The sequence below is a fragment of the Actinomadura pelletieri DSM 43383 genome, assembly GCF_003634705.1.
In the GTDB taxonomy this organism is placed as follows: domain Bacteria; phylum Actinomycetota; class Actinomycetes; order Streptosporangiales; family Streptosporangiaceae; genus Spirillospora; species Spirillospora pelletieri.
This window is the reverse complement of sequence record NZ_RBWU01000001.1, coordinates 1,396,630-1,451,805: the sequence shown is the minus strand read 5'-3', so window position 1 is coordinate 1,451,805 and position 55,176 is coordinate 1,396,630. Positions and strand designations below refer to the sequence as shown.

Below are 55,176 nucleotides of genomic sequence, written 5' to 3'. Positions count from 1 at the left end.
CTGCGTTGCGTCGACATCGGGGTTGGTCCCGGATGGATCGGTGGCGCGCCCGGCCTTTAGGCTGCGTGGGGTGACGGCCGTATCGGACAACGCGCAGCCCGAACCGCTTTCCGACCGGGAATCCCGAATTCTCGGCGAGGCCGGTTTGGCGGTGTTCGCCGGACGGTTGACGTGGCGGCCGAGATCGTGGACACGGCAGCCTTCGCGGTGATGCCGGGGGACGATCGGGCCGACATCACACGGGCGGTACGCGGCTTCCGCGCCGACCGGGCCGTCGAACTCGCGCAGCATGTGGCGGTCATCGGCGACACTGTCGCGCCGTTCATGGCGTCCCCCGACACCGATCCCGCCGCGCTTCGTGCGGCGGACTCTCCGGCGGTGCTGCCGGACGATCCCGCGGCGGCCGTCGAGGAGATCCATCGGCGGCGGGAGGGGATCGGCTTCTCCTGCTTCGTCATCGGCGCGGACTTCGCCGACACGCTCGCCCCGGTCGTCGCCGAGTTGTCCGGTCATTAGGCCGCTGAACGAACAGTCGCGCCTTGTCACGGCTTCGTTGATGATTCGGGAGGTAGTCCAAGTCACGTTTCGTGCAGGCCCTGGTGTCGTGTTCGCGGGGCGGTGAGGTGTCCGAGAGTGCCGGGCTTTTCTTGCTTGTGTGCGAGCATGGCGGGTGTGGAGACGGGCGGCCGTACGATCGCGGCAGATGTGATCGCAGCACTGACATACTGGCCTGACCTCCTCTACGAGGACGATCCGGAGCCCGCAGATCTCACTGTCCTGCCTCCGTTCTTCAATGGCTTGTTACAGGACCTTCCCTGGTGGAACCGCGACTGGAAGGTCGTCCACGCTGGGCCCGGCCATCCCATGGAGATCGAGAGTGATTACAAGCTCTCCACCACACGGTTCACCGAGGTGTCGGTTCCAGGCACCATCAGCTCGGGAAGCGGTGAGAGTCTGCCCTTCGTCGCCAAGGTCAGGTTCACCCGCGACCAACTGGTCCGATTCCAAGCCAAGATCGGCGACATGGTCCTCTCTCCCGCACAAACGGCCGCCGGCCAACTGGAGCCGCATCCGTTCGCGACGATATTCGCCAGACTCATGGACGTGCGTGGAATTTCGCCGAGGCAAGTGGCAAGGCTGACCTTTCGGGCGGAGGCCACCATCCGCGGGCTCAGCGGGGGAAGCCGGAACCCGCACACAGTTCTGGTCAGGGAGGTCGCCGGCGCCTTGGGTTTGTCCGAAGCAGACCTCAGAGCAATCGCCGGACTCGATGACGACAGCGACTGATGCGTCGTGATCAGCAGCGTCCGCAAGTACGTTGCACTGGTGTCGTTCGACAGACCTACTGGGTCAGGTCGTCCAGCCAGGACTGTGCGGTTGCGCGGACGGCAGGGTCTGGGTCGTGGAGCGCTTTGCGGCCTGTGTCGGCGTAGGGGCGGGCGTCATGTTTCCACCACTTCAGGGACAAGATCGCCAGTCGGCGGGTGGTGGGGTCGGGGTCGTGGACGACGGCTTCGGCGAGGCGCGGAATGACCTGACGGCCCACGGCGGCGCCGAGGGCGCGCTCGCCGAGGACGCACACGGCATGTCTGCGGACGACCGGCCAGGACGAGCGCAGCGCGTCGATTGCGGTGCTGACTTCTTCGGCTCGAATCGTGCAGTAGCTCGTTCCCGGACTCAGCTTCTCGGAGATGCCATCGCGGAGCTGTGGATGGTCGGCCAGAAATCGCTCCAGTGGAGCGTAGGTGAGGGGCTGCGGTGTGATTGCGTGATCTCGGAACGCGCGATAAGGCGCCGCCACCGCGGTGACGATCGTTTCGGTGGGAAGGTCTGGGGCGGAGAGGACCACGTCAAGCCGGTTCAGGCGTGACAGGGCGGCAGCGGTCCACTGCCGATCTGGACCGGTGGTGTGTCTCAGCGCGTGGGTAAGTGCTTCGATCACCTCGTCGGTCGCCTCGCCGATGTCGGCGAGAAGCTTCGCCGCTTCCCATTTGCGGGGGCCGTGGCTCAACAGGTCGATCAGGGCGGAGTGGGCCGCCGGGCCGAGCTCGCGGAGGCCCAGTTCAGCCTCTTCAGGGCCGATCGACCCGTGCCACTCGTTGAGCAGCCGGACGTAGTGAACCGCGCGATCGGCCGGTTCCTTGGCGTCCATCTCGGCCTGCCAGGCTTTGACCTGTTCATATCTTGGAAAGAGCCTGTACAGCTCCTGCTCGCTCAGGATGCGGCGCAGTAGCCCTTCTTCTTCGTCATCGTCGGTCAGCAATACGACTGCGAACTGTCCGTCGGTGATTTCTGCGGCCTGCAACTGTTTCCGGGCTCGCTTGCACACCCGAGTGAGCACCAGGAGATACCTGGCGAATGTCCGGTTCCAGTGCAGGGTCGAGCTTCTCCCGGCTTCCTGGGAAAGCTCGTTTTCCCAGCGTTGCCAACGTTCTTCCGGCAACCATTCGAACCACTGGGTCTTCCAGTCCGGCACACTCCAGAGCAGGGCATCGTCCGCGGCCACCTCGTCGTAAGAGACGACGCCCAGCATGGGCAGCCGGATCACGTGGTCGGTCTCGGCATAGATCTCAGCCAGCGCGGCCGCGTACAGGCGCTTGCTCGTGTCGGCGTGCTCGGTCACCTTTTCGACGATTCCTGCCACCAGGTCGTCCTCGAATGTCTCCCAGTCCATACCAGCCGCCTTCCTCGCGTCCAAGCCCCGGTTCTACGACACGACTGTGTCACGTGGGCGCTTCGGTGAGTTGCCGGGTCGGCTTGGGAGTGCGAGGGTGCGCTGGTGACTCCTTTGCGGTTGGTTGAGACCAGGTCCGGGAAGTTCTCGTTGTTGCTGGACGCCGGGACGACCAAGGTGGACGGGCTCGTTGCACAACTTGGGCATGAGCCCAACGGGTACTTCTGGGAGGGTGTCGCGCGGTTCCTGGTGAAGACGGAGGCGCCGGACCTTGACGGGCGCTTCTCGTACGACCCTGAGGCCGGCATGTTCTGTGCCTACGGGGAGGATCGGGCCGCACTTCAAGAGCTGGCCGAGGTGATGCTCGCCGTCATCGCCGATGGCGATCGAATGCGTGGGCTTGTCGCCTCGGCGGAGAGTAGCGGCTTCGAGTTCGATGATTGACGACCGGCCCTTTTTGACCGCGCGGTCGGCTGTGCTCAGTCGTCGGGAAGCGCGAAGACGTCACCGCGAAAACAGTTGCTCTTGGGCTCGGGTGACAGGGGGCCGGTTCGTTGGGTATGACTTGCGCACGCCACCCGCCGATGGCCAGGCCGTCGGCGGTGTAACCGGAGAGTCGGCCGTCCGTCGCGTCGCCGAATAGGCCGGCCTGTTCCAGGATGACGAACAGCGCGTCCGCGGCGCAGGTCACCATTTCGGTGGCTTCGTCGGCGGTGGTGCCCGGATTGATTTCGCGGTAGATGCGGCGTGCGGCGGTGAGGAGACGGTCGGCGTCGGTGACGGTGAAGTCGCGTCGCAGTCGTACCGACAGGGCCATCCCGTCGGTGAGCGGTTCGTCTCCCGCCGTGCCGCCCTTATCGACCATGCGGGCATGGTACGGAATTCCGATTTGTGGGGGCGGCCGTCAGTGGCGGGTGGAGTGTTCTGGGCGTTCGACGAGTGGGGTGTCGACGAGGTGCTCGATCAGGAACCACGCCTGTAGTTCGTTGGTGCGGATGACTTCGGAGACGAGGAGGTCGTTCGTGCCGTCGTCGCCCAGCTTCTGGGCGTTGGCCGCCGCGTCGTGGCTGGCCACGAGGATCGTCTCGTGTGCCTCGATCAGGCGGGACAGCATGGCGGGGACCTCCTCGGCGCCGTTCGGTGGACGGGGGATGACCGTGATCTCCGCGACATGGCGGGGGTCTCCGACCGCGACGCCGCCCAGGGTCTGGACGCGTTCCGCGATCGTGTCCACCAGTTCGAGTTGTTCCCCGGCGTGCTTGTCCAGGAGCAGGTGGAGTTGGTAGAAGGTCGGGCCGCGCATCAGCCAGTGGTGCTTCTTGTAGAGGCTGTAGAGGATTTGGCTGTCCGCCAGGATCTGGTTGAGGCGCTGGCAGGAGTACTCGCGTGCGTCCCGGGAGAGTCCGAGCGGGAACATCCGCATGGTGCCGAACTTCTGGATTTCCGTACCGTCCACGTGCAGCCACGGCTGGCTGGAGTGGGTGCTGGACGAGCGTTTGGACGCCATGCGAGTGCTCCTTGGAAGTCGTGGGCGAGCGAGTGGTCGTACCGTCCCCTGAAATGGCTTAAGGACATCCCAGAGCACTTATATGAGATGCCAAAGCATGGGCGTCGTCACAGATGGTGGCGGAGGACGAGGTCGTCGGGGAACGGCGCGAGGTAGGTCTGGTCGGCGGCGTAGCCGAAGTGTTCGCCTTCGGCGTGGTGGCGGAGCAGGGCGATCGGGACGCTGAGCGGGGCCAGCCCCTGGCGGTAGGAGCCGATCGCGGTGACGATGTCATTGCGCCGGGTCGGGTCGAGGTCGTCGCTGATGAGGCCGAGGATGTGCTGGAGGGCGTTGGTGTGGCGGCCGCGGCCGGCGCGGACGGCGAGCGTGGCGGTGAAGGCGTGGCGGTAGTCGTTCTCCAGGTCCGGGCGGGGGCGGCGGCCGGCTTGGGCGACGATCCGTCCGGTCTCGCGGTAGCCGTCGGGGCTGTGGGCGAGGAGTTGCATCTTGTGGCGGCTGTGGAAGGCGACCAGGTCGCGGGGGCGCCAGTCGGAGGCGAAGAACTCGCGCAGCCGTGCGTGGGCGAACACGCGCTCGATGAAGTGCTCGCGCAGGACGGGGTCGTTGAGGCGTCCGTCCTCCTCGGTGGGCAGGTCGGGCAGGGCGGCGCGGATCAGGGAGGCGAAGACGCCGCGACCGTCGCGGTCGACCGGCTGGCCGTCGGTGCGTTCGCCCTGCCGGCCGGACGCGTAACGGGGCAGCCTCGACAGTCCGCAGCTGGGTGAGCGGGACTTCAGCACGTAGCCGTCGACGTCGGCCAGGTCGGGGATCCTGCGTTCCGCCAGGGCGGTCATGGCGGTGGTGTGGTCGGCGGTCTCGTCCTTGGTGACGATGTGTCCGTCGGTGCGCAGCCGCATGGTGGGACGCGGTGCGCCGAGGCCGATCTCCATCTCCGGGCAGACGGGGATCCAGTCGATGTGCCGGAACAGTGGTCCGGTGAGGAAGCGGTCGCGGCTGTGGGCGCCGTTGTAGCGGACGGGGGCGCCGAGCAGGCAGCTGGACACCGCCAGCCGGGGCCGCGGGTGCTCCCGGGCGCCGGGGCGCGGCGCTGCCTTGGTCGTGGTGGTCGTGGTCATGGTGTTTCTCGCAATCCGCGCATTCCGCCGGTGGGCTATTTCAGCAACCATGCCCGACTTGTCCGGGGTCATTCGGCCTGTGCGGTGTGGGAAGTGGAGCCGGCGTCCGGTGGGGCAAAGGTTCGTCGGACGGCGCATGTGAGGGCGGGTGTGGGGTACGGGGCGATGAACCCTGAGGAGGGACAATGATCAACATTCTTCACAAGTGGGGCGGTGGACCGTGGCCGCTCGGCGGGGCCGTACCGCGCGCTTGTTCCTGGTGAGGGGCGCCGGCGACCCGGGCCGCCGCGCGCCGCTGTGTGGCCGGCGGCATTGATGGACGGGCGGTCGAACGCGTCGCCCGTGGTGGTCGTTGGTGCCGGGCTGGCGGGGTTGTCGGCGGCGATTCACCTCGCGGCGGGTGGACGGGACGTGATGGTCGTCGAGGCGGCGCACGAGCCCGGGGGCTGTTGCGGAACGGCCGAGGTGGGGCCCTACCGGTTCGATACCGGTCCGTCGGTGTTGACGATGCCGGACGTGCTGGCGGCGACGTTCGGCGCGGCCGGTGAGGAGATCGACAGGTGGGTGCCGTTGCGGCGCCTGGATCCCTTCTATCGGCTTGCCTATCCGGATGGCTCCGAGTTGGACGTCGTGGCGGGCGCCCTGGCGATGGCCGAGAACGTGCGGGTGCTGTGCGGACCGGACGCGGCCACCCGATACCTGCGTTTCCGGCGCCGGCTGGGCGCGATGTTCGAGGCGGAGTGGGCGTCGTTCATCGACGCCGACATGACCCGGTTGCGCGACATGGCGCGTCCGTACGCGTTGTTGAAACTGGCCGCGGCAGGCGGTTTCCGGCGTCTGGATCGGTTCGTCGCCGGGCAGTTGCGGGACGAGCGGCTCATCAGGGCGCACACCTTCCAGTCGCTGTACGTGGGGCTCGCGCCGCATCAGGCACTGGCGATCTATGCGGTGGTGGCGCACATGGACACCGTCGGCGGGGTGTACTTCCCCGCTGACGGAGGCATGCACGCCATCCCGCGGGCCCTAGCGGACGTCGCGGAGAAGGCGGGGGCGCAGCTGCGGTACGGCGTGCGCGCCGAGCGGGTCGAGGCCGGCGGCGCCGGGGTGCGGGCGGTGCGGCTGGACACCGGGGAGCGGATCGCGGCGAGCCATGTGGTGATCGCCTGTGATCGGGTGCGCGCCCAGGCGGAGCTGCTGCCCGATCTCGCGGACGACTGGCGGCTTCGCCGTCCCCGCTACTCGCCGTCCTGCCTGGTCATGCATTTCGGGTTGGAGCGGCGGATACCGGGACACGCCCATCACACCCTGCGGTTCGGCCGGGCGTGGAAGTCGACGTTCGACGCGCTTGCGGCCGGGCGTCCACAACCCGATCCCAGCCTGTTGATCACGCATGTGGACGGGCCGTCCGGGCAGGCCGCGCTCAGTGTGCTCGAACCCGTCCCGAACCTGGTGTCCGGCGCCGACTGGGACCGGCTCACCCCGCGGCTCGAGGACCGGCTGCTCGGCCGTCTCGCCGAACTGGGGTACGGCGATCTTTCGGGGCGGCCACGGTTGACGTTCGATCCGCCGGCGTGGGCGCGGTCGGGGCATTCGGCGGGGACGCCGTTCGCGCTGGACCACCGTTTCACCCAGACGGCGTGGCTGCGTCCGTCCGGCCGCAGCCGCCGGGTTCCCGGCCTGCACTTCGCCGGGATGCACACCGCCCCCGGAGTCGGGGTGCCACCCGCGTTGATCTCCGGTCGGCTGGCCGCCGCCCGGATCCTGGAGGGCAGCCGATGACGACGACCACGCACCCGGTGACGTTGACGGCCAGCTACGAGCACTGCCGTCGGATCAATGCCTCCCATGGCCGCTCGTTCTACCTGGCCACGCTGTTGCTGCCTGCCTGGAAGCGAAGGCATGTGCATGCCCTGTACGGGTTCGCGCGGCATGTCGACGACATCGTGGACGCGTCCGGCGATGACGGTCCCGAGTCCCCCGACGAGCGGGCGGCGGCCGTGGACGGCGTCGCGGCCCGGCTGGAGGCGAGTCTGGCCGGGGAGATGGTCCAGGATCCGGTGCTGCCAGCGTTCGTCCATACGGTGCGGTCGTTCGGCATCGAGCACGGCGATATCCGGGCCTTCATGTCGTCGATGCGCGCCGATCTGACCGTGACCCGTTACGACACCTACGAGGACCTGCTGGTCTATATGGAGGGGTCGGCGGCCGCGATCGGGTTGATGATGCTGCCGGTGCTTGAGACGGTGCCCGGTGCGGAGCGGAGCGCGCGGGAGCCCGCCCGGGAGTTGGGACGAGCGTTCCAGCTCACCAACTTCCTGCGGGACGTGGCCGAGGACATGGCCCGCGACCGCATCTACCTGCCGCTGGAGGACATGGCGAAGTTCGGGGTCGAGGAGGCCGAACTGGCCCGCGGCGGCGCCACCCGCGCGGTGTGCGAGCTGGTGGCCTTCGAGATCGAGCGCGCCCGCGTCCACTACCGGCGGGCACGGGAGGGCATCGAGATGCTCGTCCCGTCGTCGCGCCCCTGCATCCGGGCCGCGGTGACGCTGTACGGCGGCATCCTCGACCGGATCGCCGCGGCCGATCATGACGTGCTCGCGGGGAGGGCACGGGTGCCGCGACGGCGCCGGGCCGCGATCTTCACACGGCATCTGGTGGCCGCGTCCGCCGCCGCTCGCGCCGAGCGGCGCCCGCCCTTGATGGGGAACTGAGGTGGCCGCGCAGCGGGTCACGGCCGTCCCAGGTTCCTTCGCTTTCGTAGGGGACGAATCGTGCGAACAGTTCTTCCGAGTACCAGTCGTGTCTGCGGACCTGTCCGATCACGTCGCGGTGGGCGTCGCCTTGGTAGGCGAACCGGTTGATGGCAGTTTCGTTGCACCAGAGCGAGAACGTCGCCTGGCGGGCCAGGGGCCATTCGCCGACGCCGATGGAGGCCAGGCAGCCGTCCTGGTCGGCCAGGGAGAGGTCGACTTCGGGCACTGCGCGGTAGAACGCCATCAGCCGGTGTGGACGGATGGACGCTCGGGTCAGCACTGCCAGGGGGGCGGTCGCCGGTGGGTGCGCGGTCGGGAGTGCGTTGAACGGGTCACGGCCGCCCCAGCGTCCGCGCGAGGAGAGGGGCCGCAGCCGCACATGCCAGGCCTCCTCGGCCTCGGCACGCCACCGGTTCGCCACCGCGGAGCGCGCCGAGAACTCGGCCAGCGCGGCCTCGTCGTCCCAGACCGCGAACAGCGCCCATCGGCGCAGGTCGGCGCCCAGGCTCATGGAGCGGCCCCGGCCGGTGCCCAGCAGCCGCCAGAACGACAGTCCCGGGGTCGCGCGCAGCTTCGGGCGGTCGAACGCCATGTGCCGCATGGCGTCCAGGTGCGCGTACCTGAGGAGATGGAAGGAAGCGATGACGCCCGTTCCCGTCACATCCGTGTTCGTCCCGGTCATCGGCGGTTACCTGCTCGGCTCGGTGCCGGTCGCGGTCCTGGTCGGGCGCGCCCACGGATTCGACCCGCGCTCGGTGGGCGACCGCAATCCCGGCTTCTGGAACGTCATGCAACGGCTGGGCGTCCGCTCGGCCGCGCCCGTGTTCGCGGGCGACCTCCTCAAAGGGACCGCCGCGGGGCTGCTCGGCCTGGCGGTCAGCCGCGGACGGATCGGGCAGGGCGGGCGGGTCCATGAAAGTAGCGTCGTCCCGGTGTACGCGGCGGTGGGGGCGGCGATGGCCGGGCATGCCTGGCCGCTGTTCGCCGGACGTCGCGGCGGACGCTGCGTCCTGACCTTCGTCGGCGGTATGGCCGTCATCTGCCCACCGGCGTTCGCTCTCGGACTCGGGTTGTTGGGCGTCACCACCGCGGCCACCGGCTCGTTCGCCAAGGGCGCGCGGGTCGCGGTGTTCTCCCTGCCCGCGCTGCAACTGCCGTTCGCGCCCGCCGCGCATGTGGCGGGCACCGGGATGCTGATGACCTTCATCGGCGCGCGCTTCGGGCAGGCCGCTCTCGCCGAGCGGGCGCGGCGTAGGCGCGGCCACGCCAGGTCGTGGCGGGACGCAGTGTGGACAGCGTCAGCCGGACGGCGGTGACCGCGTCCAGCAGGGGCGACAGCAGCAGCCCGGGGCCGGGGGTGCTGTAGCTGCCGCGTAGCGGGATCGTGAGCAGGAGCCGCTGCCCGAGCAGGGCCAGGTCCAGTGGTGTGGGACGTCCGGCGAGAAGGCGCAGCGTCGGCAACGCCATGGTCAGCCATACCGCCGCCAGATCACCGGTCAGGCCGATCGGGGAGGTCACGTCCCGCAACGCGATCGAGCGGCCCCATTCGCGCCACACGTCGCCGGTTCCGGTGTGCATGTCGACTTCCAGCAATGTGCCCGCGTCGACGAACGAGACCCGCCAGCCGTCGCGTGCCAGGAGTCTTCCGAGGGCCACGTCGTCGGTGAGATGGCCGCGTACTCGGGCGAACCCGTCGGCCCGGGTCATCGCGTCCTTGCGGAAGGCCAGGCATTGACCGTTGAGCAGTAGGCGGCCGGTAGAGCGCGCGGCCGGGCCGATCGGGCCGAAGCGGTACACCAGGGTGGTCAGGAACGACGCGTGCAGGGCCTGTTCCAGGCCGTTTCCGGTGATGAAGCGGGGGGCGGCGCTGATCAGGTCACAGTCGTCGAGTAGGTCGGCGAGCGCCGTGCACAGGCCGGTTCTGGGGCGGGCGTCGGCGTCCAACTGGACGACGACGGGCCCCTTCGCGGCGTGCAGTCCCTGGTTCAGCGCCCACTGTTTGCCCACCCAACCCGCGGGCGGTTCGGTGCCGGTGAGGACGGTCGCGCCCAGCCCGGCGGCCACTCGGGCGGTGCCGTCGCGGGACTGGTCGTCGACGACGATCACCTCCCGTACCGCCGGATCGGCCAGCAGCGGCACCACGCACTCCCGGATCCGGTGCTCTTCGTTCCGGGCGGGGATCACCACCGAGATCGGCTCAGCCGGGCGCGGGCGCCGGTGTGGAGGCGTGGTCAGGGGCGGTGGACGGTTCCGTCCGCGCGCCAGCCGCGCCGCCACCACCAGCGCCGCGACCGTCTGGGCTGCGGTCGACGCCCTCATGACCGTGCTCCCGCTGGTCCCGGTCGGACGGACGGAAAGTCCTCCTCGACCATGCGGGCCACGATGCGGCCGCCCATCGCCACCAGCGGGAGGCCGCCCCCGGGATGCACCGAACCGCCCACCAGGTACAGGCCGCGGCGAGGCCCGCGGTTGCCCGGACGGCGCAGCGGCGCCGACCGTCCCCGGGTCGCGGCGCCGTAGATCGCTCCGCCCCAGGATCCGTACCGGTCCCGCAGGTCGGCGGGCGTGAGAAGGTCCACGAACCGGAGCCGTCCCGACAGGTCGTGGCCGCGCCGCGCCAACCGCTCCAGCACCAGGTCACGGTACGTTTCCGGGGTCATCGGCCACCGCGCCGGATCGCCCGCCGGGACGTTGACCAGCATCGTCTGGTTCTCCGCGCCGGGCGGTGCCTGGGACGGGTCGTCCACCGCCGAACAGCCGATGTACACGGTCGGGTCCTCCGGCGGGACCCGATGCCGGAAGATGGCGTCGAACTCCCGCCGATAGTCGTCCGAGAAGATCACCGAATGGTGTGGCAGCCCGTCGGTCCGGCCGTCCACGCCCGCGACCATCAGGAAGCCCGAGGACGACATGCCGAGCCCGGCGATTCGCCGTAGCCGTCGACGGTCGGGCAGCAGCCGGCCGTACAGCGCCGCCGCGTCGGCGTTGACGACCACCACGTCCGCCGCGTCGCGTTCTCCGGACGCCAGCACCACACCCTGCACCGACGCGCCATCGTCCAGGACCCGCGTGACAGGGCTGTCGACGTGGACGTCCACTCCGGCGTCGGCGAGCAGGACCGCCAGATCGTCCGCCAGCCGGGGCAGCCCGCCCGGGACGTACCAGCCGCCGGTACCGTGCTCGATCGCCGGGATGCACCCCAGCGCGGCGGGCGCCCGATAGGGACTCGACCCGGCATATGTGGCGTAGCGTCCGACGTACTGATGCAGTCTGGGGTCGTCGAAGAAGTGGCGTGCCAGGCCGTGCAGCGTCCGTCCGGGTGCGACCGCCAACAGGTCGGCGGGGTGGCCGTTGGAGGGTCCGCGGCCGAGGGGGCCCGCGAAGAACGTCCGTTGTGACACTGCGAAGCATCTGCGGGCCCACGCGTAGAAGGCGCGCCAGGCCGCGCCCTGACCCGGCGACAGCCGCTCCACCTCGGCGGCCATCCGGGCCGGGTCGCTGTAGGCGCGTAGGACCGACCCGTCGGCGAAGCGGTAGCGGCACAACTCGTCCAGGACGACCGGTTCACGCGCGACGCCCAACTCCCGGAACAGGTCCGGCAGGGTGAGCAGCGACGGTCCGAGCGAGAAGGTGAACCCGTCGCGCCTGTACTCGGCGAGTTTGCCGCCGAGGCTCCCCCGCTGCTCGTACAACCGGACCTGGTGACCGGCCCGTGCCAGCAGGAGCGCGGCGACCATGCCGCCGACACCGCCACCGACCACGATCACCTCGGCCATCGGCCGCCCCGTCCGGTCGTCCGGCGCCTCGCCGCCAGCGCCGCCGCCGGGACCGCGAACACGCCCATCGCCGTCCCACCGGCCACCGCCACGAGCGGGTCACGCGGCTCGAACACCGCCGCGAACGCCAACGTCTCCATCGCCGCCATCACCGCGTAGGTCGCGACCAACCCGGCCGCGACGTCCTGCCCGGTGTCGACGATCGAGTCGACAGCGCCCATCAGCAGCGCCGAGACCGCCAACCAACCGGCGAAGTTGGTGGCGGGCACTCCCCGGTACACCCCGTCGCGCGCCCATCTCCACAGGCCCAGCCGCGTCATCTGCGGATCGAGGAAGACGTCCCAGGCAGTGAGCGCCGAGGCGCCGACCGCCACCCGCGTCCACCGCCGCCCATCGGGGACGAGCGTGGCCGCGACCGCGTGCGACGCCAGGCCCATGCCCGCCCACGCCGCCGCGACCGTCACCGGGACACCGCCCACCTGCGGTCGCAGGACCTTCGTGTAGGAGTAGCGCCCGAACGGGACGCCCGTCCGTACTCCCACCCACTCGGCCGTGTATCCCAAGGACAGCGCCGCGCCCACGGCCTTCGCCGCCCGTCCGGCGCCGATGCGCGCGGCGGCGAAACAGCCCGCACCGGCGGTGAGCAGCCCCACCACCGGGCCCGTCCATCGCGCCGGGTCGGGCCGCACCCCCGACGCGACCTGCGCCGCGACCATGGACGCCAGACAACCGGCACCCAACGCCACGAAATAGTCCGATCTCGTACCTGCACACGCTGTAGCGCGGGGGCGACGCCGCGATATCAATCCCACACCTGCCCTCTCGGAGCCGACCGGCGTCCCAGAGCACCTACCGGGCCGCGCTCGGGAAACCACACGTTGGCGCGCTACCCGAAGCAGCCCGTCCCACACGGCCGACGACGTGACGAGAAGTCGCGCAACCTGCGAGGGCGGCGGGACGGCGACCAGTCTGAGCGAGCATCTGCCGGTGACCCGTCAGGCGGTGGCCAAGCATCTGGCCGTCCTCGACCGGGTCGGCCTGGTGCACGCCTCGACCGCGGGACGCGAGCGGCGGTTCCACGTCGACCACGGCCGGCTCGCCCTCGCCGTCGACCAGATGACCGACGTCGGCGCGGCCTGGGACGCCCGGCTCCAGCGCATCCGGCGCATCGCCGAGACCATCCAGCGTCGCAGGGACGGCGAAACCGAGAAAGAACAGTAGGGGGCCGAAAAATGGCGGACATCCTTCACCGCATCGGCGTCCGGCATCGCTCGTTTTCCTGGAAACCGGAAAGGGTGGCCCCCGAACCCCACGACGTGCGGATCAGCGATTGGCACTGATCTGACGCCGACACCGCCGCCGGCCCCGCGCGTTCATTAGGGTGGTCTCCGTCGAACGAACGGGGGTCTGATGGACGAACGCGAACTCAAACTCAACTCGTTGTCGCGCTACTCGAAGTCGTCGGCGATGTACGTGCTGGAGGAGTACGGGCACTGCGAAGTTCCCGCGGGCTGCGGCGGTGTCGTTCTGCGGTGGCGTAATCCTCGAAACGGCATTCCGCTACGGATATGGCTCTACACGAACGGTGAGGGCAAGATGTACCTGGACGGGGGCCCACCCCCTTCGGGGATACCGGTCGTGTCATTCGGTGAGCATGTGCTGGCGTTCGAACTTCCCGTGGCCGATCCGGCCTACACGGTGCTGAACTTCGCCGCGTTCTTCCCTCCAGAACTGCCCAGGCCGCGTGTCACCGGGCCGGACGAGCCGTCCGTCTCCATCGTGTCCGCCGCGGACGGGACGTGGAAGTACACCGTCCAGGAACCGGGCGACGGCTGGAAGTCGAGTGGTTTCGACGACTCGACGTGGAGTCCCATGGTCGCCAATGACGTGCTACAGCCGCCGAACGACCCCAGACGAAACATGGGCGAATACCGGTTCGCAGCCGCACAACGTCACGGCGGCGCCGGGCTCGGCGTGCCCGAACCTGCCACGCGGGTCTGGATTCGCAAGACCTTCGAAGTGACGGGGGACGACGATGTCTGAGCAGCGTGCGCCACTCGTCCTCATTCCGGAACACTTCGGCTGCCTGGTGTTCGATCGTCGAACGTCCCGGTACCTGCCGTTCGACGCCGAGACCACGGCCGTACTTCGCGTGTTGCGCGACCGTCCGATCGACCGGCTTCTTCAGGAAGAGGCCGACGACGAACGCCACGGCCGCCTTCTGCGTTTTTTCGAGCACTTCGACGACCTCGGTTTCTTCACTCCGGACGGACGGTTCGCCGGAACGGTCCTCGACGGTGTCGAAGTGCCGTCCGACCATCTGACCGGGCCTCTCGCCGTCCATCTGGAGGTCATCTCGTCCTGCAATCTCGGGTGCACGCACTGCTTCGCGGGTGAGCTGCCACGCCGCGAGAAGCGGCTCACCCTGGACGAGATCGACGGGCTGTTCGCGCAGATGGCGCGGCTGGGCAGCTACCGTCTCGGCCTGACCGGCGGCGAGCCGCTGCTGCGCAAGGACCTCTTCCAGATCATCGACCTGGCGCTCGACCACGGACTGGCGCCCTGCGTCACCACCAACGGGCTGCTGATCACCGAGGAGATCGCCCGCGAGTTCGGCAGGCGCGAACTGGTGTGGCTGAACGTCAGCCTGGAGGGCGCCACCGCCGAGACCAACGACGCGGTGCGCGGCGAGGGCACCTACGCCAAGGTCATGGACCGGCTCGCGGTGCTGCGCCGCCACTCCCGCTTCACCCTCGCCTTCACGATCATGAAGACGAACCTCGCGGAGATCGAGGACTGCGCACGGCTCGCCCACGAGGTCGGTGCCGACACCGCGGTGTTCCGTCCCCTGTATCCGGTGGGAATCGCATCCCGGCACATGAACCTGATGCCGACGTTCGCCGAGTACAGCACCGCGCTGAACCAGCTCGCCTCGATGGAGGCGAACGCGCCGGTCTCCCTGCACCACATCGACCCGTTCAGTCCGCGGGCACGAACGGAGACGCAGTCGGTCGTCCAGCAGAACCACGGCTGCGGGGCGGGGAACCTCGTCTGCTCGATCTCGGTGTCGGGCGAGGTCAACCCGTGCAGCTTCCTCGGCCCCGAATTCGTGGCGGCGAACGTCCGCGACACCTCCCTCGCCGAGATCTGGCACCGCAGCGCGGGCTTCCAGGAGATCCGCGCGCTGCCGTCCACGGAACCGGACGGCGGCGCCGCGTTCGCCGGGGGCTGCCGCGCCCGCGCGCTGGTCCTCAACGGATCGGTCAACGCCCCCGACCCCTGGATCCTCGACCACGCCGGTTCCGGTGCGCGCAACCCCCTCGCCATCCTGGACGTCAACGCCGGCGGGACGTGCTGCTGAGCCATGGACCAACGACGACTCCTCACCGAGGCCCGCGAACTGGAAGCGACCGGCGAACTCCGCGACGCCGCGTCCCGCTACGACCAGGCGTACGCGCTGAACCCCGCCGACCCCGAAGTGACCGAGGCCCGCGCCGCACTGCTCGACCGGATGGCGGTCACCGAGCACGGCATCCGCTTCCGCTATATCCCCGCCGGGACGTTCCGAATGGGCTCGGCGGACGGTGACGCGGACGAGAGCCCCGTCCATGAGGTGCGGCTCGGCGACATCTGGATGGCCGAAACACCGGTGAGCTGGTGGACCTTCTGCGACCTCATGGGCTGGGCGCCACCCCCCGAAGGCGTCCCGCCGAAAGAGGAAGCCGACGACCGCCGATGGTTCTCCCTGCACATCGGGAACCAGATCCGCTGGCAGTACTGCGAGGACACCACCACCGGCGCGATCGACTGGCACGCCCACAACCCCAATCTCACATTGAGCGGCGGCGGGAAAAGCGTGGACCCGGCGGAATTCTTCGGCAGGGTGCCCCGCGACCACACGGCCCCATGGACCTACGAACGCAAACCCGTGGTGGGCGTCTCCTGGGCGACCGCCGCGGATCTCGGCGAGCGCCTGTCGAACGACCGAGTCCAATACCGTCTCCCCACCGAGGCGGAATGGGAACGCGCCGCACGCGGCGGCCTGCCCGACCGCCGGTATCCGTGGGGCGACGACCCGCCGACACCCGAGCGATGCGACTTCGAGAACTTCAGCGATTTCGCGATCCGACCGGTGAAGGACATCCCGCCCAACGGCTACGGCCTGTACGGAATGGCAGGCTCAGTCTGGGAATGGACGTCCGACTGGTACGACGCCGAGTACTACGAAAACTCACCCGCAGATGACCCGCAGGGCCCGTCCGTAGGCACTGAACGCGTCCTGCGAGGCGGCTCCTGGGCCGACTGCGCCGACGCGATCACCGTCTCGTTCCGCATGTCCCGTCCACCCGACGAGTCGTACACCCCCAACATAGGCTTCCGTCTCTGTCGTCGCCCCGTCCGGTAACCGGGCCACATTCGGGCAGGGCGCCATCCGCGATGTCGTTTTCGACGGTGGGACGAGGTGGGCGGTCGTAGATTGGAGTCGGGTCTGTGGCGGGTCCGGCCTGCGGCCGGGGGACGTGGGTGGACGGTACCGATTTGTTGGTCGAGGACGCGGTGATCGCGGGCCGCTACCAGGTGGTCGAGCTGCTCGGCGAGGGCGCCATGGGGCAGGTGTGGCGGGGCGAGGACCTTCGGTTGGAACGTCCCGTGGCGGTCAAGGTGCTGCAACCGCATCTGATGCACGGTTCCGTCCAGGAGCAGGCGCTGGAGCGGTTCGCGCGGGAGGGACGGGCCGCGGCGCGGTTGACGCACCGCAACATCGCCCTGGTCCACGATGTCGGCGAGCATGACGGGCTGCCCTATCTGGTGCTGGAGTACCTGCACGGGCCGGATCTGAAGCGTCTGCTGGACGGGCACCCGGGCGGGCTGCCGATCGACCAGGTCCTGGGGTTCGGGGCGCAGGCGGCGGAGGGGCTGGCCGCCGCGCACGCGGCCGGCATCGTGCACCGCGATATCAAACCCCACAATCTGATGCTCACCGCCGACGGCACGGTGAAGATCTGCGACTTCGGGATCGCGCGGCTGCGGGACGCCACCAGCGGGCTGACCGGCGGCGCCACGATCGGCACCGTGGCCTACATGGCGCCCGAGCAGCTCACGGGCGAACCCGTCGACCATCGCGCCGACCTGTACGCGCTGGGGGCGACCGTCTTCCAGCTACTGACCGGCCGCCACGTCTTCACCGGCGATGACGTTCGCAGCGTGATCGCGCAACATCTCGCGACGCCACCGCCACCGGCCCGGACCCTGCGGTCCGACGCCCCCTCCGAGCTGGAGAACTACCTTCATGTCCTGCTGGCCAAGGAACCGGATCAGCGGCCCCGGGACGCGGCCGCCGTCGCCGAGCACCTGTACGACCTGTGGCGCCGGCACACCGACCCCGATCACCCTGTCAACGCCATGCGAACCCGCTTCGACCAGGCCAAGGAGCACGGCGAGGCCGGTCGGCATGATGTCGCCATCGCCCTGCTGCAAAGCCTGATCTCGGACAGTCAGCGCGTTCTCGGCCGCGACCACACTCACACCCTGACCAGCCGCCAGGCTCTCGCCCACTGGACGGGCAAGGCCGGGGATCCCGCTCGTGCGCGCGACCAGTTGACTTACCTCTTGCACGACCATCAGCACATCCTCGGCCCCGACGACATTCGGACTCTGACCATTCGCGAGAATCTCGCCTACTGGACGGGCGAAGCCGGAAGCCCCGTTGGCGCACGTGACGAATTCACCCGCCTCCTACACGACCACGAACGCGTTCTCGGCCCGGAACACCCCTTCACCCTTCACGTCCGCGGTCACTTCGCCTACTGGACGGGCAAGGCCGGGGACTTCACCGCCGCGCGCGACCAGTTCGCCTACCTCCTACCCCTTCGCGCACGCATCCTCGGCCCTGATCACCCCGACACCCTGAACGCCGCCAACAACCTCGCGCTTTGGACGGGCAAGGCCGGGGATCCCGCTCAAGCGCGCGACCAGTACGCGCACCTCTTGCGCCTCCATGAACGCGTCCTCGGCCCCGACCACCCCCAGACCGTCAAGGTTCGCCATAGCCTCGACCTCTGGACGCGTAGAGCCAAAGAGCGTCGCTGACCTGCTGACTCAGGGCGGGGCTTCACTGTCCGGCGCTCGGGGTGGTCGTTCGGCCGCGCGGGTGATGTTGTGGCACATGCGGTTGAAGATTCGGTTGTGGAAGGGACGGAACGTCCACCAGTAGGCGTGGCCCGCCAGGCCGCGGGGGTAGAAGAGCGCGCGTTGGTTCAGGAGGGTGTGGCCGTTCTCCTCGGAGATTCGCAGTTCGAGCCAGGCGAGGCCGGGAAGGCGCATTTCGGCGCGTAGTCGCAGGAGCTTTTTCGTTTCGATTTCTTCCACGCGCCAGAAGTCGACGGTCTCTCCGATGCGGAGCCGGCGCGGGTCTCGGCGGCCGCGTCGTAGTCCCACGCCTCCCACCAGGCGGTCGAGGACGCCACGGGCTCGCCAGGCGATCGGGAAGGAGTACCAGCCGTGTTTGCCGCCGATTCCCTCGACGACCTCCCACAGTCGTTCCGGTGGGGCGTCCGCGCGGCATGTGCGGTCGTCGGTGTAGAGGGTGCCGCCGGACCAGTCGGGGTCTGTGGGCAGCGGGTCGCTCGGGGCGCCGGGGACTCCGGCCGATGACCAGCGGGTGGTGACGTCCGCCTGCTGGACCCGGCGCAGCGCGAGGGCGACCGAACGGTCGAAGCCGATCGGTCCGTCCGGGGGTGGAGGGACGTACCGGTCGATGTCGTTCTCGGTACACACGACCTCGTTGCGCAGCGACTCCACCAGGGGACGCGCCAGGCCGCCGGGGACCGGCGTGATGGCTCCCACCCACAGGCTCGACAGGCTGGGGCTCAGCACCGGGACCGGGACGATGAAACGGCGCTTCAGCCCGGCCACGGCGGCGTACCGGCGCATCATGTCGACGTAGGTGAGGACGTCCGGGCCGCCGATGTCAAAGCCGCGGTTCACGTCGGCGGGCAGGTTCGCGGACCCCACCAGATAGTGCAGGACGTCCCGGATAGCGATCGGCTGGATCCGGGTGTGCACCCAGCGTGGAGTGACCATGAGGGGGAGGCGCTCGGTGAGGTGACGCAACATTTCGAACGACGCCGAGCCCGAGCCGATGATCACGGCGGCGCGCAACCATACCGTGGGCGGTCCATGGTCGAGCATGATCCGGCCGACCTCGGCACGGGACCGCAGGTGCGGGGACAGTTCCTCGTCGGGGTCCATGCCGCCGAGGTAGACGAGCCGGCCGACCCGGGCGTCCCGTGCCGCGTCGGCGAAGGTGCGGGCCGCGCGGCGGTCGTTCTCGGCGAAGCCGCCCGCGCCGCCGATCGCGTGGATCAGGTAGTAGGCGACGTCGACGCCGTCCAGCGCGCGGCGGGTCGCGTCCGGGTCGGTGGCGTCGGCCTCGACGATCTCCACTCGTCCGGCCCAGGGGTGGTCGCGCAGCCGCCGCGCCGAACGGGCCATGCAGCGCACGCGATGACCGGCGCCCAGCAGCTCGGGGACCAGCCGGCCCCCGATGTAGCCGCTGGCCCCCGTCACCAGACACAGGCGGTTCACGATCGGCGCTAGCGCATCGCCGCCGAGTGGCTGATCCTCTCGCCGGCCGACTCGTGCTGGGCGTAGGCCCGCTCTTCCTCGTCCCGCAACTCCTCCATGCGCAGGGCGATGCCCATCGCGAAGAAGGTCGGGGCCCATTCGCCGACGAAGATGCCCCACCGGTCGGCGCGTTCGAGGCCCGCCGACTCCAGCCGGTTCGACGCGGCCCAGGAGGCGAACGCCAGGCCGATCGAGGCGATGCCGGCGGTGTACATGAAGGTGGACCTCATGCCCCATTTATGCAGTCTGTTAATCATTTTCCCTCCCTTGTCGGACCCGACCTACCCGGCGCTGACCTGCACAAGCGTGCGATGCCCGGTTTTGTCGCGGCGGAACGGGACGGCCTACCGCGGCGCCGACACCATGTCCTGGAGCCGGTCCGCGACGGCGGAGGGATCGGCGAGGGTCAGCGTCAGGCCGGGATGGCGCAGCCGGCCCGTCGGTTCCGCGCCGGGGACGGGCCGGTGGAAGCGGATGCACACGCCCCGCTCGGTGCTGGTGCCGAAGGTCAGCCCGCGGTCGGCCCAGGACACGCGGACGCCGATGGCCTTCCAGGCCTGGTAGGGGCCGGTGACCTCGGCACCGGCGACGTTGTCCGGTGTCGTCCGCACGCGCCACGGGCCGAACCGCACCAGCAGTTCGTCGGGCGCGATCACCAGCCCGCAGGTCGACGGGCGGATGCCCAGCAACGCCAGCGGGCGGAGCAGGCGGTGGTCGAAGGCGAATCCATAGCGTTCGCCATCGGTCTCCGAAGACATGGCAACTCCTCGTTGATCAGGTGTTCTGGGGTGACTACCCCGCTCGGCGCCGGGTACCGCCCGCCGCATGACCGGCAAACGCGACAAAGATCCCGACGTCGGGGACGAGGTGACGTGGCGCAGCCATGGCTCCACGGCCGAGGGACGGGTGGAAGAGAAGATCACCGATCGGCGGGAGGCGGCGGGACGCACCGTGGCGGCCTCGCCCGAGGAGCCGCAGTACGTCGTGCGCAGCGAGAAGAGCGGTAAGAAGGCCGCGCACAAGGGCTCGGCGCTGAAGAAGCGGAAGCGCAAGAAATGAGCGGCGACGACCGGGAGGACGTGGCGGCGGAGTTCGGCAAGGTCGTCAACATGACTCCGAAGGAGTTGGAGCGGTGGCTGGCGACCGAGGAGTCGCGGTCGGTCGGGCAGAAGGACGACGGCGGCGAATCGACCGGCCACGCGTCCGGCCGAAGAATCGTCGAGTTGCTGCGGGCCAGAAAGTCGGACCTGACCGAGCAGGACTACGCGCATATGAACAAGGTGGTGGGCTACGTCCATCGCCACCTCGCCCAACGGCCTTCCGGGGACGTGAAGGAGACCAAGTGGCGCTATTCGCTCATGAACTGGGGCCACGATCCCCTCAAGTGAGACGCGTCGTTCGTCGGGCTCAGCCGGGCTTCCGTTCGAGGGCCTGCTTTCGCGTGGCGAGTTCGGCCTCCGTCAGAACCTTCATGCGCCGGCACGCCCGCCGGTAGAACCTGACCTGCGTGGCCCGTCCGAACAGGATGAAGCCCAGCCGGACGATGGGGTTCGGAATGGACGCCCGTTGCGAGAAGCCGTGAACATGGAATTCGACCTCTCCGGTGTCGAGCCATTTACGGACCTCCTGGTCCATCTGGCCGCGTTCCAGGTGCCCTTCGAGCGTCCGGTAGTTCCAGCCCCACACCCGGGCCCGGCGCCCGTTCTGCTCGATGTATCCGTCGACGACGCCTCCGACGCGCAGACCGAGATAGAAGCGCAGCCCGTAGAACCGGCCTTCGAGCAGCATGTTCCGGCCCGGCTCGGGAGGGCCCGAACGGAGGATCTCCCGGATGATGCCGGGATCGGCGTACTGGTAGTTCCGAACGAGTCCACAGGCGACCTCCCAGCTCCCCCCGGGAACCGGCGGGCCCGGTGGTTCCGGGGGCAGCGGCTGCCGGTAGTCGTCGACGTTCCAGCCGCTTTCCGAACGGTTCAGGTCGTGCTCGTTCGGATCGAAGTTGAGGGGAAGCCGGTGCAGTTCGGCGTGCAGCCGCTGCATCCGGCGCTGGACGCGCAGACTCCTTCTCATGGGGCCGCCTTCTCCGACCGGCGCCGCCGCTCGGGCTCGCGGGATTCGGCTCCGCGGGCGATCCGCTGCACGGTCGCATAGGTGAACCCGCGCACCTGCTGGAACACCCCCGCCGGGCTCAGCCCGTGAATGCGGTGCTGGGCCGGGTTGAAACGCATTGGCGCGCTGTCATCGTTCAGCGCGGGTCCGTGGAGGCGCAGTTCGCCGAACCGCTGCCAGGCGCCGAATTCGGTCGACACCACCAGATCCAGCCGCAGTGGCCCTTCTTTCATGGCGCGGGCCAGTGTCGGAAGGTCGGCGGGGAGGATTCGGGGCTGCCGGGCGACCGCGCCCAGCAGGATCCGGCGGTCGCCGGCCCGGTATGCCAGGAGGGATCCGTAGAAGGTCGGGCTCCACCTGCTCGCGGGTTTCAGCAGATGGCGTCCCCAACGGCTTCGTCCGGTCGTGGCGAGCAGCAGATCCGCGGGGGCCTCCGGTTCGGTTTCTCCGTCCTGCGGTTGTTGCCATCGCAGGGCCAGGCCCAGTATGTCCGGCAGTGGGGGCGGCCAGCCCACCGCGCGGGAAAGCCGCACGTGTGCCGGTAGTTCCGCGCGGTCGTCCAGCAACGGAATACCCCAGCGTTCGGACGTCCCATGCAAGGCAAGAGTCGCGTCGAAGACCAGGCCTCGGGGATGCAGGGGCCGATCCCGCAGCCGCGTGGCCAGCGCGAAGCCTCGCGTGAACACCGGCGTGAGCGCGCGCACCATGAGTTGTCGCGGCCCGAGATCGGACACTTCCGTCCGTTCGGTCAGGACCTCCACCTCACCGGCCATGCGACCACCGGACATCTCGACGACGCGGTTACAGAAGTGCGACCACATGTGGAGTTGCATTTCCCGCGCGATGCCGACCTTCGCATAAAGAATCTCCGCGAGCCGGTCGCCGCTGCGCGCCCAGGACTCGATCGTGAACTCCACGACGTTCTCCGCGACGTCCCTCGCCCGGAACTCGATCTCCCCGGCTTCCAGGTGGCCGCGCAGCGTCGCGAACCGGAACGCCTCCGGTGTCTGTTCCACCACCCGGACCGGGCAGTCCCAAGGACCCGGCATGTGGACGACGTACTCGTCCCCCTTCGCGAGGACCTCGGAGGCCCCCGAGGTCTTGTCGAAGACGGCGACCTCCACCGGGGACGCGGCATTGAGATCGGCGCCCAGGCTCTCGATCAGTTCGGTCGCGGTCACCGGGCTGTCTTCGATGCGGACCGTGTAACGCCGCTGGTAGATCGCGCCGACGCCCTGCCGCGAGTCCTGCACGCGGTCACCGCCATGGCGCGGCACCCGCTCGATCTCCGACACCAGGTCGTCGCGGAGCCGTCCCCGCGACACCCGGCGGGACCGCCGCAGCCACCGCCACACGGCGATGCCCATGCCCGCGGGCCAACGCACCGCACGCACGCGCCGCCGCCACCTCACTCGCACGGCGCCCTCCATGCTCCCCTCGCGTCCGACGCCCTACCGCGCCGGACGGGCAGGCCCTTACCCCTCCTGCCCGGACCGAATCTCGGTCACCGAAATGCGTTGCCGGTACCGCCCGGCGGGACGATGATCACGCCATGGAACTCGACTGGGGCCATTTCCGCGGTGTGTACGACGGCCTGTTCGACCATCAGGACGACGTCGCCGCACGTCAGGAGTATTTGAGCGGTCAACAGCGCACGGCGGCCGCCCACCTGGCCGAATTGGCGCCGCTGCGCACCCGGGAGCGGGTCCCCGGGGGCGGATACTCCGGGGACGACGAGCAGCTCTGGCGAATCATGAAGATGTACGCGCTGAGCCGGATCAGCGACTTCCTGATCGAACTGTTCTGCCCGGAAGGGGACCCGCCGCGGGGATTCGGTGTCACCGGCGGGCGTCGCGGGCCGGAAGCCGAGGGTCGGGACGTGTACACGCGCTTCTTCAGCGGCATCGGTTTGACACCGTTCGAGCACGCCGAGGCGTTCTCGCCGTTCCATCACGAGATCTTCGCCGTGGTGCCGGACCCCGCCGCGACGGGCGTGGTCCTGGAGGAGGTGCTGTGGCCCGGCTTCTGGTTCGGTGACCTGCTGTTCAGCCGGGCCGGTGTGCGGGTTCGGGCACCACGTCACCTGGTGGACGCCGTTGTCGCCACGTCCTCGACGCTGTACTTCACGTTTTGCCGCCAGCCGCGTCCGACCAAGGACCTGTCGCACGGGTGGGGTTCCAACTCGCAGTGGCGCACGAGCTTCCACCGCTTCTACTCCGACGCGGACGGCCTGCACCTGAACTGGGACGGCGAGGTGGACATCGGCGTGGACCCACCCGCACGGCTGCCCGGCGAACTCGACGAACCGACTCCACTCGACGAGCGCCGCGAACTGTTGCTGCACCGCTGCTTCGTCCGGAGCGCGTTGCCGCACGACGAGGACGACCGGTACCCCTTCGAAGACCGGCTCAGCCTCACCACAGCGGAGTGGCCACTACGTCCCGAGTCGATCGTGCACGTGCCATGGGCGAGGTGAACGGGCGAACGATCAGAAGGTGATGGCGACCTTGCCTCGGGCGTGGCCGCGTTCGAGGTAGCGCAGCGCGTCGGGGATCTGGTCGAACGGGTAAGTGCGGTCGATGACGGGTGTGAGTCGGCCTTCGTCCATGAGTTCGGCCAGGAGGCGCAGGTCCGTGGAGTTCGGCTTCCAGCGGACGGTGCGAACGCGCTGTCTGACGAACGGAGAGACCAGGGCCCCGCGCAATATCTGCGCCGCCGGGCCGAGCAGCGCGCCGCGACCCGAGTCGATACCGCCGACGATCACGAGTGTGCCGCGCGGGGTGAGGGGACGTCGCAGTCGCGCCAGTGACCGGTTGCCCACGTTGTCCATGAGCAGGTCGTACCGCCCCTTCCGTTGGGTGAAGTCCTCGTGGGTGTAGTCCACGACGTGGTCCGCGCCCAGGGAACGGACCAGTTCGATGTTGCGGGTGCTGCACACGCCGGTGACCTCGGCTCCGAACGTCTTGGCGAGCTGGACGGCGAACGTCCCGACACCGCCGGAGGCCCCGTTGACCAGGACCCGCTGCCCGGCGGAGACGCGTCCGACGTCCCGTAGCCCCTGGAGCGCGGTGTGCGCGGACATCGACACCGACGCAGCCTGCTCGAAGGTCAGACCGGCCGGTTTGACGGCGAGTCTGTTCTGCGGGACGGCGACCCGTTCGGCGAAGGAACCCAAGCGGACCTCTCCGAAGACCTCGTCACCGACGTCCAGCCCGGTCACCTCGGCGCCCACCCGCTCGACCACCCCGGCGAGGTCGGCGCCGGGGACCAGGCCCGGGTTCGGTCGCCGCAGGCCGATGCTGAGCCGGACCAGCTTCGGGTCGGCCGCCACATGGCGCCAGTCGTAGGGGTTGACGGACGCCGCCCGCACCCGCACGAGCACTTCGTCCGGGCCGATGGCCGGTTCGTCGACGTCCTTGAGTGTCAGCACGTCGGGCGGGCCGTAGCGGTCCCAACTCCAGGCTTTCATGGCCACGTCCTCCCGGCTGTCGTACGGCGTAAGGTTGTCATACGCCGTAAGGCTATCGTACGTCGTAAGGGAGTCAAGGGCCCGCTGGAATCTCAGCGGAGAGCGCTCAGGGTTACGAACCGGCGGCGCGGCGCCGCTCCAGTCCTTCGAGGATCAGGTCGAGCGCGAACTCGAACTCGAACTGGTCGTCACAGAAGCCCAGGGAGCCGTCCGGGTCGTGCCGGACGGCCTCCGCCAGCATCCCGACGATGTGCGGGTACCGATCCGCGAACTGTTCCATGGCGGCCTCGACATCGACGTTCTGGGCGGCATCAGGCTGGAACAACTCCTGCGTGAACCCCAGAACGCGGCTGCCCAGGACGTGCAGAGCCCGGTGCGCCAGCTCGTAGGAGAACCCGCCCTCCCGAAGCACGGCGACGATGTGGTCGTAGTAGGCGATGACGAGCGGGCTCGTTTCACTGCGGTTTTCCAAGATCTGCGGGGCCCAGCGGTGCCGCAGGAAGACCTCCCGGGCGGCGAGGATCCGCGCGCGCAGCGCGGCCTGCCAGTCCTGTTCCGCGGGTGGAGCCTCGACCTCGTCCACCGCCGCCATGACCTCTTCGAGGATCACCTCGACGATGCCGTCGAAGACGGCCTCCTTGTTGGCGACGTGGTGATAGAGCGACATCGCCTCGACCCCGACCTCCTGCGCGAGGCGGCGCATCGTGAGCGCACCCGGGCCGTCACGGTCGACGAGTTCCACGGCCGCCCGCAACACCCGCCTGCGGCTCAGCGGGATGCGGGGCCGCTCGGTCACCTCGTCGGCGTCGGTCCGTAGGGTCATGGATCTGCCTCCCGGCGCACTCTACCCGTACAAGGTAAGTCTCCGGTGGGACGAGACTCAGAGTCGCTCGAACCGGAACGGGGACAGGGTCTCGCTCTGGTCGTCACCGAGGGCCTCGGCCGCGACCAGGTCACCGGCGTGCAGGCACAGGGTCGCGCCGCTGTGCGACACCGCGAAGTGGAAGTTGGGCAGTTCTGCCGACCGTCCCAGCACCGGTAGACCGTCGCTCGGAATGGGACGTTCGCCCACCCGGACGCTTTCCACGGTGGCGCCCTTCATCCCCGGGTAGAGCACACCGCTCGCCTCAAGCAGTTGGACGACCGCCGAAGGGGCGACGGTGATCTCCCCGGCCTCGGACACCCGCACCGCTTCGTCCAGCTCGCCGGTGTGCAGCAGGAGCCGTCCGGCACCGTCCGGACGCAGATGGACGTGGGGCGCGTGAATCACCCGGGACACCGACACCGCCACCGGTGACGTGTAGACGAGCACGCCACGGGTGTTGCGCATCGGCAGCGCCAACCCGGCGAGTTCGGCGACACGACCCGCCTGCGGCCCCGCGCAGTTCACAACGGCGTCCGCGGCGAGTCGCCGCCCCGAGGCGAGTCGAACCGTACGCACGACCCCGCCGGTGGTCTCCAGGTGCGTGACCGGGTCGTTCCGGACCAGTTCGGCCCCGGCCGACACCGCCTGCGAGAGCAGATGGGCGATCAGAGGGGTCGGTTCGATCCAGCCCTCACGCGGGAAATAGGCGATCTCATCAGCGGGCAAGGCCGCGGGGTCGAGGTCGGGTTCCAGACGAAGCACTTCCGCGCGGCTGAGCCACCGCGCCTCGTACCCGTAGTCCAGGACGCCCGCGACCTTGCTGCGCAATTCGTCCAGGCGGGGGCCTTCCGCCCACGTCAGATTGCCGCTCTCGTGGTACCAGTCCCCGTCGGGGACGTCGGCGGCCAGCCTCCGGTGGGCCTCCATGCCCGCCACGTTGAGATCGTGGTACGCCCGTGGCTGCTTGCCGCAGGAATTGGTCCAGGAGAACGTCGCACCGGAGGTACCGCCCGCCGGGGCACCGGCATCCACGACGACGACACGGGCACCCCGCCGCGCCGACGCGGCGCTCACCGCCGCGCCGTAAAGGCCCGCACCCACGACCACCACACTCGCCGCCATGCGATCACCCTGACTCAACGGCCCAGACCGTGCAAGCCCCTCCTTGACCGACGTCCGGCGGCGTGGCCCCGGCTCAATCCACGTTAATGGAGCGCCCGAGCTTCTCCCAGCGTGTCAGGTCGGCGCGGAGCAGTTCGTGGTGGGCGGCGATGTGGTCGACGGCGTCGTCGCCCAGCGCGAGCCGCAGCGGCGGGTTGGCACTGTCGAGGACCTCCAGGACGGCGCGGGCCGCCTTTCGCGGATCGCCGGGCTGGGTGCCGTCCATCTCGTCGACCATCGCGCGAATCGGGCCGGTGGACGCGGCGTACTCCTCGATGACCCGTGACCGGCGCATCCGCGAACCACCGAACTCGGTCCGCAACGCCCCGGGTTCCACGATCAACACGCGGACGCCGAAGGGCTCGACCTCCGCCGCCAGCGCCTCGGACAGTCCTTCGAGGGCGAACTTGGCCGCGCAGTACGCCCCGAAACCCGGCATGCTCAACTGCCCAGCCATCGAACTGATCTGCACGATCGTGCCCGCGCGTCGGGCTCGCAGGTGCGGCAGGACGGCCTTCGTCACCGCGACGGCGCCGAAGAACATGACGTCCATCAGGGCCCGCAGGTCCGCCAGGTCCAGTTCCTCGACCGCGCCGACGCTGCCGTGCCCGGCATTGTTGACCACCACGTCGATCCGGCCGAACTCGGCGATCGTCCGTTCGACGGCGGCGGTCACCTGTTCCGTCCGTATGACGTCCAACGGCGCGGTCCGTACCCGATCTCCACCGGCCTCGACGAGGTCGGCCAGCCGGTCCGGCCGACGTGCCGTCGCCATCACTCGGTCACCCGCCGCCAATGCCGCCAACGCCAATTCCCGGCCGAATCCCGCCGAGCAGCCGGTGATCAACCACACCCGATCAGTTCTGGTCATCGTCGCTCGCATCTCTGTTCTCGAGGTCCATGCTGTCGATCTCCACCCTGATCGGTCCGGCGACGGCTTGGCCAACACATGCTTCTTCCCGCGGCTACAGTCAGAACCTGTGAGCATGGAGCTGCGTCAGCTGCGGTACTTCGTCGCCGTCGCCGACCATCAGGGCTTCAGCCGAGCCGCGAAGCACCTTCACCTCGCCCAGCAGTCGCTGTCGCAACAGATCGGCGCGCTCGAACGCGACCTCGGAATCCGCCTGTTCGACCGCGATACGCGCGGTACCCGGCTCACGGACGCGGGACGGATGTTCCTGCCGGAGGCCCGAGCCGTCCTCGCGCGTGCCGACGAGGCCGCCGCCGTCGCGCAGCGGGCCGCACGTGGTGAGATCGGCCGCCTGAGCCTGGTGTTCCTCGCGTCCACCGCCAACTACATGCTGCCGCCCATGGTCAAAGCCCTGCGGGAACGCGCACCCGGAATCGAGTTCACGACCCACAACGAGCAGATCGACGAACTGGTCGCCGGGCTGCGCGACGGACGGTTCGACGTGGCGTTCACGCGCCCGCCGCTCGTCGACGACCTCGCCACCCGGACACTCGCCACCGAACCGGCGTGCGCGGTCCTGCCGAGCGGGCACCCGCTCGCCGACCGGACCGAACTCCGCCTCGCCGACCTGGCCGACGAGGACTGGGTGCTCACGCCACGGGAGTCGTGGCCGCCGTGGCACGCGCAGTACGACCGGGACTTCGCCGCCGCCGGGTTCATCCCGAGGGTCGTCCAACGGACGTGCGGGGCCGTGAACCTGCTCGGGCTCGTCGCCGCGGGTGTCGGCATCACCCGGCTCGCCCTCTCGGCGAGCAGCATCCGCCGCACCGGGGTGGTGTTCATCCCGCTGGCCGGTGAGCGGGCCGGCACCGTCGTCGCCTGGGTACCCGGACGGGACGGCCCGGCGCGGCGCAGACTGCTCGACATCGCCACCGACCTCGCCGAGACCACCGATCTCACCCACCGGGGATGAGGACGGCCCGGCGGCCGTGCGGGTGTCTTACTCGGGGCGGTCGCGGGTGGGTGGGTCGGGAAGTGACATCGTCGAGACCTTATGGACGCCTCGATCAAGACGGAGCCCGCGGTCCACCAACGCTCCCGGACGCCGCCTGGAAGTACCCTTGGCCGGTGTTCTCGTCTCAAGGGCCGTCCGCGCGCGAGCTGGTAGTCCAGGCGTTGTCGTCGGTCGAGCACGGCTACGACCTGCTGGCACCGAAGTTCGACCACACGCCGTTCCGCACGCCCGACGGCATCCTGGACGCGACCACCGACGCGCTGCGCCCGCTCGGGCCGTTCCGCCACGGGTTGGACGTGTGCTGCGGCACGGGGGCGGGCCTGGGAGTCCTCGAAGCGCTGTGCCAGGAGCGGGTCACGGGCGTCGACTTCAGCGCGGGCATGCTCGCGCAGGCACGCGCGTCCCACCCGGACGCCCACCAGGTGCGGGCCGACGCTCGGGCGCTGCCGTTCGTCGGCGCCTTCGACCTCGCCGTCACCTTCGGCGCGCTCGGGCACTTCCTGCCCGCCGAACGTCCCTCGCTCTTCGCCGGGGTGTACCGCGCGCTGCGGCCCGGTGGCCTGTTCGCCTTCCCGATCGGCGCGCCCCAACCCCTGACGTCGGGCTGGTACTGGGCGCTGCTCGGATTCGACGTGGCCATGCGGGTCCGGAACGCCGTGTGGCGTCCCCCGTTCGTCATGTACTACCGCACCTGTCCCCTCGGTGCCGTCAGCGACGACCTGACGGCAGCCGGTTTCACCGTGACGACGGTCCCCTTGAAGGCGCTGGGCCGGCGTGACGACGGCAGCCCCCGGTACCGGCTCGTGCTGGCCCGCAAAGCCTCCGCCTGACCGGTCTCCGGTCGGAACGACGGAGACCGTTCACGACTTCTTCGTCCGTCATCCACCCGGCCGATGTCGCGCGGCCGGGTCGTTCCGTCCACCGCCGTTCTGGACCGTGCCATTTCTTCCCACGGGCAACAGGGGATGCGGTCGACCTGAAAACGCCGCACAGAACAATGACCGGGCGGTGATATGCATGCATATCGCGGTGCAAAATTCAGATCACTCCCGCACTTCCGGGGCGAGGCCCTCATTTCGGCCATGTCGACATCCGGACATCACTGGTGATCTGCACGACAATCGATTAGCATCGGTGCGCGGGAATGGTGCGAACCATTAGGTGTCGATGCTGCCTGCGGGAGAGGTGGGCCACGGGCTGGGAAGACGGGGTCGTCCTGCCATGGGAACACCGAAGATGTTTCGTAGTGCGGTCACCCGGCGCTTACTGATCGCGCTCGCGATCACGGCGGTGGGCGTCGCCGCGGGCCGGATCGCCGGAGCCGCACGGGTCGACGATCTCGTCGACGGAGACGCCTACTTCTACGCCGTCACGGCCCTGCTGGCCATCGGGTTGTACAGCAGCACGCACGGCATCGAGCGCGGGCAGATGCGCACGGACCTGCACACCGTGGTCCTGGCGGTCACCGTGGGAGTGCTGGTCAAGGCGGCGGTCATCACCGGCGTCATGGTGGTGCTGTTTCCCGGGCCCGAGGCGCTGGTGCTCGGCGTCGCCGTGGCACAGATCGACCCGCTGTCGGTCGCCGCGCTCCAGTCGTCCTCACGGCTGTCGCCCCGAGGCAAGTCGCTGCTGCTCGCGTGGGCGTCGTTCGACGACCCGGTGACGACGCTGCTCACCATCTACGCCGCGACCCTGTCCGTGGCGGTCCATGATCTCGGCCGCACCGACGCGCTCACCGAGCTTCAGGGAGGCGGCCTCTCCGGATTCGTGGTCGGGGCGGTCTTCAACGCGGCGTTCGCGGCGGTCGTCTGCGGGTTGTGGTGGCTCGTTCTGCGACGTTCGCGTCCCGGTGGCGCGGTGGGGTTCGTGGTCGGCTGCGTGCTGCTGGTGGTGGCGGCCGTCGTCGCGGTCTCCCAGTTCTGGATGCTCGGCGTCGCGCTCGTCGGCCTGTTCGTCCGCCCGACCCTCGCCGGGGCGCCCGAGGCGTTCGAACGCCGGATCGGGCAGCTCACCCAGGTCGCCCTGCTTCTCGCGATACTCGGTACGGGCTTCCTGCTGTCGATGCGCGTCCTGTTCGTCGCCGGTCTCGTCCTGGGCGTCACCGCCTACGCGGTCCACGCGATCGTGAGCCTGCCTCTCACGCGAGGACAGACCCCCGACGACCGCGTCCAACTCGCGATCGCGCAGCAGAACGGGATCACGGCGATCGTGCTCTCGCTTCTGCTGGCCCCGGTGTTCCCCGACGTGGTCGCGACCGTCACCCCCGCGATCGTCGTCATCAACGCGCTCCACGCCCTCTGCAACACCGCCTACGACCGTGCCGGCTCGTGGGCGGCGATCCGGGAGCGGCTGCGGCCGTCCCCCGACCGGACACCGCGCCGGCGTCCTGCCCACTATGTCGGGTTCGACGCGGAAGCGGATTTCCCCTCACCGGCGCAACCGGCGGCGGAGGCGTTCGGCTGCGCGCCGATGCCGCCCCAGCCCCAGCCCGGCGCACCGGCACCGGCCGTCCCCCCGCCCCCGGCGCCGAACACCGACGACTGACGGCGGTCTCGGCGCTCAGTCCGCGATCGCGTTCGCCAGCGTGTTCAGCATCGTCTCCGCCACGGCGACCTTCGCCTGGTCGAGTGTGACGCCGACGAGCACCGCGTCGTTCTTCAGCCGGTGGTAAAACAGCGCACCGGCCTCGACGTCGAGCACCACACGGTTCAGACCGCCGCCGAGCAGCGGAAGCAGCGTCCTGTCCAACCGTTGGACGGTGATGTAGGTCAGCTTGCCGATCCGCTCATACTGCTTCCTGCGGTCGGCGTGCTTGGTGACGAGCGTGAGAGGGGCCAGCCGGGGATGGCGGAGCAGATCCGCCGACAGGCGCAGGAAGGGACCCTCGAAATACGCCACGTAGTGCAGCGCCTCGGGGCTGAGAGCGGCACGGAAGTGGCCGACCAGCTCGGGACGATGGTTCTCCGTGCTGTCCTCGTGGATGAACTCGGCGGTATCGACCAGCTCGTCGGAGTCGACCTCCACGTCGAACTCGGTCATGAAACCACCGGGGTTCGGGGTGCCGCCGTAGCCGCGCGCCAAACGCACCTGTTCGCACAGCTCGCCCATGGCGGTGTCGGCCTCGTCCACCGGGGTGTCCGCCAGGGACGCGCCCACCAGGTACTCGCCCGGGAACGGCGAGTAGTAGAACAGCGCGCCGTCCCCGACGTCGAACACGCAGCGGATCAGCCGCCCGTTTCGGACGGGTGTGAACGCCCTGTCGAGTCTGGCCACGATGTAGTGGAGTTGCTGCCCGTAGACGTCCAGTGTCTCACGCTTGCGTTTGATCTCCTCGGGCGAGGTGAAGCCGGGCACATCGGTCGACTCGAAGGTGTCCTGCCAGAACAACTGGTTGCCGAAGACGTAGTACGCGACATGGTGCACCCTGCGCCGCAGCAGGACGGCCCGGCACAGGTCCTGAATCTTCCCGAGCCCGGCCCCGGACGCTCCCGACTGGCCCTGGGTCACTTTCGGTCCAGTGCCGTCCTCGGGGGACGATTGCGTCATCACGTACCCCTTTTTCCGCCCGCCTCGACGGGAGGCTCGCTCACGTCGACGGAATCTCAATGTCGATGTCCTTGCGGAGACCGGCGTCCATACCGTTGTCGGCCCCGCTCTTCGCATGTTCGGATACCTGCAGGTTGGTGTAGGCGATCCCGCGCAGGGGATGCCCCTCGGCCAGTCGCTCCCGGTAGCTGTCGAAGGCGTGCTTCTCGTGTTCGGCCGCCGCCTCGGGGTCGCCCGCCGCGGCCAGGGTGTTGGCGTGGCCGATCTCGGCGGCGAGCGCGAAGGGATGCGCCGGGCCGACGCCGGTGTCGGGGTCGCTCAACGCCCGCCATGCCGCCTCGCCGACCCGGAGGGCCTCCTCCAGCAGGCCGGCGCGACGCGCGTAGACGGCGAGGTTGGCCTCGCAGGCCCGCGTGAACGGATGCGCGTCGCCGAAGATCTGCCGGGCGAGGTCGAGGTTGCGGCGGCCCTGGTCGAGCGCCTCCTCGTACCGGCCGAGAGCGGCGTGGGTGGCCGCGACGCTGACCGCGCAGGACAGGGTCTCCGGGTGCTGCCGACCGTAGCGGAACTCGGCCGCCTGCCAGGTCTTGGTCATGAGCTCCCACGCGGCCTCCGGGTCGTCCCTGAGGCGGAGGGTCACCGCAAGCGCCTGGGCGGCCCGCAACGCCGTGGGGGAATCGCCTCCGGTGCCGGCGCTCAGCCCGTCCAGCGCCCTCTTCAGGGTGCTCTGGGCGTTGCCGTAGTCGCCCAGCTCCCGGTAGTCGATACCGATTCTGACCAGCGAGTGCCAGGTATCGGGAGCCTGCTCGCCGAGGACCCGCACGCGGGTCTCGTGGGTGATGCGATCCAGGTCGATGGCCGCTTCCGTGGCGCCGGTCAGCAGGAACACGAGCGCGAGGTTGTTGGCGGCCCGGAGGGTGTCGGGATGCTCGTCGCCGAGTCGTTCCCTGAACTCGGCCAGCGTCCGGTCGTCCAACCGCCGGGCCTCGGTGAACTTCCCCTCGGCGCGCATGTCGGCGGCTAGGCTGCGCTTGATCTTCAGGCCGAGCAGACGGTTCGACCGCAGCGCCTCCGCGTGCAGTTCGGCGGCCCGGTCGTCCCACTTCCTGGCCTGCTGGTACTCGCCGAGCCCGCGCAGCGCGTTGGCGAGCTGGACGAGCAGTTCCAGCCGGTACCGGTCGCTCTCGCCGAAGTCCTTCGTCCAGCGGTCCCGCAGCCGTTCGGCGAGGTCGACCGCGACCCGCAGGTCGTTGTTCAGGTAGAGGTACCTGACCTGGTCGACGGCCCAGGCGCGGACGGGACGGGGCGCGTCGGCCGTGTCGCCGAGTTCGCAGGCCACCACATGGCGCTGCAGCTCCTCGTGCCGCCGCTCCCGGACGGGACCGGTCGCGTCCTCGCCCGGCATGAACGCGGCCAGCACGAGCTGCGCCGAGGCCCTGGCCTCGGCCCGCTCGGCGTCCGACATCCCGGCGCGGAGGGTTCGCAGGGTGTGCTGGTGGACGCAGAGCCGGTCGAGCTGCTGGTCGACCCGGGCGAGCGAGAACCGTTTGATCATCTGCACGACCTCGTCGACGGTGAGGTCCTCGCCCACGTTCGGATCGCGCTGGCTGATCTCCTCCCGCATCGCGGCGGAGCGGATCAGCTCCATGGCCACGCCGTCGGACGACAGGTACGTGCAGACCCGCAGCAACCACACCGCCCCCGCCAGCTCACGCGCCAACCGCTCCAGTGCCAGCTCGGCGGTGCGCTCGGCGGTCGTCTCCCCCTCCGCGCCCGGGATGGCGTCTAGCGCCTTGAGGTACTGGTCGACCAGCGCGTCCGGGGAGTGTTCGAGAACCAGCCCGTCCTTGTCCCGCGCGTTGGCCAGCCTTTCGGCGACCCAGCCGCCCGCCTTGTCGACGGAGTGCGGGTGGTCCCCGAGCCGTTCGGCGACCCGCTCGACCCGGCCCCCGGTGACGAGGCCGCGCCCGACGCGCTCCAGGAAGAGTTCGATGCTTTCGGCGCGGTCGAACTGCTCGACCCGGATGTGGACGTGCTCGGCCGCCCAGCCCGGATTCTGGGAGGTCACGAGGAGGTCCCCGGGTCCACCTGCGGGGAACAGATCGGCCAGCTCGGTCGGATCGTCGGCCGCGTCGTAGATCAGCAGCCATGGGCCGTGGTCGCCCTCGCTCAGCGCGTCCAGCGCCACCGCGACGGCGTCGTGCGCCGTGGCGTCCGCGTCGATCTTCAGGCGGGGAAGCAGCCGCGCCAGCTCGGCCCGCGCCTGGCGCACCTCCTTCGCGCCGATCCACCAGATCAGGTCGTAGTCACAGGCGAACCGGGCGGCGTACTCCGCCGCGATGCTGGACTTGCCGATGCCGCTGGGGCCGGTCAGCACGACGGGTCGCCCGCTGCCCCGGCCGTCGCGAAGCTTCACGCGCAGGTCGGCCAGGACGTCGGTGCGCCCGACGAAGACCCGCTGCGGCGCGCTGACCTTGCGGACCCGGGGGACCCGCCTCGGGAACCGCGGCATCGCCGGAAGCCGCTCGGCGACCGGCACGACCTGCTCCAGGAAGCTGAAGTACCTGAGCAGGTAACGGCGGACGCCGTCCTCGTCGTCGCCGTGCGGCACCAGGTCGATGTTGACGGCCGAGCGCAGCACCTCGCTCGTCGGACCCTCGCTGACCCGGATGCCGACCAGCCGGTGGCCGACGCCGCCGGTCGAATGCTGGTCCGCGATCAGCGCGATGGCCGTTTCGAGTTCCGGGGCCTTCTGCAGGCGCGGCGACAGCAGCAGGACGCTGGTGTCGACCGGGGCGTCGCCCGGCCCGATCCGGACCTTCACTCCGGCGCGCGTCAGGACCGCCGCGATCCACTCGGCCCAGGGGGCGTCCGCCCCGCAGGAGACGATCTCCAGGTCGAAGCCGACGTTCGTGGGCTGGGAGGTCATCAGCCGCCACAGCTTGAGCCGGTCCGCCTCGGGCAGCGGCTTCAACCTGATGGAGTCGTCCTCGGTGATGGCCTGCGTCAGCGCCTCGAACGCCTTCAGCGTCGTCCCCTCCTCGTAGGGGCTCTCGGCGATGGCGGAGATGACGGGCAGGCTCGCGAGGACGGGCGAGACGGGCACCGTGACCCTGCCCCAGTAACGCTCCCGCGCGTTCTCGTCGGGTTCGTCCAGCAGCTTCCGGTAGAGGTTGTGGGCGAGGCGTTTGACGTCGTGGGTGGACGTGCGGTCGTCGCCCATCGGCACCGGCAGCACCCGGACGGTGCCCTTGCCGGACCCTTCCGTACGGCTCCGCAGGTCGTGGGCCAGCCCGGCCCCGTCGCCGATCGTCTCGGGGAAACCGAGCCGGAAGCAGGCCACCAGCACGTCGGCGAGATGGACCACGCACAGGCGCGCGAGGGTCGCCCGGCCCGGAAGGTTGTCGATCAGGACGTAGTCGTATCCGCTGTCGCGCAGTCGGGCGCGCAGCGCGGTGAGGAAATGGTGGCCGTGCCTGCTCTCGGCGAAGTCGTCCCAGGCGAACCGCTCGGCCTCGGGCCAGTAGGTCCTGGTGTCCCGCTTGCCGGAACCGAGGTGGGAGAGTTTTCCGGTCAGGCCGGTGTCGATGCCGGCGGTGGGCCAGCCGAGCGTGACGATGTGATGATCGCGGACACCGTGGTCGCGCCAGAGCGCGTCGAGGTCCGGGGCGAGGCTGTGCCGGCCCTGTTCCGCGTGGGCCCGCTGGTAGTCGCGCAGGACGTCCAGCAGGCCCTCCTGCCGGCCGGGAACGTCCTCGTGCGCGAACAACTTCGCGAGGTACTGGTCCACGACGGGCAACTGATCCCCGATGGCGCCATCGACGATCAGGACATCCTTACCGGCATTGGACAAAATCCATGCCACGTTCGCCAGCGCGAAGGAACATCCGATTCCCGCCTGGCTTCCATGGAAGCCGACGATCTTCGCCGGGGGCTTCGTCGCGCGCGGCTCTTTCTTATCTGACGTCACCTTCGCCCCCGCCCTGGGCCCCAAGTGCACAACGGTTCTGAAAAGCTGGTGATAGGCATCATATATCCAGGCAGCGTCGCTGTTCACCTGCAACGGTCATCCCGGTAAACGGTCGGGTTGCGCCCGATTTCGGCCATCCAAAACAGATCACTCTCTGGCCACAGTCGGCCGACTGTCTACGTTTGCGGCCCGCGATGTGAGGTAATGGTTTGTGTTCACTGTCGCAGGCGATGTCTTGACCTGTTTTCCCGCCGGAAGACGGCCGGTCCCTTACGATGGTCGTGTTGAGTGAACGGCCGCCCCCGGCCCTCCACCCCGGACACTCCAGGCGTGCCCGTTCGTGGACTGCGAGGTGACGTGAAGACTCACTTCCTCACCAGCTACGCCGGAGGCGAGGACCGGGCCTGGGTCCGCCGTTTCCACAATGATCTCGAAAACGAGATTCGCGGTCGGCTCGGCCCGTTCATCGAGGGCATCCTGATCGAACCGGGTGGCGACTCCGTTCCGGCGGCCGCGCGGGCTCCGGCACTGGTGTCGCTCATCTCCCCCACCCACTTTCGCGACCTGCGCTGCGGCCATGAATGGGCGATCTTCACCGAACGGGTGGCGGGCGCCCCACGGGAGCGCGATCGCTGTCTGATCCCCGTCCGCTGGTGGAAGCCGCTGGACGTCGAGACGGAACCGCCCGACGCCGTCCGGCCGATGCCCGGTTTCTGGACGCGGATCGACGCCGAGCCCTACGCCACATGCGGGCTTCTCCACCTCATGCGCACCCGGGAACTCGACGGGGCGGGCGGCTACTACGCGGTCGTGAGCGCGGTCGCGGCCGGCGTCCTGGACGCCGGGCGGGCGGGGCTCGCACCGCTGGACGAGGCCACGGCGGCGACCGTCCGACCGGCCTTCGGAGCGGCCTTCGGATCGCGGGTTCCGGTCACCGCGCAGGCGTCGGCGCCACGGTCGACCGAACCGGACGCGCCCCCGCGCACCGTTGCGATCAACTATGTCGGCGCGGACCAGCCCTGGGCCGACTATCTGCGTCAACTGTTGCAGTCCCACGACTACGAGGTCGAACTGGTGCGTTGGAACGCGGGTCTGGCCGAGCGCCTGAGCGAGGCGGTCGCCAGGGCCCGGCACAGCGCCGAACGCGTCGTCACCGTGCTCTCCCAGAACTTCGTCGCCCCGCACATGGCGGCCCTCGTCCCCGAGGGCAACGTCGACTTCGAGGAGGAGCTGACCGGTTCTCCGGACGAGGGCGCGCCCGTCATTCCGGTCCAGGTCGACAGCGGTCCGCTGCCGGGCGGGCTGAGCGGGCGCGTCATCCGCATGTCCGGGCTCGACGAGACCGTGATCAGGATGTTCCTGGACGCGGTCCGACGGCGTTCCGCCTGACCGGTCCGAAATCTCATGACCCCGCAACTGCCGTCCGTACCGGAGCGTATCCGCGCTCCGGGCGTCCCGCCGCCCGTCTGCAACCGCGGCCCGCGCGACCCGCGCTTCGCCGGCCGCGACGACGCGCTCGAAGAGGTCAGCGAGCTGCTGCGGGACCGGCCCCTGGTGATCACCGACGCGGAGGGGCTGGAGCGGTCGGGCAAGAGCGCGTTCGCGCTGGAGTACTGCCACCGGTTCGGGCAGCGCTACGAGGTGATCTGGTGGTTCGACGCCCGCGCGCCGACCGGCCTGGGCGCCCAGTGGGACTCCCTCCGGCAGAAGACCGGCCCGGCGGTCACGCCGGACCCGTCCTGGCTGACCGTCTACGACGGAGTCGGCACGCCCGGGGAACTGGACGGCCATCTGCCCGGCGGGCGGGGGCACGTGCTGATCACCTGCGCGGACGGATGTGGGGACGCCGACGGCGTCCGCCCGTACCCGCTGGGGCCGCTGAACCCCGCGGAGTCCGTGCTGCTGCTGACGGGGAAGGCCCCCATGCTGAACCCGGCCCAGGCCACCCGGCTCGCCGACGCGCTCGGCCACCGGCCCGCGCTCCTCAGCGAGGTGGGCGATCTGCTGCTGGAGAACCCGGACCTCGACATCGACGCCTGCCTCGCCCTGATCGACATCGGTCGCTCGACGGCCACGCCCGCACCGGGCCTGTTCACACCGGACCCGCCCACACCGGCACCTGCACCCGTTTCGGTGCCGCGACCGCGTTCCCCCGACACCGGTGAACAGGACCCATGCCGGATCGTGAGTTCGTCGCTGCGGGAGCAACTCATCGACGCGCTGCGCGAGGTCGAGGTGCTGACCACCGATTTCGATGAATGGATCAAGAACATCGAAGATCAGGTCGGGGCGATCGACACCTCGGGATCCCATATCCGGGTGAGACTGAGCAAACTCATCCGCCGGAGCCTGCGGCACCCCGACCCCTCGATTATCGACGAAATCCCCGCCGCGCTGCGGATCCTGGCCAATAATGATCCCGCACTCCCCAAAGTGGACGAACTCATCAGCGCCATGAAAGAGATCCAATTCCCTTGACGGCCGGCGACCCCGGAAGGATGCCGATGTCCGATACCCCCTATGCCTTCTTCCTCAGTTACTCGCGCCATGTCGATGAGAACCTGGTCGCCGAGTTCTTCGACGATCTCGATGTGGAGGTGCGGCTGCTGCTCGGTCGTGACCGAAAGAACGTCGGATTCCTTGACCGCGAGGGCGTGTATCCCGGCGACGACTGGAAGACGGTGCTCATCGACCGGGCCCGCACCGCGCGTTCGATGATCGCGTTACTGTCCACCGACTACGGCAAGAGCGGCTGGTGCGGACGGGAATGGGGGATCTTCGCCGAGCGGATCGGCCGCGTGTCCACCGACCCGGACGCCGAGCCCGCCCGGTGCCTGATACCGCTGCGCTGGTCGGCGGACACGGACCAGCCCGAGGTGATCGCCCGCTTGCAGAACGCCCACCGCAGCCTCGGCGACGACCTGCTGATCGACCTCAAACGCGTCGGCGGCAAGCCCTACCTCCAGGCGCTCAAGACGATCGCCGGATGGATCGTCGAGGCCGACCGGGCGGCCCTGCCTCCGCTCGACCGGGCCGAGGCCGTCGCCGTGCGGCCCGCGTTCGGCGACGCGACCTCGTCGGCGTCGCCGCCTCCGCTGCCGCTTCCACCTCGCGGAACGGTCCCGGCGGAGCTGCGGGCGCGTCTCGTCCGGGCGCTGTACATGGTGGAGCCGCTCCGGAACTCGGGGGGAATCCACGACTGGATCAAGGAGATGGAGATCCGGCTCGGGCCGCTCGACATCAGGGACGGATCGTCCATGGTGATGCTGGCCGCGGTGGTGCGGCGCGCGATCCGGCATCCGGACGCGGCCATGCTGGACGAGATGACGGCCACCCTGGAGATCTCGGCGTACAACGATCCCGCGTTGCCACGCGTGACCGAACTCGTCCGGCAGATCAAAGAGCTGCGTCACCCTTGATCATGGCTCGACCGGATTCGGTCATTGGCATGTTCATTTCAAGTCTTCATCGATCACAGACTGGAAACCGGCGATCGCCTCGGCCTGTTCTGTGTCGAGTGACACAAATATCCGGTGCAGTGCGCGCCCCAGGGCGGATTCTTCGAGATCGTCGAGGGCGTGCAAGGGGATGGCGCTGACATCCGGCAACTGATCGGCGCGGTCCACTCCGGTATCGGCCATGGAAACACCTCCAGAGAAGATGTTATTTTGCCGGGAAGGACGGGGCGATGACATCGGCTTAAAGGACGCCCGTTCGGGCCGTACCGGGTCGGCCCCGGAAGACGGCCGTACCGGAAGCCGGGGTGCGCATGAGCGAGGAAGCGGCTTTCATCGAAGCCGGTGCCACCGTGCGCCCGCCGCGGCCGGGCCGCCCGGCGGAGCCGGACGTGGCCGCGCTCCTGGCCGACGGCTGGCGGCCGACCCCGTTCCGGCAGTTCGTCCTCAAGATCGCCAGTCGGTGCGATCTGGCGTGCGACCACTGCTACGTCTACCGGATGAGCGACCAGAGCTGGCGCGGGCGCCCGCACCGGATGGCGCCGATGGTGCTCGCCCGTACGGCAGAGCGCATCGCCGAGCACGTCCGGGAGCACGACCTCCCGTCCGTCGCGCTCATCCTGCACGGCGGCGAACCCCTGCTGGCCGGGACCGGCCTTATCGGAGACACCGTCCGCACGACGCGCGAGGCGGTGCGGAGGGCCGCTGGTTCCGGCCCGGACGGTCGCGACCGGGTCCGTGCCATCGTCCAGACCAACGCCGTCCGGCTGGGCGAGGAGGAACTGCGCCTCTTCGACGCGCTCGACGTGCGGGTCGGGGTGAGCCTCGACGGCACCGCCGCCGCGCACGACCGCCACCGGCGCCGCCCCGACGGGCGAGGCAGTCACGCCGCCGTCCACACCGCGCTCGAACGGCTCACCTCCGACCGGTACCGGCATCTGTTCGCCGGGCTGCTGTGCACGGTCGACCTCCGCAACGACCCGGTGGAGACCTACGAGGCCCTGCTGCGGTACGGCCCACCCGTCGTCGATCTGCTGCTGCCGCACGCGAACTGGTCCGAGCCGCCACCGGGACGGCGGGACGGCTCCACGGCCACGCCCTACGGCGACTGGTTGGCCACGGTGTTCGACCGCTGGTACGACGCGCCAAGACGGGAGACCGGCGTCCGGCTGTTCCAGGAGATCCTGCACCTGCTGCTCGGTGGGGCGTCCACGAGTGAGGCGGTCGGGGTCTCACCGGTCGGCATGGTCGTCGTGGAGACGGATGGGGCGATCGAGCAGTCCGACATCCTGAAGTCCGCGTTTCCCGGTGCGCCGGAGACCGGGGGGCACGTGTTCCGGGATTCCTTCGACTCGGTGCTGCTGTCACCGTTCATGGCGGCCCGACAAATCGGCTTGCGGGCGTTGTGCCAGACATGCCTGTCATGTCCCGTCCGCGATGTGTGCGGTGGCGGCCATTACGCGCACCGCTACCGCGAATCGAACGGCTTCGACAATCCCTCGGTGTTCTGCCCGGACCTTCGCGAACTCATTCTGCACATCCGATCCAGGCTCGCCGCCGACCTGTCCGGAATGGCCGCGAAGTGAGAGCTGACATGGACGTTTTCTACCACCGGCCGCCCGCCCATCTCCTGCGGGAACTGGCCAGGGGTGCGGGGGGAATTCCGGCGACGCGGATGCTGGACGACATCCAGACGAGCCGGCATCTGCTTCTCGTGCGCGCGGTGGCGGAGCAGGCGCGTTCGTCCGGCGACCCGGGGACGGCCGACCGGGTCCGGCACGCCTACCGGATGCTCGCCGATCTGGACGCCGCCCACCCGGAGGAGGCCCGCCGGGTGCTCCGGCATCCGGCGGTCGGCGCATGGGCGGCCCGATCGATCCGGGACGCCCGCCGTGGCGGTTCGGCCGGCGCCTTGGAGCAGCTCGCCACGGTCGCCGCGGCCACGGCGATCCGCGCCGGTCACGACGCGACCGTCACCGTGCCGGTCAGGGGCACGACGGTCATGTTGCCGTCGCTGGGCGCCGCCGTCCTCGACCGGCCCGCCATGTCCGCGACGGTGCGTGTCGCGGACGGTCGCGCGGTGGTCGAGGCCCCCGGTACCCGGGTCGAGGTGCCCGCCGACGCGCGCACCGACGCGCCGGGCTGGCTCGGGCTGCGGCGCGTCTCGGTGTCCTCGGCGGGGCTGTCGCTGGACGTCCTGATCGACGACCTCGACCCGTACCGGCTGCCCGGCGGCGCGCTGCGCGACCGGCTCCCGGGGTCCGAACTGCGGTGCTGGGCCGAAGATCTCTCGGCCGCCTGGCACCATCTGGTCGGCCGCCACCGAGCCGTGGCCGAGGAGGTGAGCGTGGTCGTCCGGGTGGTGACGCCCCTCGCCGACCCCGGCACCGGGCGGACCAGCGCCAGTTCCCGCGCGGCGCACGGCACCATCGGGTTCTCCGCGACCTCCGACGCCCGCGCGCTGGCCCTCGTCCTGGCCCACGAGACACAGCACATCAAGCTGGCCGCGCTGCTCGAGGCGGTCCCGATGATCCGTCCCGGCCATGACCGGCTGTACTACGCTCCGTGGCGGAACGATCCCCGTCCCGTGTACGGGCTGCTTCAGGGCACGTACGCGCACCTCGGCGTCGCCGCGTTCTGGCGGCGCGAGCGCGGGTGGACGCCCGGCGACATGCACGCGCACACCGAGTTCGAACGCTGGCGGGCGGCGGCTCTGTGGGCGTGCGACAGCCTGCTGCGGGGTGACGGCCTGACCCCGGCCGGTGTCGACTTCGTCCATGGCATGGCCGGCACCCTGCGCCGGTGGGCGCGCGAACCGGTGCCCGCCAAGGCGATGCGGTCGGCGTCCCGCAAGGCCGCGCGGCACCGTGCCTGCTGGACGCGGCGCAACGGCCGCCCGCGCGCCGGAGCCGGGGCGGTCAGTCCTGCGCGGGTGGTTCGTTGAGGACGCGGTAGCGGTCGAGGATGCGTTCCAGCTCGCGGCGGTCCCGTTTGGTGGGACGGCCCGCGCCGCGCTCCCGGCGACCGACCGGGATGAGGGCCTCGGGCGGCGGCGGAGGCGGGCTCTTGTCGATGAGGCATTCCTGCGCGGTGGGCGCTCCGACCCGTTTGCGGATGATCCGCTTCACGACGACGATCCGTTCCCGTCCATCATGGCGGAGCCGGACCTCGTCACCGGGCTTCACCGTGGTGGACGGTTTGGCGCGTTCGTCGTTCACGCGGACATGCCCCGCGCGGCAGGCGGTCGTCGCCATCGAACGGGTCTTCAGCAGGCGCACCGACCAGATCCACAGGTCGACCCGCACCGTCCCCTCGTCGCCCATACGTCCATGATGTCACTCGGGGACGGGTGCGCGGTTGGCGGTGATCCAGGCGTCGGCGCGTTCCCACTGCGTGTACAGCCAGTCGGTGCGGGCGTCGCGGCCGTCGGGGACGTCCTCGGCGGGGATCCGCCACCAGCGGGCGCGGACGGGTTCGGTGAGGGGGACACGGCGCCAGACGTCACCGACCGTGGCCATGTGGTCGAGGCCGGTGTGCGCGACGAACACGACGTCGGCGGTCGGGGCGGAGTCGAGCGCGGCGAGGACCCCGCCGGGCCGCGGCGGCATCACGTTCCGCATCGCGGCCGCGCGTTCCGCCTCGTCCCGCCGCTGGAGGCGGGTCAGCCGCCGGATCGCGCGCCGCCGCCGTCGCGGGGTGAAGTTGCCGCCCTCGGGGAAGATGACGAGCGCGTCGCGGGGGCCGAGATCGTCGGCGAGACGGGCGATGTCGTCGACGGCGCCGCCGCCCGGGGTGACGAACGCGTTCGGCAGGCGGTTCGCGGCGATGTCGATGCACGGGTCGAGTTGCAGTTGCGCCTTCATGACGACGCGGGGTCGCCGCCGGTAGTCGGTGAGCAGGTGGTGGACGAGGAGGAGCGCGTCCCCCGGGCCCGCGTGGCGGCTGAGGACGATCAACGGGCGGTCGCCGTCCGGCGCCGTACCGGTCCCGGGTCCGTCGATCACGATGCGCAGGCCGAGCCGCCGTTCCGCGACCGAGTACAGGGCGCCGACATAGCGGCGGATCACGTCGTAGTGCCGGTCGTCGTGGGTGCGGCGCCGGACCCACAGCCGGCCGAGTTCCAGGACGGCGACCGACTCCCGCGTACCCCACGCCAGCGCGAACCAGAGCAGCCGGGCGGCGCGGCGGCGGTCGCGTCCGGCGAGTGTCGCGACCGGCTGGACGACCGGGAACAGCACGACGATCAGCAGGGTCAGGGCGAACAGCAGCGGCGTGAGCAGCACGCGACGGACGATGGGGGGCGGCAGGGGCATGTCACGCTCGTTCCTTGAGGTAGGTCAAGGATGCCTCGTAGGCGCGTTCGATGTGCGCGGCGATGCCCGTGGCGTTCCGGTACCGCATCTGCGCGAGGTCGACGCCCGCCTTCTGCGGACGGGCGCCCGCCGGGAGGACGTGCACGGTGAGGTCGTCCGGGAGGTTCGCCATCTCCTCGAAGAAGCGGTGCCGTCGCGCGATCTCGAACGCGATGAGGCCGACCTCCCAGGGGCGGCGCGGCGGCGGCAGGTCCCGCTCGATGCGTCCGACGTGCAGGACGTAGATGGTGGTGGCGCCGAGCATGACGGCGCGTCCGACCGGGATGCTGTGGACGAGCCCGCCGTCGACGTAGTGCCGGTCGCCGATCGGGACGGGCGGCAGCAGCCCCGGCGCGGCGGACGAGGCCAGCACCGCCGGGATCAGCGGTCCCTCGGTGAACCAGTGCGCCATCGCCGTCTCGATCCCGGCGGCGACGCACTGGAACGGGACGGCCAGTTCCTCGAACGTCCGGACGGGAAGCAGTTCGTCCAGCATCCGGCGGAGCGGTTCGTTCGAGTGCAGGTGGGTGCCGGAGCGGGCGAGCGTCCACAACCGCGCCATGACGTTCGCGCCGAACACGGAGCGGGCGGAGTCGTTCGACCACAGGCCGGTGAGCCGTTCGATCGCCGCGTCCCCGGGCTCCGCGGCGACGAACACGCCGTTCAGCGCGCCGATCGACGTACCGACGACCAGGTCGGGTCTGATGCCGCTCTCCTCCAGAGCCCGCAACATGCCGACCTCGTGCGCGCCGAGGACACCGCCGCCGCCGAGCACGAACGCGACCCGAGGTTCCCGTTCCACGCGTCCGGGCCTCCTCTCACGGGTCTGAGAGAAGCCTCTCCGTCGCGGACGACGATAAACGGACGAGTCCGGCGTCCGTCATAAGGCGGGCGCCCGGCCGGGGCGGCGGGTGAGTTCGGCCCGGCCGGGCGGCGCCGCCATCCGGGATGGCACTTCCGCCGTGGCGCCGTGCGTGGTCGCGCGTCGACCCGGATCCGGTCACCTGGAAGGGCGACCACGCTCCTCGCGACGCTCGGATCCGGACGGACCCCCGGGCCGGGCGTCGTCGCGGGTGACCTCGATGCGCTCCTTGCGGAGTTCGCCGCGAATGGTCTCCTCGTCCTGGACCTGCTCGGTCCGGACCCGGACCCGCTCGACCGGAACGGTCTCCTTGGCGATGACCGGCCGCTCCTCATAGAGGATGATCTCCAGATCGTCCTCGGAGATGGTCACCTCGGGGCTCGGCCTACCGCCCGTGATCGGCTCGCGGTCGATCCTGATCTCCTCGTGGCTGAGGGGGACCGTCCGCTCGACCAGCTCCGTCTCGATCCACTTGTGCACGTGGACGCGTCCCGCCTCGTTCCGCTCGGTGCTGACGCGCATCCGCTCCTCGGACCGGGTCAGTTCGGCCATCGGCTCCGCGCCCTCTCTCGGCGCCTGAGACGGTGTCGCCTGCCCTCGCTTGTTCTTGTCCGGTCGGACGGCCATTCCGGCCGTGCCCGCCATTCCCGCGGTCCCGGCCGCGCCCGCCATGCCCGGCGACTTCTCGCGGGAGCCCTCGGCCGCCCTGCTTTCGGCGGCTTTGCCGTCGGCGGTCTTACTCTCGGACGATTTGCCCTCGGCGCCGGACATGCGGCGGTCCTCGGGATTCCCGCGCGAACCCGCGGTCTCGGTGTCCGTGCTGCGCCCGGCCGGTGGACGGACGCCGTAGTGCCGGTAGAGGTCCACGATCTGGGCGTGCGACAGGTGTTCGTCCGCGTCGACGTTGGGAGCGCCCTTGATGGTCTCCTTGTCGTAGGGGACCTGAAGCATGTCCCCGTTCTTGCGCGTCCCGGCCAGGGGGACGAAGCTCTCCCTCATCCCGAACCAGCCGGTATGTACCGTCACCCATTCCGGGGCCCCGGAGTCGTCGTTGAGGTACACCTGCTTGATCGTGCCGACCTTCGTGCCGTGGGCGTCGGTCACGCTCATGCCCATGAGTTCCCGCACCTGTGTCTGCGTCTCCACGTTGAACACCTCTGCTTCCGTGAACGCACCCGGACGGCGGGGGGTGAGGGGAGGCGGCTGCCCGCCACTCGGTTGCGGTGTATCTCGACCGGGCGCCGGGAACACCGACGCCTTGTTCTGTTGATCCCGAGTTGCCGGATTACTCCCTGCTTTTCCGTGCAGACCATCGATAAACGCGTTTGCCAAATGATGACGACCGGTTGAGGAAAGAATTACACCACCGACCGGCGACACACACCTCGATCATTTCGGCAATACACCCACATCTCCCCCATTCATGAATGGTGCCGCTCGCTCCATGGTGATCATTTTAGAATGCGGCAGTTTCTCTTTCCCCGGCACGCGCAAGACTGCGGAGGGACGTTCCCACACATCGGAGCACTGATATGCACGGAATCTCACGCGCGGCCCGAGCAGGGGTCGTACCGGCCGTGATGACCGCCGCTTTCGCCTGCGCGCTGACGGCCGCGGGCGGAGTCGCCACGGCGGCCGACAACGGCCCCCGGCGTCCGCCCGGCTGGTGCAAGCCCGGCGGCACGCTGTCCATCCGCGCGATGCCACAGAAGATCAGGATCGCCCAGTGCGATCTGCGCGGTCGGACCGTTCGCGGTGCCGACGGGCTCACCGCGGTCGTCCCCACCGACGGAAGTTCCCTGATCGCGCACTCGTTGCGCACCGGCGGGTCCTCCGCCCTGACCGTCCGCTTCAACCGCCGCGCGGGCGAGATCATCCTCTCCATGCGGGGCGCGCATGTGCCCCAGGGCAGGCCGCGCGCGGCACAGGCGCCGCTGAACGCGTGCCAGGACGGGACGTACAGCCTCGAACCCAGCAAATGGGCGACGGGCAGCGCCGTTCCGTGGCGGTACCACCCGGGCACGACCGGGCTGCCGAGTTCCGTCATCGCCGAGGGCGTCGCCAACATGGTGAACGGCAACACCGACTGCACGGGCCGGCGACGGTTCACTCCGCCGCCGAACGTGGACGCGCGCTACCTCGGGCAGTCGGCCACCGGCCCCAACGTCACCAACACCGCCACCTGCGCTCAGCGGGACCGCGTCAACACCTTCGGGTGGCGGTCCATGACCGGCGCGAACGCCAACATCCTCGCGGCGACCTGCATCTGGTACAGCGGATCGCGGACGCTGGAGTCGGACATGGCGCTCCAGCAGCACGGTAAGCGTTGGTGGACCGGCGGGACGTGCCGTCCCGGCGGCTTCTCGGTCGAGGCGGTCGCGACGCACGAGGCGGGGCATGTGTTCGGCCTGGCCCACGTCGCCGGGTCGCGGCACTCCGCCCTGACGATGGCGCCGTCCGTCGCGGCCTGCGACAGCGGGCCCGCCACGCTCGGCCGGGGCGACCACGCCGGGCTGCTCGCCCTGTACGGCGGACGCTGAGCGGCGGCCGGCATCGGGCACCGGGCGCCCAGCGTCCGCGTCCCGTCGAGGTCGGCGCGTACAGCGGTGGTGTCGGGAGTTCAGCGGTCGAGGGTGCCGACGACGACGAGCCGCCACCGGTCCGAGCCCTTCGGGGTGCAGCTGATGAGAGTGACGTACCGGCCGTGCGGGGCGCTGCGCGGCCGGAACGGCACCGGCTCGAGGACGCTTCGGTTCCGCGGGTCGATGACGTGCCTGCTCCGCACCCGGTAGACATAGGACGTGCGGCCGACGCGCAGGACGATCCGGTCGCCGCGCCTCATCCTGTCGAGCTGGTTGAACGGGCGTAGCCAGGTCGTCCGGTGGCCGAGAAGCACCGTGTTGCCTTCTTGCCCCGGACGTGCCGTTCCCGGATAGTGCCCGACGCCGCGCCGCAGCACCGCCTCGCTCACGCCCGTCCTGACCTTGACCTTCAGCCGCATCCGCTTGACCCAGAGATGAGCGATCACCGCGCCGTTCCGCAGTCGCGTCCGGGCTTGCGTCCGGGCGTGCGTCTGAGCTTGCGTCGGGGCGTCGGCGTGGGCGTGCGGCACGGCGGTCACGGTCACGGGCAGGGCGCAGCAGACGGCGACGGCCGCCGCGAGGAGTGACTTGCGATCGAGCATGGTCCACCTCCATCGGAGATTCGGGTTCTGGCGGAAAGGGAAGGGGCGGCACGTCTGCCGCCCCTTCTCCGCGTCATGTCGGCGGCGGATCGTCACCCGCGCCGATGCCGGTTCACCTCAGGACCTGGGTGCCGACCTTGCCGACCTTCGTGGGCTTGATGTCCACGCCGCGCACCCGGGCGGTCCGGTTGAGCGACTCCAGGAAGGTCCGCACGACGGGCAGGCCGTCCGCCTTCCGGTAGTCGGGCGCCGCGCCGATGGCGGCCGGACGCGCCAGCCGCGAGTTCTGCTGCGACCGCATCGTCGACGGCAGCTTCGTGTGCCCGGCGCCGGGGCGGTGCTTGGACGGCTTGTACGGCTTCTTCTTCGGCGGCGTCCGCAGCGTGGGCGGCAGCTTGGGCTGTTCGCTCTTGACCGACGCCCCGCCCTTGCACTTCGCCTCCGCCATGCCGAGGACGGCGACCGCGTTGCCGCACACGTCCACCGGGACGCTGATCGGCGCGTTGATCTGGTTACCGCCGAGGACGGAGAACATCCCCGAGGTCTCCATGTTCGGGTCGCCGGAGGCGAGGCGCTTCACCGAAGCCCCGCCCTTGCACTTGGCCGCCGCGATGCCGAGGACGGCGACCGCGTTGCCGCAGACGTTCACCGGGACGCTGATCGGCGAGTGGATCTGGTTGCCGCCGAGGATGGAGAACATCCCGGAGGTCTTCATGTCACCGCCGCCCCCGCCGGACGCGACGCGGTAGGCGGAGCGCTCCCCGCCGTGGCCGGCCCGGCGGTGGGACGACACGCTCGCGCCGCCCTTGCACTTGGCCTTGCTGATCCCGGCGATCGCGATGGCGTTGCCGCAGACGTTCACCGGGATGCTGATCGGCACGCGCACCTGGTTGCCGCCACCGATGGAGAAGTTCCCGGAGGTCTTCATGTCGCCGCCGTCGCCGTGGCGGGCGTTGTCGGCCCTGGCTCCGCCCGCCGGCTCGGCGATCGCGGCACCGGGCGCTCCGATGCCGCCGGTCTTCGTCGCGGCGACGGCCCCGGGCCCGAAGGCGCTTCCGGCGGCGAGGGCGCCCACGGCCATGAGGGCGATGCGGCCGGTGTTCCTTGTCCACAAGCGCATGATGTTCTTGCTCCTGTCGTGTTCGTCGTTTTCGGTGTGATCGCCGCGCGGCACCCGTCCGGGTGAGGCGCGGTGGGCAACCGGCCGGGCATGGCCGTTGCTCATCGAGGAAAGATCGTGGGAACTGCGAGGACGGGCGGCGCGGAAGATCGCGCGGGCCGTCCGGGAGACGTCCCCGGTCAGGGGACGAGGGTCCTAGTCAGGGACGACGGAAGGGCCACCGGGCGCGGACACGTCCGTCAGCGCCGTGCGGTGGAACGTGTTCGGGTCCAGCGCGGCGGGCACCGTCGGGTACCGGCCGCTGGTCAGGTCGGCGATCGGCGAGAGCTGGTGCCCGCCGCCGGAGCCGCCGCCCCGCTCGTTCTGGCCCTTGGGCAGCGCCGGGCCGTGCTGGTCGCCGGGCTGGTCGCCGGGCTGGTCTTCGTGCCGGTCGCCGCGGCATCCGGCGCAGTCGCCGGGGTTCGTTCTGCCCGCGTCACCGGCGAACGTCCCGGAAAGGGCGGCACCGAGGTCGGCGCGCGCACCCGCGACATCATCCGACGCGGCCTTGCCGGACCCTTGCGTCGACCGTTCGTGCTGCCGGGTCGGCGCCTCGGCCGCCACGGACGGCGCGGGCGCGACATCGTCACGGACGACTCCGCTTACGACACCCACGACGGGCGTGCGCCGCACGTCCGGGAGCCGCACGAGCGGAACCCCCGCCGCGTCGGTCAACTCCTCCAGACCGCGGACGACCTGGTCCTTGCCGTCGAGGACGTCCCGCTGCCGTTCCCGCAGGTACCGCAGCGGCTCGTCCCCGATCTGCTCTACCTGGTCGGAGAGCCGCTGGACGGGACGGTCACCGATCGCCCGGTCCGCCACGCGTTCGGCGGCGGAGAGCGGGCCGGCGGCGCCGACCTGACGGGTCACGGCGGTCGCGGCGGTCGCCGCGTCCTGGTCCGGCGCGTCGTGCTGCGCGGCGTTGGCGGTCCCGTGAAGTGCGGAGAAGGCCACCCACCCGGCGAACGCGAGGCCCGCGAGGGCGGCGAGACGGACGACGAGCCGGACGACGAAACGGGCGGGGCCGGGGGCCGGGGCGCGCGGCGGCCGACCGTCGGGGCGAATCGCCCCGGCACGGATCGGTGCTGGCTCCATTCCCGGTCCACTCCTCTGCCCTGGCCATGCCCCAGGCGGGGCGGTCGGCACGAACGTAGCACCGGGAAACACGCGATCAAGGAGCCATTGTCCGCCCGCCCCGGATGTCTGCGGATCATTTACCGGGGCATGAAGGCGCCTTTAGCGGAGCGCCTGTTTCGCCGGAAATTCACGGTTTTAGTGATCAGCGAGGAAGTCGTGGACATCGAATGTTCACCCGGAGTTCACGAGCCGCATGGCGGACGGTATCGAGTGCGCTACATTCGGTCGACGGGCGGTTGCGACGACCGCCCTCCCGAGGAGCTGCGATGCCCGACCCCGCGTCCCCGATCGCGCGGCTGCGTCCCGCGCGGCGCCGCTGCGCGCCCCGCAGGTTCGCCGAGCGCCCGAAGATCCACTTCATTGTGCTGTCCAGCGTTCCCGCCGGTCAGCGCACTCGTGGGCGGGGCCACCGGACGTTCGCCTGGACGTTGTACTCCCGCTTCCAGTGGGCTCTGGCCACCGCCCGCGCCGAGCGGGAACGCCGCCGGTACCGTCCGTCCTGGGAGTGACGGGCCGGCCGCTCGGCCGTGCCCGCCGGGCCAAACGCGTCCCGCGCACGGTGGAGGAAGAATCTTCACCGCGGTGAGACGTCCGGTTCGAGGACGGTCTCGACCCGCCCCGCGGGCACCCGCACGGCCGGTACCCGGCGGATGATGTGGTGCGCGATCCGGCGTGCCGCGAAGTCGGCGCCGTGCACGAACCGCATCACGGGCCCGAACGTGGCCGCGGCGGCGAGGCCCGCGAAGTAGAGGCCGGACGTCGACGCCTCGAAGTGCCGGCTGAGCACCGGCGCACCACGCCGGCTCCCCATGCCACGACCTCCCGCGTCCCGCGACACCGAGTGGGTGGCGATCCGGGCCCGCAGGTCGGCTGACAGCATCGTGAGGCGTTCGAGGTCCGGGACGTATCCGGTGGCGGCGATGGCGTGTTCCACCTCCGTCGTGAGGCGGCGCCCGGCCTGGTCGATGGTGGTGAGGGCGACTCCGTCGTCCCGTCCGGCCGCCTTCACCACGCAACGACCGGTGGAGACGCGGACACGGTCGTCGAGCCGGTCACGCAGCCACCAGGCGCCCGCGGGCGGGAGCGTCTCCCGGACGATCCGTCGCCGCGTCCGTCCCGGCAGATACCGGACGAGCCCGGGACGTTCCGCCCACAGCCACGTCCGGTACCCGGTCCCGAGCCCCGATCTGGGCCCGCCGCGCAGCAGCTCCAGCGGCGACCGCGACTCCTCGGGCACCGTGTTCCAGTCGAGTTCGGCGCGGCGGGCGATGAGGTGCGGGTACGCGCCCGCGTCGGCGAGCAGCACCGCCGTCTCCAGCGCGGACTGCCCGGCGCCGATCACCGCGACCTCCTTGCCCGCGAACAGGCCGAGTTCCCGGTGGGCGCTGCTGTGCGACACCAGCCAGGACGGCAGCCCGGTCAGCTCGTCGGGAATGTGGGCGAACGGTCCGACACCGACGGCGACCACGACGATCGGCGTCGCGATCGTCTCGCCCGTGGAGAGCGTGACGACATAGCCGTCCCGGCGGGCGCCTTCGATGTTCAGGACCTGCGCGTCCTCGGTGCCGGGGATCACCACGGACGCGAACCATCGCCCGTAGGCCACGAACGTGTCGAGGGGGATCGGCTGGCCGAGCCGCCAGTCGGGGTGCCGGTCGGTGAAGCCCATACCGCGCTGCGGCGCGCCGAGATTGGACGCGAACGGCTCCGACTTCAGGTACATGCCCTCCGGCATGTTCTCCTCCCAGAACCGCATCGGTCGTCCGATGATCCGGACGTGGAGACCGAGGTTCTGAAGGTAGGCGGCGGTGGACAGCCCGTAGGGTCCGGCGCCCGCGATGACGACGTCGCAAGCCGAGTCGCTCATGTTCGTTCCCCCCGTGAAGTGTGGTGTTACGTGGTGCGGAGCCTTCCGACGGCGTGGAGCACGCTCTGCCGTCCCATCGCGAGGAACGGCGGCAGATCGTCACCGGCGTACCAGGCGAACTCGTCGGCCTCGCGCAGCGGGCGGAGGGTCTCGCGCAACGGACGCGCCGTCACGCGCAGGGGGCGGGCCGCGGAGTGCCGGAGGTAGTGGTTCTCCACCAGCAGGTTGCGGCCGGTGGCCGGGCTGACGTCGGGGACACGGCGCCCCGACTGGTCGAGATGGAGGGCGCGGACGAGGTCGAGGCCGTTCCGGTCGGTGAACAGCCGGAACTGCGCCCCGATCCGCGGGTTGAAGTCGAGCAGGTGGTAGCCGCCGTCGGCCGCGTCCCGCCGGAAGTCGAGGTCGACGAGGCCGCGGCAGCCGAGGAGCCGGACGATCCGCACCGCGAGCCGTTCGAGTTCGGGGTTGTCGACCCATTCCCCGGCGACGGTGTGCCCGGCCTGCGGCGGGAACGCGAGATGCTTGCGTCCGGTCCCGCCGAACAGGCAGTCGAGGGACTCGTCGAAATAGCCCTGGAAGAACCAGTCGCCTCCGGCGGGCGGGATGCGTCGTTGCAGGATCAGCGGACCCGCGTCGCCGTCCGGGTCGCGGTCGCGGGTCGCGGCGAACAGCCGGAGCGCCTCGCCGAGCGTCCGCACGACCGTGGTGCTGCGCAGCCCGGGGCGGAGCCGCCAGGGCCGCGCCCACTTGGCGATCATCGGTAGGCCGAGTTCGGCCGCGGCCTCCTCCACCTCGTGGGCGGACGCGGGCGTCACGCTTCGCGGGCACTGGACGCCGTACCGGGCGCACGCCGCCACCAGCATCGACTTGTCGGCGACGCGGCGCGGGACCTCCGGGTCCTGGTGCGGGACGACGAAACGCGGCGTCAACGCGTCCGCGTGCTCGGCGATGAAGATCGCTCCGGCATCGTCCATCGGTACGAGCAGCGCCGGGCCGCCGACCCGTTCGCCGATCATCCGCAGATGGCTCAGCAGCGCGGCGGGACGTGCGGCGGGCGGCGCCCATGGATGCCCGCGGTGCAGGTAGCGGGACCGGGACGAGGGGTTCGCGCGCCCTTCCAGGATGGCGTGCACCGGCACTCCGGCACGTCCGAGGCTCCGGATCACCCCGAGCGTCCCGTGGTGGAAGACGTTGCGGTCGGTGCGCAGCAACAGGACGGGAAGGCCGGGGTCGAGCCGCGTCGTGGACGGAACGTGCGTGTCGAGGAACATGCGTTCAGCGGTTCCGTTCCGACGGATGATGACGTGGCACGGCGACCTTCCTTGTCAGTGAATTCTGTCGTCGTCCGGCAGTGCCGAAATATGCGCCGAGGACGCCCTAGGACTCACGATACAAGTCAGCGCCGCGATTATCCATTCACACAGACGTCCTTTTCCAAATCGAGAAAAAGGCGTGGACATCAAAAGCGTCGACCACGTCCACTCCTTCCCATTATTGTCGCATTCGCCGGGGAATTGCCGGTGGGCGTTCGGCGGGCCTGCCATGACCATCCGGTCGGGGTTCCTCCGGCGGCACGGCGACATCGGGCGCGGTGACGTCGCGGGTGACGTCGGCCAGGTGCGCCATCGTCCGGGAGAGGTCGTAGGCGGCGGCAGCGGCGGCCGCCTCCCGGCCCTCCCGCTCCGCGACCCCGGGGACGAGCAGCCGGGTGGTGATCTCCTTGGCGAGCGCGGCGGGATCGTTCACGGGCACCAGCGCGCCGACCCCGGGACGGACGACCTCCGCGATGCCGGGAATGTCCGTCCCGACGAGGGGGCGTCCGGTGGCGAGGGCCTCCAGCGCGGTCAGCGGCAGCCCCTCCCACCGGGACGGCAGGACGACGACGTTGGCCGCCGCCAGCCAGTCACGCGGATCCCGCACGGTCGGGACGAACAGCACACCCGCCACGGGTTCGCGGCGCAGCGCGTCGAGGTCATCGCCGCCACCGACGATCGCGAGCCGCGCGTCCGGGCACCGCGCCGTGACGTCCGACCAGGCCTCGACCAGGACGTCCTGTCCCTTCTGCCGGGTCACCCGGCCGACGCAGACGGCGAGTGGCACGGCGGCGGGCATCCCGAGCCGGGTCCGCGCGGCCAGCCGGTCGGCGCCGTCGGCGGGCCGGAACCGGCGGCGGTCGACGCCGTTGCGGACGACCCGGAACGGCCCGCGCACGCCCGCGAGCGTCCCCTCGCTCAACTCCCCGACCCCGACGCAGACGAGCGCGTCGGTCCACCGCGCCGCCGCCCGTTCCCAGCGGAGGCTGAGGGCGCGCTGGCGGCCGGTCGCGGCGAGCCATGACCAGCCGTGCGGTTGGAAGATCGTGGTCGTGCCGCCGGGGCGGCCGAGCAGTCGTCCCGCGAGGCCGGCCTTGGAGGAGTGCAGGTGGACGACGTCCGGTTCGAAGCCGCGCACGAGGCGGCGCAGGGCGAGCGCCTCCAGCGGGGTCCGGGGGCCGGGGGCGCGTGCGGCGGGCCACGGGAACCAGGGCACGCCCGCCGCCGCGCACCGCGCGGGCAGGTCCCCGCCCGGCGGGCAGGCGACCGCCACGTTCCAGCCGCGTCCGCGCTGGTCACCGGCCACCTGCCCGACGTAGACGGCGACCCCGCCCGCGTTCGGCTGGCTGAC

At 70.2% G+C, this 55,176-nt stretch carries 55 protein-coding genes (1 of these 55 only partly in view); 25 read left to right on the top strand and 30 right to left on the bottom strand.

Features of this window, described 5'->3' with window-relative positions:
• The first annotated feature begins 171 nt into the window (after positions 1-171).
• Both BZB76_RS06610 and BZB76_RS06605 read left to right on the top strand, forming a co-directional pair.
• Positions 172-516, top strand: a complete 345-nt coding sequence (locus BZB76_RS06610) for a hypothetical protein (protein WP_211342853.1) — start codon at positions 172-174, stop codon at positions 514-516.
• A gap of 189 nt (positions 517-705) precedes the next feature.
• On the top strand, positions 706-1,287 hold the full coding sequence (locus BZB76_RS06605) for a hypothetical protein (protein WP_211342852.1): 582 nt from the start codon (positions 706-708) through the stop codon (positions 1,285-1,287).
• A gap of 55 nt (positions 1,288-1,342) precedes the next feature.
• Here BZB76_RS06605 and BZB76_RS06600 read toward each other — a convergent pair whose 3' ends face one another.
• Positions 1,343-2,674: a HEAT repeat domain-containing protein gene (locus tag BZB76_RS06600; protein ID WP_121433333.1), complete on the bottom strand. Its 1,332-nt coding sequence runs from the start codon at positions 2,672-2,674 to the stop codon at positions 1,343-1,345.
• A 105-nt stretch (positions 2,675-2,779) separates the two neighbouring features.
• Here BZB76_RS06600 and BZB76_RS06595 point away from each other — a divergent pair, with 105 nt between their 5' ends.
• Positions 2,780-3,118, top strand: coding sequence for an immunity 51 family protein (locus tag BZB76_RS06595; protein ID WP_121433332.1), 339 nt, complete (start codon positions 2,780-2,782; stop codon positions 3,116-3,118).
• Here the strand turns inward: BZB76_RS06595 and BZB76_RS34160 are convergent.
• The 3 genes from BZB76_RS34160 to BZB76_RS06585 all read right to left on the bottom strand — a co-directional run bounded on the left by BZB76_RS34160 (position 3,045) and on the right by BZB76_RS06585 (position 5,296).
• The gene (locus BZB76_RS34160; protein WP_147449352.1) at positions 3,045-3,539 is read right to left on the bottom strand and encodes a hypothetical protein; all 495 of its coding nucleotides are present in this window, start codon (positions 3,537-3,539) and stop codon (positions 3,045-3,047) included. The two genes, BZB76_RS06595 and BZB76_RS34160, sit on opposite strands and share 74 nt — an antisense overlap.
• Positions 3,540-3,578: 39 nt before the next feature.
• Positions 3,579-4,181 carry a Dps family protein gene (locus BZB76_RS06590; protein WP_121433331.1) on the bottom strand — a complete coding sequence of 201 codons (603 nt, stop codon included), beginning with the start codon at positions 4,179-4,181 and terminating at the stop codon, positions 3,579-3,581.
• Between the two features lie 107 nt (positions 4,182-4,288).
• Positions 4,289-5,296, bottom strand: coding sequence for a YbgA family protein (locus BZB76_RS06585; protein WP_121433330.1), 1,008 nt, complete (start codon positions 5,294-5,296; stop codon positions 4,289-4,291).
• A 342-nt stretch (positions 5,297-5,638) separates the two neighbouring features.
• Here BZB76_RS06585 and BZB76_RS06580 point away from each other — a divergent pair, with 342 nt between their 5' ends.
• Both BZB76_RS06580 and BZB76_RS06575 read left to right on the top strand, forming a co-directional pair.
• On the top strand, positions 5,639-7,075 hold the full coding sequence (locus BZB76_RS06580; protein WP_246006781.1) for a phytoene desaturase family protein: 1,437 nt from the start codon (positions 5,639-5,641) through the stop codon (positions 7,073-7,075).
• Positions 7,072-8,007, top strand: coding sequence for a phytoene/squalene synthase family protein (locus tag BZB76_RS06575; RefSeq protein ID WP_121433328.1), 936 nt, complete (start codon positions 7,072-7,074; stop codon positions 8,005-8,007). Before BZB76_RS06580 ends, BZB76_RS06575 begins: the two co-directional genes overlap by 4 nt.
• Here BZB76_RS06575 and BZB76_RS06570 read toward each other — a convergent pair.
• Entirely contained in the window at positions 7,937-8,731 is a 795-nt protein-coding gene (locus tag BZB76_RS06570) for a spheroidene monooxygenase (protein ID WP_211342884.1), read from the bottom strand. The genes BZB76_RS06575 and BZB76_RS06570 overlap by 71 nt on opposite strands.
• Here BZB76_RS06570 and BZB76_RS06565 point away from each other — a divergent pair.
• On the top strand, positions 8,715-9,365 hold the full coding sequence (locus BZB76_RS06565; protein ID WP_246006780.1) for a glycerol-3-phosphate acyltransferase: 651 nt from the start codon (positions 8,715-8,717) through the stop codon (positions 9,363-9,365). The two genes, BZB76_RS06570 and BZB76_RS06565, sit on opposite strands and share 17 nt — an antisense overlap.
• Here the strand turns inward: BZB76_RS06565 and BZB76_RS06560 are convergent.
• From BZB76_RS06560 to BZB76_RS06550, 3 genes are read right to left on the bottom strand one after another with little or no spacing between them, the layout of a single operon-like run.
• A complete protein-coding gene (locus BZB76_RS06560) occupies positions 9,253-10,368 on the bottom strand; it encodes a glycosyltransferase family 2 protein (protein WP_121433326.1) in 1,116 nt (371 codons plus the stop codon). The two genes, BZB76_RS06565 and BZB76_RS06560, sit on opposite strands and share 113 nt — an antisense overlap.
• A complete protein-coding gene (locus tag BZB76_RS06555) occupies positions 10,365-11,825 on the bottom strand; it encodes a phytoene desaturase family protein (RefSeq protein WP_246006779.1) in 1,461 nt (486 codons plus the stop codon). The genes BZB76_RS06560 and BZB76_RS06555 overlap by 4 nt, the downstream gene beginning before the upstream one ends.
• Positions 11,813-12,571, bottom strand: coding sequence for a carotenoid biosynthesis protein (locus BZB76_RS06550; RefSeq protein ID WP_246006778.1), 759 nt, complete (start codon positions 12,569-12,571; stop codon positions 11,813-11,815). The genes BZB76_RS06555 and BZB76_RS06550 overlap by 13 nt, the downstream gene beginning before the upstream one ends.
• Positions 12,572-12,812: 241 nt before the next feature.
• Between BZB76_RS06550 and BZB76_RS06545 the strand changes: the two genes are divergently transcribed.
• The 5 genes from BZB76_RS06545 (at position 12,813) to BZB76_RS06525 (ending at position 17,915) form a co-directional block, all read left to right on the top strand.
• Entirely contained in the window at positions 12,813-13,046 is a 234-nt protein-coding gene (locus BZB76_RS06545) for a hypothetical protein (RefSeq protein WP_211342851.1), read from the top strand.
• A gap of 189 nt (positions 13,047-13,235) precedes the next feature.
• Entirely contained in the window at positions 13,236-13,868 is a 633-nt protein-coding gene (locus BZB76_RS06540; RefSeq protein ID WP_121433324.1) for a hypothetical protein, read from the top strand.
• Positions 13,861-15,186, top strand: coding sequence for a radical SAM protein (locus tag BZB76_RS06535; RefSeq protein WP_121433323.1), 1,326 nt, complete (start codon positions 13,861-13,863; stop codon positions 15,184-15,186). Before BZB76_RS06540 ends, BZB76_RS06535 begins: the two co-directional genes overlap by 8 nt.
• Before the next feature lie 3 nt (positions 15,187-15,189).
• Positions 15,190-16,230, top strand: a complete 1,041-nt coding sequence (locus tag BZB76_RS06530) for a formylglycine-generating enzyme family protein (protein WP_121433322.1) — start codon at positions 15,190-15,192, stop codon at positions 16,228-16,230.
• Positions 16,231-16,349: 119 nt separating this feature from the next.
• Complete coding sequence (locus BZB76_RS06525) at positions 16,350-17,915, top strand: serine/threonine-protein kinase (protein WP_147449351.1); 1,566 nt, start codon at positions 16,350-16,352, stop codon at positions 17,913-17,915.
• 9 nt (positions 17,916-17,924) lie between these two features.
• On the opposite strand, the gene BZB76_RS06520 is transcribed toward BZB76_RS06525, so the two are convergent.
• From BZB76_RS06520 to BZB76_RS06510, 3 genes are all read right to left on the bottom strand, one after another.
• Positions 17,925-19,394 carry an SDR family oxidoreductase gene (locus BZB76_RS06520; protein WP_170180437.1) on the bottom strand — a complete coding sequence of 490 codons (1,470 nt, stop codon included), beginning with the start codon at positions 19,392-19,394 and terminating at the stop codon, positions 17,925-17,927.
• 26 nt (positions 19,395-19,420) lie between these two features.
• A complete protein-coding gene (locus BZB76_RS06515) occupies positions 19,421-19,681 on the bottom strand; it encodes a hypothetical protein (RefSeq protein WP_246006777.1) in 261 nt (86 codons plus the stop codon).
• A gap of 114 nt (positions 19,682-19,795) precedes the next feature.
• Positions 19,796-20,209 carry a hypothetical protein gene (locus BZB76_RS06510; RefSeq protein ID WP_211342850.1) on the bottom strand — a complete coding sequence of 138 codons (414 nt, stop codon included), beginning with the start codon at positions 20,207-20,209 and terminating at the stop codon, positions 19,796-19,798.
• Positions 20,210-20,276: 67 nt separating this feature from the next.
• On the opposite strand from BZB76_RS06510, the gene BZB76_RS06505 reads away from it, so the two are divergent.
• A complete protein-coding gene (locus tag BZB76_RS06505) occupies positions 20,277-20,510 on the top strand; it encodes a hypervirulence associated TUDOR domain-containing protein (RefSeq protein ID WP_121433318.1) in 234 nt (77 codons plus the stop codon).
• Entirely contained in the window at positions 20,507-20,839 is a 333-nt protein-coding gene (locus BZB76_RS06500) for a DUF3140 domain-containing protein (RefSeq protein WP_121433317.1), read from the top strand. Before BZB76_RS06505 ends, BZB76_RS06500 begins: the two co-directional genes overlap by 4 nt.
• 19 nt (positions 20,840-20,858) lie before the next feature.
• Here BZB76_RS06500 and BZB76_RS06495 read toward each other — a convergent pair whose 3' ends face one another.
• Positions 20,859-21,521, bottom strand: a complete 663-nt coding sequence (locus BZB76_RS06495) for a DUF1990 family protein (RefSeq protein WP_121433316.1) — start codon at positions 21,519-21,521, stop codon at positions 20,859-20,861.
• On the bottom strand, positions 21,518-22,954 hold the full coding sequence (locus BZB76_RS06490; RefSeq protein WP_170180528.1) for a DUF1990 family protein: 1,437 nt from the start codon (positions 22,952-22,954) through the stop codon (positions 21,518-21,520). The genes BZB76_RS06495 and BZB76_RS06490 overlap by 4 nt, the downstream gene beginning before the upstream one ends.
• 158 nt (positions 22,955-23,112) lie before the next feature.
• Between BZB76_RS06490 and BZB76_RS06485 the strand changes: the two genes are divergently transcribed.
• Positions 23,113-24,036 carry a hypothetical protein gene (locus BZB76_RS06485; protein WP_121433314.1) on the top strand — a complete coding sequence of 308 codons (924 nt, stop codon included), beginning with the start codon at positions 23,113-23,115 and terminating at the stop codon, positions 24,034-24,036.
• A 12-nt stretch (positions 24,037-24,048) separates the two neighbouring features.
• On the opposite strand, the gene BZB76_RS06480 is transcribed toward BZB76_RS06485, so the two are convergent.
• From BZB76_RS06480 to BZB76_RS06465, 4 genes are all read right to left on the bottom strand, one after another.
• Entirely contained in the window at positions 24,049-25,029 is a 981-nt protein-coding gene (locus BZB76_RS06480) for an NAD(P)-dependent alcohol dehydrogenase (protein ID WP_121433313.1), read from the bottom strand.
• 112 nt (positions 25,030-25,141) lie between these two features.
• Positions 25,142-25,852, bottom strand: a complete 711-nt coding sequence (locus tag BZB76_RS06475; protein ID WP_211342849.1) for a TetR/AcrR family transcriptional regulator C-terminal domain-containing protein — start codon at positions 25,850-25,852, stop codon at positions 25,142-25,144.
• Positions 25,853-25,909: 57 nt separating this feature from the next.
• Positions 25,910-27,016, bottom strand: coding sequence for an NAD(P)/FAD-dependent oxidoreductase (locus BZB76_RS06470; RefSeq protein WP_121433312.1), 1,107 nt, complete (start codon positions 27,014-27,016; stop codon positions 25,910-25,912).
• 73 nt (positions 27,017-27,089) lie between these two features.
• On the bottom strand, positions 27,090-27,926 hold the full coding sequence (locus BZB76_RS06465; RefSeq protein WP_121433480.1) for an oxidoreductase: 837 nt from the start codon (positions 27,924-27,926) through the stop codon (positions 27,090-27,092).
• A 115-nt stretch (positions 27,927-28,041) separates the two neighbouring features.
• On the opposite strand from BZB76_RS06465, the gene BZB76_RS06460 reads away from it, so the two are divergent.
• The 3 genes from BZB76_RS06460 to BZB76_RS06450 all read left to right on the top strand — a co-directional run bounded on the left by BZB76_RS06460 (position 28,042) and on the right by BZB76_RS06450 (position 31,524).
• Positions 28,042-28,938, top strand: coding sequence for a LysR family transcriptional regulator (locus BZB76_RS06460; RefSeq protein WP_246006776.1), 897 nt, complete (start codon positions 28,042-28,044; stop codon positions 28,936-28,938).
• A gap of 155 nt (positions 28,939-29,093) precedes the next feature.
• Positions 29,094-29,810: a class I SAM-dependent methyltransferase gene (locus BZB76_RS06455; RefSeq protein ID WP_121433310.1), complete on the top strand. Its 717-nt coding sequence runs from the start codon at positions 29,094-29,096 to the stop codon at positions 29,808-29,810.
• A 406-nt stretch (positions 29,811-30,216) separates the two neighbouring features.
• A complete protein-coding gene (locus BZB76_RS06450) occupies positions 30,217-31,524 on the top strand; it encodes a cation:proton antiporter (RefSeq protein ID WP_147449350.1) in 1,308 nt (435 codons plus the stop codon).
• A gap of 15 nt (positions 31,525-31,539) precedes the next feature.
• On the opposite strand, the gene BZB76_RS06445 is transcribed toward BZB76_RS06450, so the two are convergent.
• Complete coding sequence (locus BZB76_RS06445) at positions 31,540-32,526, bottom strand: hypothetical protein (protein ID WP_147449349.1); 987 nt, start codon at positions 32,524-32,526, stop codon at positions 31,540-31,542.
• Positions 32,527-32,566: 40 nt separating this feature from the next.
• Positions 32,567-36,295, bottom strand: a complete 3,729-nt coding sequence (gene fxsT, locus BZB76_RS06440; RefSeq protein WP_147449348.1) for an FxSxx-COOH system tetratricopeptide repeat protein — start codon at positions 36,293-36,295, stop codon at positions 32,567-32,569.
• Here fxsT and BZB76_RS34155 point away from each other — a divergent pair.
• The 4 genes from BZB76_RS34155 (at position 36,284) to BZB76_RS06425 (ending at position 39,915) form a co-directional block, all read left to right on the top strand.
• The gene (locus tag BZB76_RS34155; protein WP_147449347.1) at positions 36,284-36,490 is read left to right on the top strand and encodes a hypothetical protein; all 207 of its coding nucleotides are present in this window, start codon (positions 36,284-36,286) and stop codon (positions 36,488-36,490) included. The two genes, fxsT and BZB76_RS34155, sit on opposite strands and share 12 nt — an antisense overlap.
• A gap of 363 nt (positions 36,491-36,853) precedes the next feature.
• Positions 36,854-37,885, top strand: coding sequence for a toll/interleukin-1 receptor domain-containing protein (locus BZB76_RS06435; protein WP_121433306.1), 1,032 nt, complete (start codon positions 36,854-36,856; stop codon positions 37,883-37,885).
• A 15-nt stretch (positions 37,886-37,900) separates the two neighbouring features.
• Positions 37,901-38,974, top strand: coding sequence for a hypothetical protein (locus tag BZB76_RS06430; RefSeq protein ID WP_121433305.1), 1,074 nt, complete (start codon positions 37,901-37,903; stop codon positions 38,972-38,974).
• A gap of 26 nt (positions 38,975-39,000) precedes the next feature.
• Complete coding sequence (locus tag BZB76_RS06425) at positions 39,001-39,915, top strand: toll/interleukin-1 receptor domain-containing protein (protein WP_170180526.1); 915 nt, start codon at positions 39,001-39,003, stop codon at positions 39,913-39,915.
• A gap of 33 nt (positions 39,916-39,948) precedes the next feature.
• Here the strand turns inward: BZB76_RS06425 and fxsA are convergent, their stop codons facing one another.
• A complete protein-coding gene (fxsA, locus tag BZB76_RS06420) occupies positions 39,949-40,137 on the bottom strand; it encodes an FxSxx-COOH cyclophane-containing RiPP peptide (protein ID WP_170180525.1) in 189 nt (62 codons plus the stop codon).
• A 128-nt stretch (positions 40,138-40,265) separates the two neighbouring features.
• Between fxsA and BZB76_RS06415 the strand changes: the two genes are divergently transcribed.
• Complete coding sequence (locus BZB76_RS06415; RefSeq protein WP_121433302.1) at positions 40,266-41,537, top strand: FxsB family cyclophane-forming radical SAM/SPASM peptide maturase; 1,272 nt, start codon at positions 40,266-40,268, stop codon at positions 41,535-41,537.
• Between the two features lie 8 nt (positions 41,538-41,545).
• Positions 41,546-42,895: an HEXXH motif domain-containing protein gene (locus BZB76_RS06410; protein ID WP_121433301.1), complete on the top strand. Its 1,350-nt coding sequence runs from the start codon at positions 41,546-41,548 to the stop codon at positions 42,893-42,895.
• On the opposite strand, the gene BZB76_RS06405 is transcribed toward BZB76_RS06410, so the two are convergent.
• From BZB76_RS06405 to BZB76_RS06390, 4 genes are all read right to left on the bottom strand, one after another.
• Positions 42,870-43,274 (bottom strand): RNA-binding S4 domain-containing protein, encoded by a 405-nt coding sequence (locus BZB76_RS06405; protein WP_121433300.1) that lies wholly within the window; start codon positions 43,272-43,274, stop codon positions 42,870-42,872. The two genes, BZB76_RS06410 and BZB76_RS06405, sit on opposite strands and share 26 nt — an antisense overlap.
• Positions 43,275-43,286: 12 nt before the next feature.
• A complete protein-coding gene (locus tag BZB76_RS06400; protein WP_121433299.1) occupies positions 43,287-44,264 on the bottom strand; it encodes a 1-acyl-sn-glycerol-3-phosphate acyltransferase in 978 nt (325 codons plus the stop codon).
• A gap of 1 nt (position 44,265) precedes the next feature.
• The gene (locus BZB76_RS06395) at positions 44,266-45,105 is read right to left on the bottom strand and encodes a patatin-like phospholipase family protein (protein ID WP_246006775.1); all 840 of its coding nucleotides are present in this window, start codon (positions 45,103-45,105) and stop codon (positions 44,266-44,268) included.
• Between the two features lie 198 nt (positions 45,106-45,303).
• Positions 45,304-46,311: a PRC and DUF2382 domain-containing protein gene (locus BZB76_RS06390; protein WP_147449346.1), complete on the bottom strand. Its 1,008-nt coding sequence runs from the start codon at positions 46,309-46,311 to the stop codon at positions 45,304-45,306.
• A 434-nt stretch (positions 46,312-46,745) separates the two neighbouring features.
• Here BZB76_RS06390 and BZB76_RS06385 point away from each other — a divergent pair, with 434 nt between their 5' ends.
• Positions 46,746-47,705: a matrixin family metalloprotease gene (locus BZB76_RS06385; protein WP_211342848.1), complete on the top strand. Its 960-nt coding sequence runs from the start codon at positions 46,746-46,748 to the stop codon at positions 47,703-47,705.
• 80 nt (positions 47,706-47,785) lie between these two features.
• Here the strand turns inward: BZB76_RS06385 and BZB76_RS06380 are convergent, their stop codons facing one another.
• The 3 genes from BZB76_RS06380 to BZB76_RS06370 form a co-directional block, all read right to left on the bottom strand.
• Positions 47,786-48,349 (bottom strand): class E sortase, encoded by a 564-nt coding sequence (locus BZB76_RS06380; protein ID WP_121433296.1) that lies wholly within the window; start codon positions 48,347-48,349, stop codon positions 47,786-47,788.
• Between the two features lie 112 nt (positions 48,350-48,461).
• Positions 48,462-49,469 (bottom strand): chaplin family protein, encoded by a 1,008-nt coding sequence (locus BZB76_RS06375; RefSeq protein WP_170180524.1) that lies wholly within the window; start codon positions 49,467-49,469, stop codon positions 48,462-48,464.
• Positions 49,470-49,664: 195 nt separating this feature from the next.
• Positions 49,665-50,603 (bottom strand): hypothetical protein, encoded by a 939-nt coding sequence (locus BZB76_RS06370; protein ID WP_121433294.1) that lies wholly within the window; start codon positions 50,601-50,603, stop codon positions 49,665-49,667.
• Between the two features lie 308 nt (positions 50,604-50,911).
• Here BZB76_RS06370 and BZB76_RS06365 point away from each other — a divergent pair, with 308 nt between their 5' ends.
• Positions 50,912-51,154 (top strand): hypothetical protein, encoded by a 243-nt coding sequence (locus BZB76_RS06365; protein ID WP_121433293.1) that lies wholly within the window; start codon positions 50,912-50,914, stop codon positions 51,152-51,154.
• Between the two features lie 65 nt (positions 51,155-51,219).
• Here the strand turns inward: BZB76_RS06365 and BZB76_RS06360 are convergent, their stop codons facing one another.
• From BZB76_RS06360 to BZB76_RS06350, 3 genes are all read right to left on the bottom strand, one after another.
• The gene (locus tag BZB76_RS06360) at positions 51,220-52,512 is read right to left on the bottom strand and encodes an NAD(P)-binding domain-containing protein (protein ID WP_121433292.1); all 1,293 of its coding nucleotides are present in this window, start codon (positions 52,510-52,512) and stop codon (positions 51,220-51,222) included.
• A gap of 26 nt (positions 52,513-52,538) precedes the next feature.
• Entirely contained in the window at positions 52,539-53,783 is a 1,245-nt protein-coding gene (locus BZB76_RS06355; RefSeq protein WP_121433291.1) for a carboxylate--amine ligase, read from the bottom strand.
• Positions 53,784-54,003: 220 nt separating this feature from the next.
• Positions 54,004-55,176, bottom strand: the 3' portion of a protein-coding gene (locus tag BZB76_RS06350; protein WP_121433290.1) for a glycosyltransferase. It continues 60 nt past the right edge of the window; only the last 1,173 of its 1,233 coding nucleotides appear in the window; its start codon lies beyond the right edge, outside the window; it ends in the stop codon at positions 54,004-54,006.

Bases quoted from the DNA above. Each gene is read 5' to 3' on its own strand.
- BZB76_RS06485 (WP_121433314.1), top strand. From the start codon at position 23,113: ATGGAACTCGACTGGGGCCATTTCCGCGGTGTGTACGACGGCCTGTTC.
- BZB76_RS06405 (WP_121433300.1), bottom strand. From the start codon at position 43,274: ATGGGCGACGAGGGGACGGTGCGGGTCGACCTGTGGATCTGGTCGGTG.
- BZB76_RS06425 (WP_170180526.1), top strand. From the start codon at position 39,001: ATGTCCGATACCCCCTATGCCTTCTTCCTCAGTTACTCGCGCCATGTC.
- BZB76_RS06375 (WP_170180524.1), bottom strand. From the start codon at position 49,469: ATGCGCTTGTGGACAAGGAACACCGGCCGCATCGCCCTCATGGCCGTG.
- BZB76_RS06465 (WP_121433480.1), bottom strand. From the start codon at position 27,926: ATGACCAGAACTGATCGGGTGTGGTTGATCACCGGCTGCTCGGCGGGA.
- BZB76_RS06445 (WP_147449349.1), bottom strand. From the start codon at position 32,526: ATGACGCAATCGTCCCCCGAGGACGGCACTGGACCGAAAGTGACCCAG.
- BZB76_RS06540 (WP_121433324.1), top strand. From the start codon at position 13,236: ATGGACGAACGCGAACTCAAACTCAACTCGTTGTCGCGCTACTCGAAG.
- BZB76_RS06510 (WP_211342850.1), bottom strand. From the start codon at position 20,209: ATGTCTTCGGAGACCGATGGCGAACGCTATGGATTCGCCTTCGACCAC.
- BZB76_RS06560 (WP_121433326.1), bottom strand. From the start codon at position 10,368: ATGAGGGCGTCGACCGCAGCCCAGACGGTCGCGGCGCTGGTGGTGGCG.
- BZB76_RS06450 (WP_147449350.1), top strand. From the start codon at position 30,217: ATGTTTCGTAGTGCGGTCACCCGGCGCTTACTGATCGCGCTCGCGATC.
- BZB76_RS06530 (WP_121433322.1), top strand. From the start codon at position 15,190: ATGGACCAACGACGACTCCTCACCGAGGCCCGCGAACTGGAAGCGACC.
- BZB76_RS06495 (WP_121433316.1), bottom strand. From the start codon at position 21,521: ATGAGAAGGAGTCTGCGCGTCCAGCGCCGGATGCAGCGGCTGCACGCC.
- BZB76_RS06370 (WP_121433294.1), bottom strand. From the start codon at position 50,603: ATGGAGCCAGCACCGATCCGTGCCGGGGCGATTCGCCCCGACGGTCGG.
- fxsA (WP_170180525.1), bottom strand. From the start codon at position 40,137: ATGGCCGATACCGGAGTGGACCGCGCCGATCAGTTGCCGGATGTCAGC.
- BZB76_RS06460 (WP_246006776.1), top strand. From the start codon at position 28,042: ATGGAGCTGCGTCAGCTGCGGTACTTCGTCGCCGTCGCCGACCATCAG.
- BZB76_RS06500 (WP_121433317.1), top strand. From the start codon at position 20,507: ATGAGCGGCGACGACCGGGAGGACGTGGCGGCGGAGTTCGGCAAGGTC.
- BZB76_RS06380 (WP_121433296.1), bottom strand. From the start codon at position 48,349: ATGCTCGATCGCAAGTCACTCCTCGCGGCGGCCGTCGCCGTCTGCTGC.
- BZB76_RS06385 (WP_211342848.1), top strand. From the start codon at position 46,746: ATGACCGCCGCTTTCGCCTGCGCGCTGACGGCCGCGGGCGGAGTCGCC.
- BZB76_RS34160 (WP_147449352.1), bottom strand. From the start codon at position 3,539: ATGGTCGATAAGGGCGGCACGGCGGGAGACGAACCGCTCACCGACGGG.
- BZB76_RS06590 (WP_121433331.1), bottom strand. From the start codon at position 4,181: ATGGCGTCCAAACGCTCGTCCAGCACCCACTCCAGCCAGCCGTGGCTG.
- BZB76_RS06480 (WP_121433313.1), bottom strand. From the start codon at position 25,029: ATGAAAGCCTGGAGTTGGGACCGCTACGGCCCGCCCGACGTGCTGACA.
- BZB76_RS06410 (WP_121433301.1), top strand. From the start codon at position 41,546: ATGGACGTTTTCTACCACCGGCCGCCCGCCCATCTCCTGCGGGAACTG.
- BZB76_RS06575 (WP_121433328.1), top strand. From the start codon at position 7,072: ATGACGACGACCACGCACCCGGTGACGTTGACGGCCAGCTACGAGCAC.
- BZB76_RS06470 (WP_121433312.1), bottom strand. From the start codon at position 27,016: ATGGCGGCGAGTGTGGTGGTCGTGGGTGCGGGCCTTTACGGCGCGGCG.
- BZB76_RS06515 (WP_246006777.1), bottom strand. From the start codon at position 19,681: ATGAGGTCCACCTTCATGTACACCGCCGGCATCGCCTCGATCGGCCTG.
- BZB76_RS06570 (WP_211342884.1), bottom strand. From the start codon at position 8,731: ATGACCGGGACGAACACGGATGTGACGGGAACGGGCGTCATCGCTTCC.
- BZB76_RS06585 (WP_121433330.1), bottom strand. From the start codon at position 5,296: ATGACCACGACCACCACGACCAAGGCAGCGCCGCGCCCCGGCGCCCGG.
- BZB76_RS06535 (WP_121433323.1), top strand. From the start codon at position 13,861: ATGTCTGAGCAGCGTGCGCCACTCGTCCTCATTCCGGAACACTTCGGC.
- BZB76_RS06475 (WP_211342849.1), bottom strand. From the start codon at position 25,852: ATGACCCTACGGACCGACGCCGACGAGGTGACCGAGCGGCCCCGCATC.
- BZB76_RS06360 (WP_121433292.1), bottom strand. From the start codon at position 52,512: ATGAGCGACTCGGCTTGCGACGTCGTCATCGCGGGCGCCGGACCCTAC.
- BZB76_RS06600 (WP_121433333.1), bottom strand. From the start codon at position 2,674: ATGGACTGGGAGACATTCGAGGACGACCTGGTGGCAGGAATCGTCGAA.
- BZB76_RS06355 (WP_121433291.1), bottom strand. From the start codon at position 53,783: ATGTTCCTCGACACGCACGTTCCGTCCACGACGCGGCTCGACCCCGGC.
- BZB76_RS06430 (WP_121433305.1), top strand. From the start codon at position 37,901: ATGACCCCGCAACTGCCGTCCGTACCGGAGCGTATCCGCGCTCCGGGC.
- BZB76_RS06505 (WP_121433318.1), top strand. From the start codon at position 20,277: ATGACCGGCAAACGCGACAAAGATCCCGACGTCGGGGACGAGGTGACG.
- BZB76_RS06400 (WP_121433299.1), bottom strand. From the start codon at position 44,264: ATGCCCCTGCCGCCCCCCATCGTCCGTCGCGTGCTGCTCACGCCGCTG.
- BZB76_RS06555 (WP_246006779.1), bottom strand. From the start codon at position 11,825: ATGGCCGAGGTGATCGTGGTCGGTGGCGGTGTCGGCGGCATGGTCGCC.
- BZB76_RS06365 (WP_121433293.1), top strand. From the start codon at position 50,912: ATGCCCGACCCCGCGTCCCCGATCGCGCGGCTGCGTCCCGCGCGGCGC.
- BZB76_RS06415 (WP_121433302.1), top strand. From the start codon at position 40,266: ATGAGCGAGGAAGCGGCTTTCATCGAAGCCGGTGCCACCGTGCGCCCG.